Genomic DNA, 46,149 nt, shown 5'->3' with positions numbered 1-46,149 from the left:
CGTCCTGCGCCGCGATCAGGGCATGGATCCGGTCGGCCTGTGCTTCGATCCTGTGTGACAGTCGATCCCCACCGCGTGGCTTTGCTGCGGGGCTGCCAGTCGACGCGGCCAGGGCACACCAGCGAACCGCACTCGCCGGACTGACGCCGAAGCGCTCGGCAGCCTGCCGGCGGGACAGGCCCTTTGAAACCGCCGCGACAACGCGGGCACGCAGATCCAGAGACAGGGTGCGTGACGACATCCAGCGCCGTCCTCCATCCCGGCTGTCACCTTGAATCAGATCACACACAGATTGGGAATCCCAAATGATTCAATCAGCAAAGAAAACGCTCTAGCTCGTGCGGCCCCGGAATTCTCAATCCAGAGAACAGGCTTTATGCGCCACTGAAGGAGATAGATCGGGGCCTCGGCGGATAGAGTCGAGTGGGGTCGCGCGAACGCTGTTGCTTCACGGCGAAATGGGAGAAGGCGAGAGGTATGAGCCTCGACAACCTCATTTGTTGACCGGAGAGGCGCAGGGCATGGGGGAGACGACAATCTTTGACCCGACTTCGCCGCACGACCCTTTGGCCGGCTTATCTCTGGAGGGAAATTGCCGGCGGATCCTGCGTAATTTCGTAAACGAGCATCAGATAACCATCACGCTCGAAGCTTTCCACATGGTGCATGCCGATACTGCCCAGCACGATACGGGAGGGCATGTTGTCCTCGCGTGTGACGCCTACCACGCGCTCGACGCCTGCATCCAACGCAAAACGCAGCGCTGCACCTGCCGCCTCACGCGCGATACCACGCCCGGCGGCCTCGGGTACCAGTGCGAAGCGCAGGCCCAGGCCGCGCCCGTCCGGACGCTCATGCAACCCCGTGATGCCCACGAAGCGATTATTTTCGCGAATGGTAAAAATGCCGATGCCGCGCTTTGCCCAGAAAGCGAGGTCATCGGCCATTTCGTCCTCGACCTGCCGGAGCGAGCGGACACCCCCCAGCATACGCCCGAATGAGGCGCCATTGGTCTTGAGGCGAATCATGTCCTGCATATCGTGCCAGCTTACGGGCTGCAGCACGAGCCGCTGGGTCCGTATCTGGCGCCCAAGCGTCACGATGCGTACCCGGTCATGATATCGGCAAGAGAGATGTCAGAGATGAACCGCTCCGACATCTTCATCCCTTAGCGTGCGATGGGGCGATACTTGATACGGCTCGGTTCGGTCGAATCCGGACCGAGGCGACGACGCTTGTCTTCTTCATAATCCTGGAAGTTACCCTCGAACCATTCGACATGGCTATCACCCTCGAAGGCGAGAATATGCGTGGCCAGACGGTCGAGGAACCAGCGATCATGCGAGATGACCACGGCGCAACCGGCGAATTCGGCAAGAGCGTCTTCGAGTGCACGCAGCGTGTCGACATCGAGATCGTTGGTCGGTTCGTCGAGCAGAATGACATTGCTGTCCTTCTTGAGCATCTTGGCCAGATGCACGCGGTTGCGCTCACCACCCGACAGCACGCCGACGCGCTTTTGCTGATCGGAGCCCTTGAAGTTGAAGGCTCCGACATAGGCGCGCGACGGCACCGTGCGCTTGCCCAGCTGGATGACATCCGTACCGCCCGAGATTTCTTCCCACACCGTCTTGCTGTCATCGAGCGAGTCGCGTGACTGATCGACATAGCCGAGCTTGACCGTGTCACCGATCTTGAGCGCACCGCCATCCGGCTGGTCCTGACCCGTGATCATCTTGAACAGCGTGGACTTACCCGCACCGTTTGGCCCGATCACACCCACGATACCACCCGGCGGCAGCTTGAAGTTCAGGCCGTCGATCAGCAGACGATCGCCAAAGCCCTTGGAAAGGTTCTCGGCCTCGATGACCGTGCCACCCAGACGGGGGCCGGGGGTGATGACGATATCGGCCGTGCCACCGGCACGCTCCTGACTGGCGGCCAGCATTTCCTCGTACTTGGTGATACGGGCCTTGCTCTTTGCCTGACGGGCCTTGGGTGAGGCGCTGATCCACTCCTGCTCGGCGGCAAGGGCGCGCTGGCGCGAGCTCTCTTCCTTCTCTTCCTGGGCCAGACGCTTGCGCTTCTGGGTCAGCCAGGAAGAGTAATTGCCTTCGAACGGATAACCACGACCGCGCTCGATTTCGAGAATCCAGTTCGTGACATTGTCGAGGAAGTAGCGGTCATGGGTGATGACCATGACGGTGCCCTGATAATCGCGCAGGGTCTTTTCGAGCCAGGCCACGCTCTCGGCATCGAGATGGTTGGTCGGTTCGTCAAGCAGCAGCAGGTCGGGCTTTTCGAGCAGAAGGCGGCACAGCGCCACGCGACGGCGCTCACCACCGGAAAGCATGGTGACAGGGCTATCGGCAGGCGGGCAGCGCAGGGCTTCAAGCGCGATCTCGAGCTTGCGGTCCAGCTCCCAGCCATCGCCGGCGTCGATCTTTTCCTGCAGCTCGGCCTGTTCGGCCAGAAGGGCGGTCATTTCATCGTCGGTCATCGGCTCGGCAAAAGCCATCGAGATCTCGTTGAAGCGATCCACCGCGTGCTTCAGGTCACCGAAGCCGAGTGCCACGTTCTCACCGACAGTCAGGGACTCGTCGAGCTTGGGCTCCTGCTCCAGATAACCGATGCGTGCGCCTTCAGCGCCCCAGGCCTCACCACCATATTCCTTTTCGATACCGGCCATGATCTTGAGCAGAGTCGATTTACCGGCGCCGTTGACGCCGAGCACACCGATCTTGACGCCGGGAAGGAAGGACAGGGTGATACCCTTGAAGACCTCACGGCCCCCGGGATAGGCCTTCGTCAGGTCCTTCATGACATAGACATACTGATAGGCGGCCATGACGGATCTCCTGATGGAATGGTCGGACGGAATAGGACGAGAACGCGGCTCGAGTGCGCTCCGCATAGGAGCGTAAAAACCCCTGCGCCCGGCAGGACTCGAACCCGCAACCAAGCCGTTATGAGCGGCCTGCTCTAACCAATTGAGCTACAGGCGCACAGGTTGTGCAGGAAATCGCGCAATTCGGCCCCATTTGCAAGACGACATGACAAAGAAATCAGTGCATTCATCATTTTGCGCATCTCTCCAGGCCCCATGAGCCAAATCAGGACGGGCATGAGCACCAGTGATTATGTAATCGGCTCCCCCAGACATCCCGCAAATGTGCACGCAGACAGGATACGGGTGACGGATACCCTGCCCTGTCCTCCTGTCTCGCATTTCCATGCAGGTCCGATAATCTGATACCCCGGTCACAGAAGGGACGACAAAGATGCAAGAGGCTGATCCAGCACAACCCGAACCCAGATTTCCTACTGGCAGGATTCGCATCACCATACGTTATTGCACCCAGTGCAACTGGATGTTGCGTTCCGCCTGGATTGCACAGGAGTTGCTGCAGAGTTTTGGCACCGATCTGGCGGAGGTCGCCCTCGTCCCCGATACGGGAGGTCACTTCAGCATTATGGCGGGTGAGCACCTGATCTGGGAGCGCAAGCGCGACGGGGGATTCCCTGGCCCGAAAGACATCAAGCAGCGCGTGCGCGATGTCATCGCCCCGGAACGCGATCTGGGTCATGTTGATCGGTGAATCCCGGGCAAAGAGCACGATTTCGGTCATATCCGCTCAGAACCGTGACCATTAGAACAACATGGCCGGTACATAACGTTACGGCATCTGTGCAGGGAGGCAGCGAGCGGCTAAGATAAGGCGATCAATTCACCCCCACCAGGACATGTAGTAATGGACGTCAGCAAGATCTCCCCCGGCAAATCCGTTCCCGATGACATCAATGTCGTGATCGAGATCCCGCAGGGCTCTTCGGTCAAATATGAAGTGGACAAGGAAAGCGGCGCCGTTTTCGTCGATCGCTTCCTTTTCACCCCGATGTACTATCCGGCTGCCTATGGTTTCATCCCAAATACGCTGGCTGCTGACGGCGATCCGGCCGATGCACTGGTTCTGGCACCGGGGCCGATCGTTCCGGGTGCGGTCATTCGTGCGCGCCCCATTGGTATGCTGAAGATGGAAGATGAGAGCGGACAGGATGAAAAGATCATCTGCGTGCCTCACGACAAGATCCACACGCAGTATACCGATGTAAAAACGATTGACGATCTGCCCGAGATCACTCTGAAGGCAATCGGCCACTTCTTCGAGCGTTATAAGGACCTCGAGCCTAACAAGTGGGTCAAAGTCTCGGGCTGGGCAGGACCAGAAGAAGCCAAGAAAGCGATTATTGCTGCTCTTGAAGCCGCCAAGTAACCCCACCACGCTGTAATAAACAGTGACCGGAAAGACACAGTGTCTTTCCGGCTTTTTTATATCACAGCGCTGTGAGCCCAATCCGGCTTTCTGCCCCATTGTCAAATATAAATTAGATGTAATAAAAGGGTCATGTTGGGATAAGGAATGAAAGACCTCATCCCGGAAAGTCACGGAACCTCGCGTTTTTCATCCGACTGGCGGATTGCCCTCATGTCTCTTCCCCGTATCTCCCCTAAGGCGCTGGGTGTCGTCACCACAGCTCTCGCTACCCTCGCTGCCATACCGTCAGCCCAGGCGCAATCGCCTCTGGCTGGAGGTGCACCCAACGGCACAGGGCTTGCACCTTCGGTGCGCGTCTCGAGTCCGATCGGCACGGTCAATTTTCAGAATTCATCCGTCCCCCCCCTGCCCCACCCGGAAGCCATCTTTGACGATCCATGGGGATGGAACACCTGGCTGCGCCAGCATGGTGTCGCGATCCTTCTGGATACGACCAACGAATTCGCAGGAGCCATCACGAGCCCGACCAAAGGGCTGGGCCTGAGACAGGGCAGCAGCAATGCCGGTCAGTACGGCTTTGAAAACGATATAGACTGGGAAAAGCTTGCTGGTATCCGCGGCTTCTCGACCCACGCCGTGTTTGTCGGACGTTACGGTATTCCTGCCAGCCGCATGTTTGGTGACAACCTGAACCCCAGCCAGGAAATCTATGGCGGTGGTGGTAATGTGGTCGTTCACCTTGTCTATATCTACGGTGAAGAAACGCTGTTCAACGGTCACCTCGACATTGCCGCCGGTCGTATTCCGCTGCTGACCGACTTCTCGTCGAACCCGCTATACTGCAACTTCATGAATAATGCCTTCTGCGGTAACCCGAAGGCCTCTTCGGACAATACCAGCCATTCATCCTACCCGGATTCGAACTGGGCAGCGCGTGTCCGTGTTCGTCCGTCGCAGTACACCTACCTTCAGGCCGGCGTTTACTTCAACACGATGGGCATCTACGGCGTGCAGCAGATGCGCACGGGCTTCAAGTGGAACGGCGCGGATATCAACGGCGAGGCCGCACCGGTCGAGTTCGGCTGGGAGCCGATCTTCGGCAAGGACAAGCTGCCGGGTCACTACAAGCTTGGTGGCATTGTCGATACGGCACCCCATCCGGACGTGTTGTACGATATCAACGATAATTACTGGGCTGTGACGGGCCAGGCCCGCAAGGTTCACAACAACTCGTGGTCTGCCTATGCTCTGGCCGATCAGATGATCATGCGTCACAAGGGCAATGGTCCCGATGCCGGTATCACCCTGCTTGGCGTGTTCTACAACAACTCACCAGTGACCCAGACGCGTGAGCGTCAATACTCGATCGGCGTGCTCGATCGTGGTTTCTGGAAGTCCCGTCCGCTGGATGCTTGGGGTGTGAACTTCAGCTACATCCAGGTCTCCAAGAAGGTCAAAACCGCTCAGGAAATCCAGCAGAGCCTGGGTTATAAGACCCTGCTTAACGGCTCGTTCTTCCCGCAGACCAACGGGATGGTCATCGAAGCGATGTATCAGATCCGCGTCTGGCGCGGCATCACCTTCGCTCCTGATTTCCAGTACTTCATCCGTCCGGGTGCCCAGCAGGGCCTGAAGGATGCAGCAACGCTCGGCTTCAAGTCGCACATCGAAATCTTCTGATCCTCACACGCCCCTGCCTCGCAGGGGCCTCGATCAGCCTGCGCTATAAACGCCCTTATCGCCTCTTCATCCCACGATGGAGGCGATGAGGGCGTCGTAGTTTTCGAGATAGCCCTGTAGCGACAGCTCGGCTTCTGCATGTCGACGGGCCGCCCGGCGCAAGCGGGCCGCCAGCTTTCGGTCCTCAAGGATTTCGAGGATAGAATCCGCAATGCGATCGGGTTCGAGAAACGGGGTCAGTAATCCTGTCCGTCTATCCGTAATGAACTCTTCCACCGGAGCCGTCTGGCTTCCCACGATGGCGCACCCCGTTGCCATGGCCTCACGCAAGGACCATGAGGCGACGAAAGGATAGGTCAGATAGACATGCGCATCAGAGCGTCGCAGCGTAAGCCTGAACGTGTCGTAATCAACCTTGCCCAGAAAATGCACCCGATCGGGGTCGATACGTCCCGCCACTTCCTTCAGGAAGATATCGCGCCAGCTTCCCGCTTCCAAAGGGGGCGGCGCACCATAGCTCGTCCCGTCGCCACCAATAAGGACGATCCGCGCGTCTGGGCGCTCATTAAGGATACGCGGTAGGGCTCGCATAAAGCTATGAATACCGCGATAGGGCTCTAGGTTACGCGCCACGAAGGTTATCAGCTTGTCCGCAGGGCGGATCACATGACTGCCGATTGTGACATCGCCCTTGAAAACCGTGGGATCAGGGGCACAAAGATCGAGGTTGACCCCTTCGCGCAGCAGGGTGATTCGGCGTTGCGCCCAATCAGGATACGTTTCCTTCTGGAAAAGCGTTGGCGTCTGACCGTGCTGGTTGAGATTCAGGGCGAGCAGGTTAATGGCATTCTTGACTCGAACGTTTGGTGCAAGCTCAGGCCGGGGAGGAAATTCCGGATCGAAATTCACGTCGTTCTTGTCGGTATGGTAGAAGAATTCAAAATAACCAAGAATGGGCGTTGAAGGAAAAACGTCAACTATATTGAGGAGTTCGCCCCATCCATGATGCCCGATAATGATATCTGGCAAGTAACCTAGCCCCTTGAGCGTTTGTGCTGCCTTTGCAACTGCCTCGGCGCGGCTTAGCCCCATCTCCAGTTCCCGCAGGGAGGGATGTGTATGCGGCGATACAATCCGGTCCTGACGGTACAGGACCCGCCGCACTCCGGGAAGGTAACCCTCATTGGCCTCGGAGATGAAAACGATCTCATGGCCTCCCTGTTCGTGAAGATGCCTGACCAGATGGAGAAACTGACCGGGAAAGTTCTGATGCACGAACAGGAAACGCAAAACGAAAGAACCTTCTAGGGGAAGCAAAAACAGTGTTGGCGCGATAGCAACGCGCGCCTCCGTGCAAAACGCAAGCGCCGCTTTCTATCGTTCCATCAGGTCACCCGAAATCACGAGAAAAATAGCCCCGATATCAAACCATATCCGGGCCGTTCTGTACTCAGGCTTCGCTCGCTTTGCGACGGGAAGCAGGTTTCCTGGCTGGCTTGCCTTCCCGCTCTTCTCCGACTACCGGAGCCGCCTCATCACTGCGCGGACGAATTTCAAGCTGGAACGCCTCCAGCGGTGCGAGAGATTCCGCTTCAAGCGTGACACCACCAGCAACCGGCCCGATGCGTGTCCCATCAGTAAAGGTGGCGCTGATCGCGAGCTCGTATTTTGCCTCTGCCCCATTCTTGAGACGGACGCAAAGGCCGAGGATGGGCAAGGCCATCCCGCGCGATCCACAGTATTGACCAGCCTCAGCCCAGGGAGAAAGCCACCCTTTCCCAAGTACAGCCTGATATTCGACATCTTCAGGAGCCACGAGTGCTTGCGGCGCAATTCCAAAGCCCTCGATCCAGTTCTGACTGCCCGGCTCGCCCATCCATTCACCGATCTGGGCCAGCACATCGCCCCGACGCTGAATGTGCGCTGCAAGCTCGGGCTTGAAGTCAGGATTGGCAGCGACATCCGGTGTTGCCGTCACATCGGCTGCTTGCGGCACAGAATGAGCGGCAGGCGCTGCGGCGACGGGGTCACCTGACAGGCGCGCCACCTGAATACCTGGGGCCGGCAAGGCACTGTCGGGCGCCTGATAGGTCGTTACCAGAACCTGGGCAGGCCCTCGCGCCACACGTACAAGAGCAGCTCCCGCACCCGCACCATGACTGCTGCTGATCACACCATCATCTTCAAAGGTTTTTATGGTTACGATACCACTAGGCATGTTCGGTGCCTGAGTAATCGTTACCGCGGGATAACCATTGACACTTTGAACCGCATGTTCCGGCGGCAGGAAGACACAGAAGAGGCCAGCGTCAAAAGTCATCAGGGAAGCATGAACCTTGATCTGTACAACCTGCTCTGTCCCTGAGGAACTCGCGGAATTAGACATTGATATCAACCCATCTTCGAATTGTGTGCGCAGCGGGAAATTCTGCACAGTGTGACAAAAGAACTCTCTGGAGGAATTAACCGATATATACCACCATTAACTAATTAATAAAAGCTATGTTGTTCGATGTGATAAATGTAGCAACACATTACTAAGTAGAGATAACGGCATTCCAAGCGGGACCACAGTACCTTTACCCTCTTTCTGTATTCGCTCAGATTGTGCCCCCAGATCGAAACTTACGGCAGCCAGGCCGGCATTCCACAAATTGGACAAGGCAAAGCACCAGGTCTCTGGCCAGATGGATGGAATGAGGCCAAGATCACAGTCGCAGGACTCAATAAGCCTCACGGCTTCCTCCTCGCGGAACTCGCCCAGCACCTGAACATGCCCCGTGGCCATGAGGCGGTCATCGTCAATTGTATATCCCACCACCACATAGTCGAGCGGCAGATTGCGACGTGCTGCATCCTCGGCAAGCTGAAGAACAATATCATAGCCTTTCTCGCGTCCTATAGCGCCGGGTATGCAAATACGGCGGCGTGTGCCGTCCAGCGGCCTCGGGGCTTTGAGGGCAGGATAAAAACCGGCCTCGAGGGGCTCCAGAGTGATGTCGATACCGGCAAAGTGACGTCTGAAACGCCGCTGCACATCAATCGATCCCGCAACGATTCGATTGGCATCACGCAAAATCTCGCTGGATTGCGCAACGCGTTCAGCCACTGTGAGGTTGCTCTCAACCAATTCCCCCTGCTGGGCCACGCAGGCTTCGCATCCTGCCAGCGCAGGTTCGCCGCAATAACGGTCATTCGACGCAACCAGACAGATACGTGGGCAGAACCAGATATAGTCGTGCAGGAAAATATCCCAGCGCAGATCGAGCGCAGGTGCCAAGTCACGCATGATCGGCGCGTGACCAAGCACATGATGCCATTCAATGCGGGCCGCCTTCATGCGTCGCAGGACGGCAATGAACGTAAGCCACTCGCTCGGCAGATCGAAAATAATATTGGCTGCATCGCCGCCACAATCCTCTATACGACATCCTCTCTCATGAGGGCGGAGAACAAGCACCTGCGCGCCCTCCGCCTCGGCCTTCTGTCGCCGGTAACCGATCACACGCTCAACGCCGCCACCCGAATCATGCGAGACCATGATCAAGCAGGATGACGCTGATTTGCGGCGTGCAATCATTTGGACAAGGCCAGCATTACGACGGACCCGCCGCAGTGGGTCAGTCGTCACGAAATCAGCGACACGCTGGTCATAGCCGTGGTGCAGCATGTTGAGTAAACGCAGGTTGCGATCAAGCAGCAAACTGCGCGTCCGGCCAAAGGACACAGCCCCGACATGTCGAACAAACAGATCTGTCGCTGCGACATGACGCCAGCCGAGCGCAGAAGCACGACAGCAAAAATCGTTTTCCTCACCATAGCCCTGCGCAAATATCTCTGCGTTCAGAAGCCCGGTCTGAGCGAGGCAGTCGCCCCGTATTGCCATGCAAAATCCGTTGCCGGTTGGCAGATCAACAAGTCCGGCATTGGGAAGGGATTGGAAAACACGATCGGTCGACCGTGCCATACGGCGGTCAGGCACAGGGTTGGGTCGGGAAACCGATGGATAGGAAAGGATGGTTGCATCGTTTGAGAAAGGCGTTGCCGTGCCAATATTATCTGCGCGATCAAGCCATGCCCTCAGCCGCGCGATGCCGCCTTCGGGGATGATCGCGTCACTATTAAGCAAGATCACATCCCGGCCTCTTGCACGCGCAAGCCCGGCATTGGCACTGACCGTGAAGCCACAGTTCTGCCTGTGGCGGATGAGCGTTATCTGACCCTGAGCAGCCATTTCAACCAGCATGATACGCAACGCAAGGTCGGGAGAGTCGTCGTCAATGACAAGACATTCCAGATCTTCGCCGCGATCTGCAAGCACGGCTTCAATACACTGGCGCGTCAGCTCATGATCCCGATAGGCCGGGATGATCACGAGACATCCGGGGCGGCGCAGCGCATCTTCCCGCTCTGGTGCAGAGAGTATTTTTCCATTTTCCGGCAGGTCGCCATGCCCCTCACTATCGCGATCAAGCAGAGCGATGACGGCGGGGCTGAGAGGACTGCCGGTGAGTGCTTGCCCATACCGGTCCCGCAGGAAGATATCTCCTGCGGGCAAGGCCGAGAGCGCCAGCTGGAAATGACGCGGTCTGGCCAGCGGTTTCTCAAGCCGTACTCCCTGCTCGAGCTCTGTCGCCGTCACCTCGACCCGTGTGTCTCCTGCCTCGATGATGACGAGCGGTGCATGATCCGGGTCAGCCGGATACCAGATCCAACCGTCGATCATGTGGCGACGAACAGTTACGAAGCCCTGCACCTGACGTATCGCCGCAAGATCGATTGGCGCACCGTAGAGCACCTTGCCTTCACATTCGACACTCAGTGTCGTAGCGGACATCCACGCATCAGGCAGGACAAAAGGCATGGACTGGTCTGAAGCCACGACTATTCCGTCGAGGCTGATCGTAACCAGTCCATGCGCTTCACCGCACAAAATACCCTCGTTGCTTGTCGAGCACCACCCCGGAGCCCCGGATTGCGCTGTAAACAGCCGCGTCCACGGAAGTGCCTCTGCCGCTGGCGCGTAATGGGAGAGCATTTTTTCAAAGACAGCTACGGCGTCTTTCATGCGCCCAACATGAGACAGGGCGATGGCCTGACCAACCAATGCCTTGCGCATGATGAAACGCTTCGCAATCCAGGCAAAGCGCTCGGAGGCTTCTGCCCAACGCTCTGCCAAAAGAAGCGCCATGCCGTAGGCAAAAATAACGTTCGGGTCATGGTGCGCCATGCGCGCCGCACGACCCAGCCAGTAGAGGGCTGTCGGTTCATCGCCCTTTCCGGAGGCGTCGGTGCCGCGACGATAGGCATCCTGAGCCTTGGCATCGTGCCATCGCTGCCAGTCAGCACGATCTTTCGCCGTGACAACGTGCCCATAGCCCGACTGAACAGGCGGCGGGCGGCGGGATGAAGGCCTGGGCCCCTTAGCCACGTCCACCCATACGACGCTCGAGTCTGGCCAGCTCCGGCGTTGCATCCGTGACACCCTGCGCCTGGGCACGCTCCAGCCAGGTCAGCGCTTCCACCGGATTGACCTCGCCAGCCAGACCGCGCTTGAGATATCGACCCAGCATCAATTGGCCAAGCGCATGTCCGCGTTCAGCGGCACAGCGGAACCAATACTGCGCCTCACGGCGGTTGACTGCCACGTCATGCCCGCCACCGAGCATGGCTCCGGCAGAGAACATGGCTTCGACATAACCCTGCTTTGCTGCTTCGCTATACAGATCAAGCGCACGAGCATGGTCCTTTCCTTCAGGCGCACGCCCGGAGACCAGTATCTGCGCCAGAAGCGTCATGGCTTCGGACATGCGGGCCTGGGCTGCCTGTTCGAGCCATCGAATCGCCAGCGTCATATCCTGGGAAACACCCCGCCCTTCCAGATACATGCGCCCCAGCCAGTATTGGGCATTCACAACGCCATCAGCCGCACGCTGCATCCAGAATGCAGCCTGCGTATCATCACGATCGATACCGACACCTTCGGCGTAGCACACACCCAGATTGAACGCGCCGACCAGATCGCCCTTCTGTGCAGCTTGCAAGAAGCGCGCGCGCATGGATTCGCGATCCTGCTCGGAACCCACGCCAGTCAGGGCCAGATTACCGAGGTCCGCGTCAGCGACACGATCGCCACACTCGGCTGAAATCCGAAACCATTTCGCGGCTTCATCCGGGTCGCGCTGAACACCGACGCCCGTCAGGTAGAGCAGCCCCAGACCACGCGCGGCCGCCCCATGCCCGAGGTCAGCAGCAACATGGTACCAGGTCGCAGCTTCGAGATAGTTCGGGGCCATTTCCTCGCCCCGTATATGCAGATCACCCAGCAAGGCAGCGGCTTCGGCATCACCGCCCATTGCAGCCCGCCTAAGCCATGTTTCCGCACGATCCGGCCTGCGTTTGATTCCTTTGCCCTGAAGGAGATAGAGCGCATAGCGCGTCTGCGCCTGGGTTACGCCCCGTTCGGCCGCTTTCTCGAAATATCCGGCAGCTGCCGTGAAATCAGCCTCCTGCCCGATCCCCTGTTCATTGATCCAGGCAAGAAAATAGAAGGCCGTTGCGAGTCCCGCCTTTGCGGCAAGCCCGAGCTCAGCCGTTCCTCGCGCCAGATCCTGGTCGGATTGAGGCTGGGTATGGAGCGCCATCCCCAAACCGAGATGCCCCTGAGCCGAACCGGCTGCCGCTGCCTTTTCATACCACTCCCGCGCCTGGGTCAGATCGCGCAGGTCTTCCGGGCCATTGGTCAGGATATAGCCTAGCAGGGCCTGGGCGTCGGGTTGTCCCTCGACTGCGGCGAGGCGGCTCCAGTGTTCGGCACGATGAAAGTCGGGAACACGTTTGCGTTCGCGCGTATCGGCCAAAATCTTCGGGCGGTTTTCGTCGAAATCTTCGGGAAAACCCATGAGGTAGAGTGTGCCCAGCATAAGCCGCGCCTGCACATGACCACCTTCAGCGGCCCTGCGCATCCACCTTGTCCCGTCCTCAAGACTGGGTGGCGTTCCCCACCCCTCGAGATAGGCCTTGCCGATACGATATTGGGCCTCGACGTTCCCCTGTGTCGCCAAGGGACCAAGCAGGGCAAAACCCTGCACGGCATTCTCCCCGGTTTCCAGCTGGGTAATTGCGTGCCTTAGCCTTGCATCGCGCGAGACCATCGATGCGAGACGTGATTTCAAAGCCACCCTGCTCTCCTCCGGAAAAGAACCGCCAGCTCAGTTCGGTTCGCGCATGCCGTTCGACATGGCCGGTATAACCTTGCTGAACAGGTACTGAATCATCGTCCGCTTGCCGACCTGGATATCGGCGGAGACTGACATACCTGGCGTCGGGTGAAAAAAGCTCGGTACGCCATGAAGAGTATAGCGGTCAATTCTCAGTCGTACGCGATAATATCCGCTCTGCGAGGGGTCTTCATCGCCTGCAGCCATTTGCCCCATTGCCGCGCTCTTGGCATCCGAGGCTGTAAAAGCATCCGCACTGATCAGACGCACAGTTCCCTCCGCGCCACCATATTGGGTGTAAGGAAAGGTCGCGAATTTCAGAAGGGCATGATCACCAAGCTTGACAAAGCCCGCGTCATTTCCTCTCAAAACGGCTTCAACCTCGAGCGCTGCACCCGTTGGAACGATCGACATCAAAACCTGGGCGGGTGAGATGATCGAGCCTACCGACAGTTTGGCGATATTGAGTACAACACCCTCATCGGGAGACTTGAGCACGACAAGCTTGTTACGCAAGGCCGCCTTCTCGTAATCGCCCACAGCTTCGTCCAGCCGGTGCTGAACCTCGGCTATCTGGGTATAGACCTGAGCCTTCCAGTTCTGGATATATCCATCACGCTCTGCCTCTGTCGCAGCAAGCTTGGATCTGGTGGCCGCCGCTGTCTGCTGCGCTTCGATCTGGGCCCTTTCCGAATCCATCAACTCGCTCTGTGCCGCCAGAGTGGAAAGCTTGCTCCCGACCTGGTCCGCCTGCAGACGCCGGCGCATCTGAAGCACTTCGTTGGCTACGCGCCCACGGCTTTGATGCATGGCGGCACTGGCGAGCGATCCAGTAAGCTGGCTTTGCATGGCCGCGATTTCCTGATCGAACTGGCTGATCTTGGCCGTATATTCGGCTTTGCGTCGTGCATAGGCGGCAGCCTCTCTGGCAGAAGAACTGTCGCTCAGATCGGGCGTATAATCCTTCCCGTCAGCCTCGGCGTGAAGCCGCGTGATCGTGGCCTGGTATGAATCGCGCTGAGCCTTGAGATTGACAAGGTCTGCCTTGGTGATCGTCGGATCGAGATGCGCCAGCACCTGCCCCTTCTTCACGTATTGACCCAATTCGACATCGATCGATCGAATGATGGACATTTCCATTGGCTGGATGACGAGATTGTTGTTCACCGCAACCAGCCGGCCCGGGGTGCTTACCACCTTGTTGAGCGGAAACACGGCAGCCGCAACCAGACCCGAAATGAACAGAGCGCTTACGATCCAGATGATGTAGCGCGCCGATGCCGTAGGCGGCAGGTTGACCAGCGCAGAACTCGGCGAATGGAATTCGAGCAGCGCAAGAGGCAAGCCCTGAGGCGAGAACGGATCATCAGCCTGCCTGGGGACATGCTGCTGGATTTCCGTGCGTTCCTCTTTCCCGTCTCCGGGAACAATATCCTTGTCGCTCATGGCTTATTCCTCATCCATCAGCATGGGATCATCATTCTGATCGGTATTTTCGTTATTACGGGCTGCGTGTTCATGGCGGTTCTGCTGCATCCACAGCATACGGTAGATCTCGCAGCGTTCGAGCAACACGCCATGTGGCGCCACATCGATTACCTTGCCCTTGTCCATGACGCAGATCTGATGACAATCCACCAGTGATGACAGGCGATGGGAAACGATCACCATCGTACGACCCTTGCCGATACGCTGCAGATTGGCATTGACCAGCGCCTCACTCTCGGGATCAAGCGCGGAAGTCGCCTCATCAAGGATCATCAATTTCGGATCGCTGATCACGGCGCGCGCAATGGCAAGGCGCTGTCTCTGGCCACCCGAGATATTGGTGGAGCCTTCCTCGATCGGCGTGTCATAGCCGGCAGGCATACGATCAATGAATTCCTCCGCGCCCGCCAGACGTGCAGCACGAATCACGTCGTCCATCGTATAGCCCGGACGTCCGGCTGTAATATTGTCGCGCACCGTGCCTCGAAACAGGAAGTTATCCTGAAGCACGACACCGAACGAGCGACGCAGATGGCTTAGATTGATCTCGCGCAATTCCACACCATCAAGTCGTAGATATCCTGTATAGCTGCGACTGACGCCCTGGAGCAGACGGGTAACGGTCGATTTACCCGAACCCGACCGCCCGACCAATCCCAGCATAGTGCCTGCGGGGATCTCGAAATTGACGTTGTTGAGCGCCTTGATGGTGGTGCCCGGATAGCTGAAATCGACCTGAGAAAACGAGAGCGCCCCCTTGATCGGCGGGCGCAATCCGGAGGTGAGCGCCTTGGTTTCTGTCGGCTGATTCAGCACCAGCCCCGCTTCACCAAGCGAGGTCATCACCTCGTTCACGTCTTCGAGGATCTTGGCAAGACCCACAAGAGGCGCTGCCACCCGTCCACCCAGCATCATGAAGGCCATGAGGGCGCCCGGCTGAATACTGCTTGATCCGGTCAGGATGAGATAGGCCCCTACGAGGATGATGCCGCGATTGATGAACATGTCGAGCGGCATGACCAGCGTCGAGGGCCAGTTCTGCATGCGACCGGCTGCGAGTTTCCAGCGAATGACTTCGGCCGTGGTCTCGTCCCACTTCTCACGACGCGTTGGCTCGAGCGCCAGGGTCTTGACCGTACGGATGCCGGCGACGGTTTCATACAGGATCGAGCTACGCTCCATCTCGGCACGGATCATCTTGTTATAGACCCGCGTCATCGGACCCAGGAAGATGACAATAATCAGGCCGATCAGACCCGCACAGGCAACCGTCATCCAGGCGAGGGTAGCACTCATCCAGAAAAGGATAGGCAGGATGACGAGAAGCGTGAACATATCCAGGAAGGTGGACATGAGTTTGCCGGTCAGGAAGTCACGCACACGATAGATGGACATGTATCGCCCAAGGATACGTCCGGTCTGCTCGCGCTCGTAGAATTCAAGCGGCAGGGCAAGCAGGCGATTGAATGCATGAAGAGAGATACGCGTATCCACGCGCGTCGTCATGACCAGGGTCAGTTCGCGGCGGCCATAGGTCAGCAGGGTCTCATAGAAACTCAGGATCAGCACGATCGCAGTGATCGATACGAGCGTCGACATCGAATGGTAGTTCACCACACGATCAAGTACCTGCATCACGATCATGGCCGGGAAGATCTGAAGTATCGACAGGACCATCGAGGCAAAGAGAATGTCACGCAGTGACTGCTTTTCACGCAGCACGACACGGACGAACCACATCAGATCGAAAGGTGCATCGGCCTCCGACAAATCGCGACGGCGCTTGACCAGAAGGATGTCGCCCGTCCAGACCTGAGTGAGCCTCAATTCGTCTACAGCAACAGGAACACTGCCCTCATCGCCCAGTGGGTCGCGCAGCCAGACGATGTTCTTGTCCGGATCTGCGCGCACCATCAAAGCTGCAGATCCATCGCGAAACATCAGAACAATGGGCGGCGTGTTCTGCATGCGCACAAGATACCGCCACTTGATGCGCATCCCCTTCGCAACAGCCCCATTCTCGTTCAGCCATCGTGCCAGAGAGGCTGGAGAGGGTGAGTCCTCGCCTGGTTCGGCTGCAAAATCACGCATGTCGAGATCGAGACCGTGAAATTTGGCAGCAGCCATCGCGGCGCGCAGTCGGATATAGACGGGATTCTGGTTTTCGCTGTCCGCAGCGACGCCATCACGATGCTTCACGAAGCTTCCTCTTGTGTTTCACTAAGCCGCTCAGACTTCAGGACGCCCGAATAGCGCGAATACCCCTCCCCCTGTCGAGCAAGAATCTCGTGTTTTTATCACAAAGCATAGAAATTGCTGAACTCGACACGAGATCTCTTCATATTCCCGAACAGTTACTGTGTAAATTCCAATCCAGGCCCAGAAAAAATACATAGAATTTAAATTCGGTAACGTGCTCTGACCATGACATCTTGTTGCAGCAACTCCTGCAACGCCGCCCCGCTACACGCTTCGCAGGCCAGGATTACGAAAGTGAAATATGGGCACGCGCCGCGCATCCTGTCGACAAAAAGCCTGTCAAGGGCGCTTTCAACCTGACCACGCCCTGAACAACAGGCGCAGAACCGGCCGTGCAACGCTCCAGGCAGCAAGGCGGAGGCAAGATGCCGGTAGACTGACCAGCCCCCCGGACAATCCGTGTTGACCGCAAGGCAGGCCCCGGTGTCACATTGCCGGGTCAGTTCAGGTGCCAGCACCTCGCCCTCGCACAGTATATAGAGAGGGATACGTCCGTCTCCTGCCATCAGCCTCTCCCTGCTTTCCACCTGATACGCCGACCTTGTGAGACGTACTGAAGCCGGTAATCATTGCAGGACCGGCGGCCGCAGGCAAAGCCTGACGGGGCCAACGCATGAAGCCCTTCCTCGTGTGCGCTCTCGAATGGCTCGCAGAATTGAGACGACGCATCATACTGGACAGACGCGCTAGCCTCTGAAAAAAGGCAAGCAGCCGTAGCGCCCAGTCGCGGCTCTGCCCCTGCGCCCGACCTATACAGCGAGACTGACCGCCATCATGACACGTCCCCATCTTCTCGACGCCCTGCGTGACCATGTCCTGCTTTGCGATGGCGGGATGGGCTCACGCATCCAGATGCTCGATCTGGAAGTCGAGCGCGATTACTGGGGGCAGGAAAACTGCACCGAAATCCTGACGCTGTCGCGACCCGAACTGATCCGCGAGATTCACCGCGGGTATTTCGAGGTTGGCGCGGATATGGTCGAGACCAACACATTCGGTGGCTCGATCGTCACCCTTGCCGAATTCGGGTTGCAGGACCGTGCCCGCGAGATCAACCGTAAATCGGCCGAGTTGGCGCGTGAAGCCGCCGAGACCTTCAGCGACGGGCGTCACCGTTATGTTGTGGGCTCCATCGGCCCCGGCACCAAGCTGCCCAGCCTCGCCAATATCGATTACGATACCCTCGAGGCCGGGATCATCGAGCAATGCCGCGGCCTGATTGATGGCGGGGTCGATGCCTTCCTGATCGAGACCTGCCAGGACACGCTCCAGATCAAGGCCGCCGTCAATGCCGCCAAGGCAGCCAAGCGAGAACTGGGCTCGGATGCACCGATCTTCGTGCAGGTGACGGTCGAGACCACCGGCACGCTTCTGGTTGGCCCCGATATCGCCGCGGCAGCCACTACCATTCATGCGCTGGACGTACCTCTCATCGGCATGAACTGCGCCACTGGCCCGCAGGAAATGGCGGAGCATGTGAAATGGCTGTCCGAGAACTGGCCCGGCCTGATTTCCATCCAGCCCAATGCAGGCCTTCCCGAGCTGGTGAATGGCACCACGCATTACCCCCTTACCCCTGGTGAGATGGCAAGCTGGGTTGAACGCTTCATTGTGGAAGACGGGCTCAATCTGGTGGGCGGATGCTGCGGCACCTCCACCCCGCATATCCAGGCGCTGGACGGGATGCTTCGCAAGCGTGGCGGGACCAGTCATCGCCCCGCCCCGGTCAAGCGCATCCATCACTGGGTGCCGTCTGTCGCAAGCCTCTATACCCAGACACCGCTGCGTCAGGAGAACTCCTATTTCTCCATCGGCGAGCGCTGCAACGCCAATGGCTCCAAGAAATGGCGCGAGTTGCAGGAAGCAGGCGACTGGGATGGCTGCGTTGCCGTTGGGCGCGAACAGGCCGCCGAAGGCTCCAACGCGCTCGATCTCTGCACGGCCTTTGTTGGGCGCAACGAAATTGCCGAGATGAATGAGGTCGTCACGCGCTTCACGTCTTCAGTGAATGCGCCCCTGGTGATCGACTCAACCGAGACCCCGGTCATCGAGGCGGCGCTCAAATTGCATGGCGGCAAGCCCATCATCAACTCGATCAATTTCGAGGATGGTGAAGGCCATGCAGAAGACCGCATGATCCTGGCGCGCAAATTCGGTGCGGCGGTGATAGCGCTCACGATCGATGAAGTGGGCATGGCCAAGACGCCGGAAGACAAGCTGCGCATTGCCGAGCGTCTGGTCGATTTTGCCTGCACCAGGCACGGCCTGCCGCAATCCGATCTGATGATCGACCCGCTGACCTTCACCATTGCCACGGGCGTGGAAGACGATCGCAAGCTGGGTGTCTGGACGCTGGAAGGCATCCGGATGATCCGCGAGCGCTTCCCCGACATCCAGATCATTCTGGGCCTGTCGAACATCTCCTTCGGCCTCAACCCGGCGGCGCGTGCTGTGCTGAACTCGGTTTTCTTAGATCATGCCGTGAAAGCGGGCATGACGGGTGCCATCGTGCATGTGAGCAAGATCCGCCCGCTGCATCTGATTGCCGCCGAGGAGGTGAAGGTCGCCGAGGATCTGATCTTCGACCGACGCAGCGAGGACTACGATCCGCTCCAGAGACTGCTGGAACTCTTTGCAGGCCGCAAGGCGGCTGATGCCGTTCAGAAGCGTCGCGCCGAGACGCCAGCCGAACGTCTGAAGGATCGTATCGTCGATGGCGATCGCAAGGGCATCGAGGATGATCTTGCTGCGGCGATGGAAGAAATGCCCCCGCTCGACATCATCAACACCGTGCTTCTGGATGGCATGAAGGTGGTGGGCGAATTGTTCGGCGCAGGAAAGATGCAGCTTCCCTTCGTATTGCAATCTGCCGAAACCATGAAGACCGCCGTGGCGTGGCTCGAACCCTATATGGAGCGTGTCGAAGGCCAGGCACGCGGTACGATGGTCCTCGCGACCGTCAAGGGTGATGTGCATGATATCGGCAAGAACCTTGTCGATATCATTCTGACCAATAACGGCTATCGGGTCATCAATCTGGGCATCAAGGTGCCGCTGGCTGACATGATCACCGCGGCCCGCGAGCACAACGCTCAGGCTATCGGTATGTCGGGCCTGCTCGTGAAATCGACCGTGATCATGCGCGAAAACCTTGAGGAGATGGCGCGTCAGGGTATCGATATTCCTGTCTTCCTCGGTGGCGCGGCACTGACGCGCAACTATGTGGAAGATGAATGCGCCCGCTCCTACGGGATCGAGACCGCAGGGCGCGTCGCCTATGCACGCGATGCCTTTGACGGGCTGTCGCTCATGGACAAGGTGGTGAACAACCAGTTTGACGATTATCTGAGCGCCATCCAGACGCGCCGGGCGGGCAAGCAGCGCAAGGTCGAGCGGGCGCCCGAGCTGGCCGAGACACGCGGCTTTGCGCCCATCGACAAGGAAGCGGCGCGTGCCCGTCGTGCCCGCGTGGCCGGAACGCAGCCTGTGCCTGTGCCGCCCTTCTGGGGCGCCCGCGTGGTCGAGGCCGCACCCGCTGCTGTGCTGCCCTTCCTGAATGAGCGCTCCCTCTATCAGTTCCAGTGGGGCTTCCGTAAGCAGGGGCGCTCGCTCGACGAGTTCATGACCTACGCCAAGCAGGAGCTGCGCCCTGTGCTCAAGCGTATGCTGGCACTTTGTGCGGAAGAAGCCATTCTCAAGCCTCAGGCCATCTATGGTTACTGGAAGGCCGCAGGCGAAGGGAATGACCTTGTGCTCTTTCATGAGGATGGCGTGACCGAGGCCGCACGCTTCGCCCTCCCCCGCCAGCCACGTGAAGATGGCGAGTGTATCGCCGATTTTGTGCGGGATATTGATGATGCCGAGCGCGACGTAGTGGGCCTTCAGGTCGTGACAGTGGGCCAGAAAGCGTCTGATCTGGCGCGGGACTGGTTCGAGGCCAATCGCTATCAGGATTACCTGTATCTGCACGGGCTTTCGGTCGAAATGGCCGAAGCCATGGCAGAATACACGCACAAGCGCATCCGTGCCGAACTCGGTTTTGCGGGTGAGGATGATCGCGACATGGAAAAGATGCTGGCGCAATCCTATCGCGGCTCGCGCTACTCCTTTGGCTACCCGGCTTGCCCGCGCCTGGAAGATCAGGAGCCCATTCTGACGCTCCTCGATGCCGAGCGCATCGGGGTGTCGCTATCGGATGGCTATCAGCTTCACCCCGAGCAATCGACTTCTGCTCTCGTCATGCTCAACCCTCGGGCCAAGTATTTCACGGTCTGACCCGAGTGTGATGCCGCGTTTTCCCGAGCGCGAGGGCATACTTGCCGGGAATTGAAATTGGCCCCGCATCTCTTCAGGAGCTGCGGCGCCACCCTGGCCGGCCACTCCCTTGACCGGAGAGGGAAGAGATAAGGCGATGGGACAGAGATGACACATCCGGATTTTTCCGCTTTGGAACAACCCGAGATCAGAGAAGCCGCCGATCGCATCGCTGGCTATCTGGCTCTGACCACTGTCGATGATGCGCCAAACCGGATCGACCTTATTTGCCTCGCGGGCAATGGCGTATTGGCCTGTGTTGATCATGCCGCGAGCCTGGCGCGCCAGCATGATTGCCTGTTGCTGATCACCGGCGGAATCGGCCACTCGACCCCGCCACTGGTGGCGGCTCTCGCCTCACGCCTCGACTGCGCCTCCTCCGCTCTCGCCGGTCTTTCGGAAGCCGAATTGATCTCTCGGCTGATTGCAGCAGATTCCCTCATCGCCCGTGACCAGATCATTCTGGAGACCCGCTCGACAAACACGGGTGAGAACGCGGCTTTTACGCGCGACTTACTCGAAGAGCTTGGGCTCAGGCCGCATCATGTCGTTCTGGTTCAGGACCCGCTTCTGCAACGCCGCACCGAGGCGACGTTTCACCATGTCTGGCGTGACCAACCGACCCAGTTCTTTTCCTCTCCGCCTTTTACGCCCCACCTCGGAGAGGCGGTAACGTCAGAATCCTGGACGGAAGAGCGCTACCTGTCCCTGCTTCTTGGAGAAATCCCCCGACTACAGGATACGATCACGGGTTATGGCCCGAAGGGACGCGGCTTCATTGGGCACGTTGATATACCCCGGATAATTCTCGCGGATCACGCGCGGCTTGCCGCTCTCTTCGCGACGCAAGCCGCGCGCTGACCCGACAACCCGGCATGAGGAGACATTCCCGTGCCGGATTACTCTGCTGCTGCCTCAATACGCGTAGGCGAGACCCGCACGCAGGGTGAGGCCGTTCTGGATGCCGCTTGAGGTCCAGCGTCCCGAGACCTGCCCCTCGCTCATGCTCTGATAGGCATAGCGGTATGTGTCATGGCCATAGGATGTGTAGGCGTAGTCCCCGCCGGCCGTCAGATGCCAGTGGCGGGTCATACGGTAATCTGCCCCGAGACTGCCTTCCCAGCGCGGCCGCGTCGAGGCACCATTCACGCGATAGGTTCCCGTGTCGAGAATCTCGGCCCAGCCGAACCGACCGCGCAGCACCAGACGATCGGTCAGCGCATAATCCGCATTCAGGCCGAGTCCGACGAAAAAGGCATTCTGCCCGCCGAAGCTATCGTAGCCATAGCTGTCATATCCTCCCTGAACGAAGGGTGTAATGAGCGCCTTGTCATTCAGAAGCAGGAAACCCTTGCCGATTTCGCCACGGCTATAGGTCGAGTTGGCACTTTGCCCGCCGTTGGTCTGCCACGCGTCGCTGCCATAGGACGAGCTGTAGCTGCTCGCATATTTGTCATTACGCGTTCCCGAGCCGAGCCGGAAAAGTGCCGAGGCATAGAGATTCTCTATCCGCCCCAGAGAGATCATGGTCGAAGCGTCCACCTGAAATCCCGGAACCCAGCCGATGCGGCGGGAGCGGGATTGCGACGTGGAGTGATAAGGGCGGTACCACTGACCACCCGTCGTCTGATACTGGCCGCCATAGCCCCCCACGAGATTATCAAAAATCCCGGCCATTGAGAGACCGATCTCCCGGTTAACAGCGACCACAGGCACTGGGTCGGCCAGAGCCGTAGATACCGTGAGAGCTGAGAGGAAGGCTGCAGCGGAAAGAAACTTTAGGCGCATCGAGGTTCCAGAAAGAAACGAAATGTATCTTCCTGAAACCCGAACACGTTACGAGGTCAACATACCTCGGCATGTTTCATGACAAAGTCACGATTCGTTATAAAACGGGTAATCGATGTATCCCTCGTCTCCGCGGCTATACCACGTCTTGATATTGTCTGACTGAAGCGGAAGATCCTCAGACAAACGACGCGGAAGATCAGGGTTGGCAATGAATTTACGACCAAATGCGATGGCGTCGGCCGTCCCGTTGGCGACGGTTTCAAGAGCCTCCTCACGTGTGTAGTCCTGATTCAGAACCAAAGGATTACGGAATACTTCACGAATCGGGCCATGCAGCTTGGGCTGGTCAGTCTTGCCAAATGTACCGTTTGTGCCGGGTTCACGCAGCTCGAGGAAGCCGATGCCAAGATCGTTGAGCAGCTTCGCCGCCGGGACGAACACGGTCTCGGGCGCGCTATCGATGCAGCCCTGCGTATCGCCATTCGGTGAGAGACGCACGGATGTCCGGTCTGCCCCGATGGTGGCGATGACACGTTCCGTCACCTCACGCAAGAAGCGGATGCGGTTTTCAGGCGATCCGCCATATTCATCCTCGCGATGATTGGTCCCGTCACGCAGGAATTCATCAATCAGATAGCCATTGGCGGCGTGGATCTGCACGCCATCGAACCCGGCTGCGATGGCGTTGCGCGCAGCAACCTCGTACTCGCCCAGAATACGCGTGATATCGGCCTTGGTGAGTGCGCGTGCCTGCTCCGGCTCCTGCTTACCGTCATAAGTGTGCAGCGGCGCGGGCGCAGAAGTGGGCGAGCTGGAAACCGGCTGCTGACCCGTCACGCTGGAATGCACCATGCGTCCCATATGCCAGAGCTGGACAACGATCTTGCCACCCTGTCATGCACCGCCCTGGTGATCGGCTTCCAGGCCTCGACCTGTTCCTGCGACCAGATGCCGGGCGCGTAGGGCCAGCCCAGTCCCTCGCGACTGATACCGGTTGCCTCAGAGATGATCAGCCCGGCGCTGGCGCGCTGGGCATAATATTCTGCCATGACCGGCGTCGGCACATGCTCACGTGTGCCACGGCCACGTGTGAGTGGTGACATCAGGATCCGGTTCTTCGCGTCGATGGCGCCAAGCTGGATCGGATCGAACAGAGTTGTCATAATGCTAAGTCCTCATGAACCCATGGGGGTTTAATTCGATTTTGATCGAACAATATCAGGAATGGGGATGCGTCGTCGTGACGACAACCCCTCCCCTCCTGTTTTTTGGAACCGGACAGCCCAGATGCCTGACTACGATCACCCCGTTGTGGAGAGCCTCACCCTGCTGGGAGTCCTGCGAGGGCTGGCAGATCCGATCCGTCTTGAAATCGTTCAGCACCTTGGTTCGGTTCCCGAAGCGAGTTGCGCCGCACTGCTTGGTGATCGGCCACGCTCAAGTATGTCTCACCATTTTCAGGTACTGCGTGAGAGCGGGCTGCTTCATACGCGCATACAGGGCGTGCAGCATTTCAACTCACTTCGTAGAGACGATCTCGATGCGCGTTTTCCCGGATTGATGCAAGCCGTCCTCGCGGGGTAAACCGCCCCGAACACTCAGGGGCCTTAGTGCCAGACGCGTTGGGCGACATTACGCATCAAATGCATGGATGATCGGCCACCGCTCGTGGTGATGCCGCACCATCTGGGCATGGACAAGAAAAGCTTCAGCCAGTGGACGGGAATTGTCGAGATGGGGCCTGTCTATGAGCGCCTTGGCCTTGAGGCGGGGCGTGCCGAAGCGCTCGTCGTACTGACCTGACCAGAAACGGCGGGACGTTTGGCGCGCGTCGTATCGCGTGCCAAACCGCTCCCCGGAGCGTTCATTTTGGTGCCTGCCTCAGGCTCCCGGCGCGGGAGGGAGATCAACTCAGGGACTGAGCGCGAAACGCGCCATCACACGATTGGACTCAGGGCTCCATATGACAATCTGCTCGCCTTCCGGGGTTGCGATCAGCAGTGACAGACTGCCGTCGGGGCGTACGATCTGTGAAAGCACATGCCCGCCACCGTGAAGGGTGAACACGGCAGCCCCATCCCCTCCTTTCTGACTGGACCTGGGTGCCACGATGTCGCCTTGCCCCGTCATAGGGGAAGCAGAAACCTGTCTCTCGTGCAGGATCGCCCGATGGGGGTGCATGGCACGATGGACTACAACGCCGATCAGCCCGGCCGTACCGATGACGATCATCACGCCCATGCCGATGACCGCAGCCATCAGGACACGTGAAACAGGGGGCGGCGGCGTAGTCATGGCGGCAAATGATCCTAATTGCTAAAGGGGCGCATGACCGATGCCCATGCCCCCGATGAAAACCGATTCGAGTTTGTTGTCACGCCAGAGCAGGCAGGGCAGCGGCTCGACCGCTTTCTGGCCGATTCCATCGGCACGCTCTCCCGTTCACGCGTCAAATCCCTGATCGAGGCCGGGCAGGTTTTCTGCGACGGCGTCATCATACGCGAGCCTTCGGAAACCACCAGAGCCGGGCGACGCCTCGTGCTGATCGTGCCGCCTGCCGCCCCCGCTCGCCCGCAGGCCGAGGATCACGCCCTGCCGATCCTGTTCGAGGATCGCGACCTGATCGTGCTCGATAAGCCCGCCGGTCTGGTGGTGCATCCGGCGCCGGGTAATGAGACAGGCACACTGGTCAACGCCCTGCTCGGTCATTGCGGCGAGGATCTGGAAGGAATCGGCGGCGAAAAGCGCCCGGGTATCGTGCATCGTCTCGACAAGGATACGTCGGGACTGATGGTCGTCGCCAAGACGCCGCTCGCGCATAATGCGCTTTCCGATGCCTTTGCCGCGCGTGATATCGATCGAGCCTACAAGGCGCTGGCATGGGGGCTTCTGCCAGCCACCATCAGTTATGATGGCGCGATCGGGCGGGACAAGCGCGACCGCAAACGCATGACAGTCGTCACCCAGGGGGGCAAGCACGCCCTGACCCATGTGCGCTGCCTCGAAGCCTTCGACGCCTCCGTCAGCCTGATCGAGTGCAAGCTCGCGACGGGTCGCACTCACCAGATACGCGTGCATCTCTCTCAGGCTGGCCACCCCCTGCTTGGCGATCCGGTCTATCTGCGCCGCATCCCCGCGGCCGCACGTGGATTGCCCGAGGCTGCACGAAGGACAGCGCTCGACTTCCCTCGTCAGGCTCTGCACGCGGCGCGGCTCGGTTTCACCCACCCCCGGACAGGGGAAAAACTTCTGTTCACCTCGGAGCCACCAGAGGATTTCCAGTCACTCCTGCGTGCGCTGCGAGGGCGCTGACTGGAGGGCGTTTTCATCCTGTTTCAGGCTGGATAAGGGCCGGTGCGCCTCCTGGACTATCGGCCGGGTTAAATAGGAGTAATGTGGTACGTTTTCTTGACTCGGAAAAAGCTGTATGATCCACTCATAGCCAATCCGACGAGCTGACGCGCCGCCGGAACGGACGTGCCGCCTGATATCGCTCAATGGGAGGGTATCGCGCGGTGACGTAAGTCCTTCCTTATCCATGCGTCACCCGCCAGCGGGAACCAACAGGGTGAATACCCGTATATCTGGTTCCTTCTCTGTCCGGGCGAAAGGAGTTGCAGCCCAATGGCCTCTTCCGCCGTCATGTCAATCGGCCCTGAAAACAACCTTACACGGTACCTTCAGGAGATCCGTAAATTCCCCATCCTGTCGCCGCAGGAAGAAGTCGAACTTGCCCGCCGCTGGCGTGACAAGGAAGACGACGCTGCTGCCCACAAGCTCGTTACCTCGCATCTGCGCCTCGTTGCCAAGATTGCCATGGGCTATCGTGGCTATGGCCTGCCGCTGAACGAACTGATCAGCGAGGGCAATATCGGCATGATGCAGGCTGTCAAACGCTTCGATCCCGATCGCGGCTTCCGCTTGGCTACTTACGCCATGTGGTGGATCCGCGCAGCGATGCAAGAGTACATCCTGCACTCATGGTCGCTCGTGAAGATGGGCACCACCGCGTCGCAGAAGAAGCTGTTCTTCAACCTGCGTCGCCTGAAAGGCCAGATGCAGGCCATCGATGATGGTGACCTGAAACCGGAGCAGGTCGACAAGATCGCCACGACGCTTGGTGTACCCGAGCAGGACGTGGTGTCGATGAACCAGCGCCTCTCGGCCCCGGATCACAGCCTCAACGCCCCTCTCCGCAGCGATAGCGAAGGCGAGTGGCAGGACTGGCTGGTTGACGATCAGGAAAGCCAGGAGACGACGCTGGGTGAGGCGGAGGAAATGAGCGGACGTCAGGCCCTGCTGACCGAGGCCATGAAATCGCTGAACGATCGTGAGCGGCATATTCTGACCGAAAGACGCCTCAAGGACGACCCGTCGACACTTGAGGAGCTCTCACACGAATATGGCGTGTCGCGTGAGCGTATCCGCCAGATCGAGGCGCGGGCGTTCGAAAAGCTTCAGAAGGCGATGGCCGCCGAAGTTGAACTGCGTCGCAAACAGGACGAAGGAATCTCCCTGCATCATCATGTGCAGGCCTGATCCGATCCCGCCGGGTTTGCCGTCATTCTGCACTCCCGGCGACAGGGCTGTTTTTTCCTGTCCAACCTGCTCAGCGTCACGCATCACCTGAGCATCAGGTGCGATGTCTTAGTGTATCTACGTCGAGAGCACCACGCCGCCTTTTCGGCATCCTCTCGCTGGTAGCATGTCAGTCACGACAGAATCTGAATAACTGGTGTCGTCCATCGCACCCGCATTGGTCGCAGCATTTCCGACGCCACCTGACGCGGCCTGCTCCCCTCCGACCGGGCGTTATCATCACGACGGTAATAATCTGTTCCGAAGAGGGGTAAAGCCATGACGCCCGTCCACCCTGCACCCGCAAAGCGTCTCCTGCCCCGGTCTCTGCGTCTGAGTGAATTTCTTGCACTCTACGGGGGTGGCCCGCTTCTGGTGCTGGCCCTGCGTCAGCCGGGGATACTGTTCGCCGGGTTATGGATCGGTGCAATCATCGCGTGGCTGTCCATACGTGGGCGTCTCCCTGTGTCGCATGACGTGCAGCGGGAAATACGGGCCGTCTTTGTACGCTTCGGGATTCTGGGGAGCGCGCTAACAGTCCTGGCCTATTTTCTCTGGCCCACCCATTTCCTCGACCTCCCCCGACACCGACCCGGCTTCTGGCTGGTCATTATGGGCCTCTATCCCCTGCTTTCCGTCTGGCCGCAGGAAATGCTCTACCGGGGCTTCCTGTTTCATCGCTATCAGTCACTGTTCGTGACCCCAACGCGTCGGATACTGGCCAGCGCAATCACCTTTGCCTTCGCTCATGTCATCTTCCTCAACTGGATTGCCATAGCCCTCACCTTCGCTGGCGGCTTTCTGTTTGCCCGCGATTACGAGCGTCACCGCTCGTTGCGCCTCGCCTGTCTGGAACATTCCCTTTATGGCTGCCTGATCTTCACCATCGGTATGGGGCGATTTTTCTACACGGGCGCGGCCTGGCATCACGGCTGAATGACAGGGCTGCGCATGGCGGGCCGACAGGGGGTGGAAATCCTCTCGCGGGATCGCCTCCCCCCTCCGCATACCGGCTCAGCCGTGCTTCATCCTTGCCTTGACCTGCTCCTGCAGAACCACAAAGTCCCGTTCCCCGTCTCCCGCTTCGATGGAAGCCGCAAGACGGTCATGCACGATATCGGCATAAGGCAGGTCCAAGCCGAGTTCATGCCCGGCTTGCAGAAACATCTTCACGTCTTTCAGGCCCAATGTGACAGGCGCCCCCGGATAATCATAGGCGCGGTCAACCATCAGCTGACCGTAATTTCTGTGCACCGGGGCATTGCAGAAACTGTTGGTCATGATCTCGAACACCAGCGCCGGGTCTGTTCCCATCTGCTCGTTGAGCGCAAAAACTTCCGCCATCTGCTCAATGGTCGAGTAGATCATGAAGTTGAGACTGAGCTTGACGAGATTGGCCTGCACCGGGTCATTCCCCACCCGGAAAATCCGCTGGGCGAATGCTTCCATGACTGGGGCTACGCGATCCAGCACGGCATGCTCACCGGCAATCATGGCATAGAGTTTTCCAGCCTCGGCGGCAGGGGGCCGACCCAGCACATTGGCGCTGACATAATGCTGACCACGCGCCGCATGACCATCGCGCAGCCGACGCGCCTGATCGAGTGAGAGCGTGCTGCAACAGACATGAACGGCCCCGTCACGCATGGCCTGCGCGAGTCCGTCTGGTCCAAAACTGGCTTCCTGAGTCGTGGCATCGTCAAACAGCATGGAAAACACGACATCTGCCTGCCTGGCCACCTCTGCGGGTGTGTCGGCCACCACGGCGCCGCGCGCGACGAGGGCGTCGGCCTTTGAACGGGTACGATTATAGACCACCACATCATGCCCGGCCTCGAGCACTTTCATGGCCATGGCATGCCCCATGGCACCGAGTCCGATAAAACCTGTCTTCATAAGCCGTCCTCCCGGATGATCGCCTTGCGAACATGAAAGGCGAATAAGGCGAGCCTACCGGCTTATTTTCTGGCGTTCCTGCGCGTATACGCCATAAATCAGCGCATGGACGCCAGATGCAGCATGGTCCCGCGTGAGGCCGCAGCGAACAACGCCCCCTGGATTCTAGGGGGCCACATGGAACAGGGAGAGCGCCGTGAGGCCTGCCCGCATGCCCATGAACGCGGTCAGGTTTTTGGAATTGCGAATGGTGTCATGGCCTTGCGTACCCAGACGGCCCAATGGCTGATTGGTCCAGGGCAGATACTATGGCTCCCACCAAACCTGATCCACGAAGCCCGCTCCCATGGTGCGATCATGGGTTGGAGCCTTTATCTCCATCCCGAAAGATGCCAGGCCTTGCCGGCTCATCCGTTTCTGTCGCGCGGGAGCGATCTGCTCAATGCCCAGGCCGTCCGGCTTTCCCGCATGGCGCGTAGTACGTCATGGTCACAAGTCGTGGCACGACTTGCAGAAAGCTTCTGGGATGAGTTGCTCTCCCTGCCTCAGGACACGGGCGCCCTCCCCTTTCCGCAGGATGAGAGGCTCAGGCGCGTAGCGCAGGCGCTGACAGATAATCCCGCAGACCAGCGCAGCCAGCCCGACTGGGCCAGGCTGGCCACCATGTCGGAACGCTCCTTTGTCCGCCATTTCAGACAGGATACGGGGCTGCATTTTTCAGCCTGGCGACAACGCGTGCGCATTGCCCACGCCTATGAACAGCTCGGCCAGGGGGAGAGCGTGGCCAGCGCAGCCCTGAGTGCAGGATACGACAGCTTTGCCGCCTTCTCGAAAGCCTTCGCGAGTCTGACCGGTATGCGGCCTTCCATCATCAAACACCGGACGGATCTCGCCCGGCGGTGAAACGCCTCGCCTCAGTGATCAGAAGCACCGGGTTCGGCGTGGCCCGCCTGGCTTGTTGCCGGCAACGCCGTCAAACAGGCTCAGGCTGGGCAGTTTATTGCAAACCTGCCGATCAGGCTGTCAGGGCGGTCTGCTGCACCTCAATCGGCTCTCGCAGATAGATTGCGGTGTCAATCACCTCTATGCTCAATATGATCGGGTGCGTGATGGCACAAGACGCCAGGGGCAGCCATCCATAACCGTCTGTCCAGCGTGCGCCCCCCTCACCAAGATGCCATCCCGAAAGCTGCTCACCTGTCAGATGGGCTGTGACGGCAAATTGTCCCTCACAGGAAAACCCGTCAATGCCACCGATCAACACGCCCAGCCGCCGACGGTCATCGACATAAGGTCCGATACTGTCACAAGGCCGAGCAGCGCGCGACGCGATATGGACCCCTGTCGTACCGGGTGGAAGCCGGAACACATATCGCGAGCCATCACGACGCATAGGACGGATGTCACAACCCGCACCAGTCACAAGATGCAGGTCCGGCTCGCCTGTCAGATTGGCAGCGTCCTGCACGGAGGCACCACGAGCGAAACGCTCATGCAGTGCCTGCGCAAAACTACGTTCAACACAAAGCGGCAATGCGTAACGCTGTGCAGGGGGCACACCGAGCGAAACAACATTATGTGTCCCGTTGAAGACGTGCCTGTTGCCCGTATCAATGTAACTCTCGGCGGGCGTATTTTCGGCCAGGATGATCGAGTGCTCGGACAGCTCTATATGATAATATTCGTAGCTCTGTATCGAGAGGTCATATCGAATGGTCGTCCCGTTCACGAGCATACGGATGGGCAACATCTTGCCCTCAAAAGCGAAACAGTGCTCTGGCGTTACAAGCAGGTCGCGAGATGGCACACCAGGCTCGAAAGCGCTCTCCACGATGCGTACCGGATAACCCGCAAGATCGTCAGGCTGCCAGGGCTCGAACCGGTTGAACCGCCGACCAATCCATATGATCGGACGAAACACGATGTCGCCCTCGACCTTGCACGCAACACGCTCACCCACCTCGAGTTCCTCGACGAGCACCTCACCGCGCTCGGTCAGGATATGCGTACCCTTGAGGTAGCATATTTCGGTTACAGCCTTGTCCACGACCAGATAAGCGCCATCCCCCACCGATGGATCCCTGACAACCGATCCTGACATGGCCGACAGGATGCCGCCTGAACCTACCTGACCGCCGACAACGGATCCCCCCGATTGTACGAGAGTGGTGTTGTTGTCGTAACCGCTATTATAGAAGACATCATCAACCGAGCTTCCGCCCGCGGCGATGGTCACAGGGTCTGAATTGAACTGATTGCCTCTGGTCGTGCCACCCGAGTAGATATAGACACTTCCATTGGCTATGTAGGAACTGGCAAGCGTGCCGCCATTCTGCACAAAAACGTTATTACCATATCCTGAAAGACCACTGGCTGTCGCACCACTCATTACCCAGAGTACTGCGCCATTCCCTAGCGTGGCCGGAGCCTGCACAGATGAGGCACCATTTGTATAAACCGTTACCCCGCCTGAATTGACTGCGCTCCATGTCCCGTTGAGCACAGTACCCGAAGGGGTTGCCGGCGTTGCAGGAACAGTGACGGTGCCGCCAATAGGCGTGTAGGTCGCAAGATATGTGCCAGGATCTGCATTGTATCCGGAAAGATTGACCCCGGAACCGATAACTGCGGACCCCCCGGATCCGACATGCAGACCATCGATTGTGGCCCCGGTAGCAGCGCTGATCGTGGTATTGCTCGTGACATTGGCATGCGTGACAACAGCGCCACTCGCGACTTTCACGCTTTGCACAGCCAGTCCATACCACGAGTATGTATCATCTGTGGAGCGTGCGCCTGTGCTGAGGGTGACATCACACCCGTCCATCCGGTTGTCATGAAGGACGCCGCCACTGTCCACACGTACATACGAGCGTGTGATATGGGAGCTCAGGATTGTCCCACCCGCGTTGACGCTGACCGTAGGAATTGTTCCCGAGATGCAGGTCAGACCCGAGACTATCGCACCGCTACCGACGTAGAGCGTCGCCCCATTCAGGATAACAGGGTCGCTGACAGTGGTTGTCCCATTCTGGTAAACGGTCTTGCCATTCACATTGACTGCCGACCACACCCCATTCAGCACAGCGCCTGTCGAGACGACGTCACCATTCCCGAGATATCCAGAAAAGGTCATCGTACCCGACTGGAGATAACCACCATTGAGCGCCTGAAAGCCGCTTGTGGTATCCGCAGCGATCGAGGCCGAGCCGCCATTGATTGCCGTAATGTTCGAGCCGACTGCGCCGGCCTGTACCTGAAGATATCCGCCGCTCCCCACAGTAGCGCCGGTCACTGTCGCACCGTTCAGTGCATAGCTCCAGGTTGATCCGGCGCTACCCTTGACATAGGTATCGTTGATCGACTGGGCACCTGAATTCAGGGTGGTGCTAACGCCACTCAGGTTATTCCCACTCAGAACACCACCATTGGAAACGGTCAGTGTACCGCCATTCAGATCAGCGCCCCTGACAGTACCGCCAGCCTGGACCGTAATTGCCAGGGAAGCGCCCGAAAGCGACGTGACAGTAGCACCATTCATTACCGTGATCGACGTGTTGGCAGCGAAGCTTGCAGGCTGACCAACATACGTTGCCCCGCTCTGAAACATGGTCTGACCGCTGACATTCACAGCCGACCACATGCCGGACAGTATGGTTGCCATTCTGACACTCCTTGAATCTACGCGCACGACCCGAACATGGCCGGGAATTCAGTTCTGGAGAGTGCCATCCAGGCAAGCTCCTCCCTTCCACCACCCCCTGCACGCACCTGAGATCGTACCTCCTGTTGGCAGCCATTATTTGCTTCTAGCAAACCGGTAAATAGTACACTTACCGAAATAACCATGAATAACCTGGCGAACTCATTTTTTAACGGCTAATTAATTGTTTTCATTCATCATTACAAACTTGGTTTTAAGTTTTACTTTGTGTGTCTTGTTTGTTGTTAGCATAGTTTACAAATTTACGTTACAACCATACTCAGGTGGCCGAGCAAGACGAATCCTCAACTCCATGACCAGGCCAGGCTCAGAACCCATTGATTCAGGTGGGATTTTGACTCAGGTTCTGTGAGTAGATTGGGTATAGGCACCCTGTATTGGCAGACGGACGAGCATGTGGCTCGTTTGGAGCCTTTTTCAGAAAAACCCTGGCAGGCCACGCGTCAATAATCGGCAGGCGTTGAGCGGGATCATCTTCGTGAACCGCAACGGGCTGCTGCGCTGGCGGGAAACACCCCGGAAATATGCCCCCCCGACGCTCAACAATCGCCGGAAGCGCTGGGAGCCCTGCCGGGGGTTTTCGCCCGCATGATTAACGGCTGGCCGCTCACCTTCTTCATGGCAGCAGGCTCGATCAGTGATTCCAAAGATGCTCCGGCCTCGCAGGACAGTCTTTCTGCAGCGGAATGACTTTGGGCCGATTGCGGCTATGACGCCGACTGGTTCAGAAACGGATTGGAGAAAAAAGGGATCAGACCCTGCATTCCAGGCCAGAGATCCCGCACGACACCCTTGAGCTACCGCAAACGCCAATACCGGCACCGCGATCGTATCAAGATCAATTTCGGACGCCTCAAGAACTGATGCTACGTCACCACGCGCTAAGACAGACGTTCGGCCGCGTTCTTCTGCGGCGCCTGCCTCACCGCAACCGTCATGTGCGGGCCATGAGGTCTGAGCCTAGAGGAATATCGACAGAAACTGACTATGAGGCATCTGGTCGACACCACGCGCGCGCGCACTCTGCGGCAGGTGAAATGTCCAGGCTTCCTGATCAGACAGAGACCCAGCGCATCACAAGCAAACCGTTTCTGTGGAATACTGAGAAGTTTGCTGCCTTCTTGCGTGCCCGATCACGCCGCAGAATGCTTCGACAGATTTCAATCAGGCATGAATACGACAACCGACCAGAATTTCATCTGTCAGCCAGACCTTATAAGCCATGCAAAATTGGAAATTGATCGAGATGCCGGCGGCAGAGCCTGCAAGAGGCAAGGTCTGGTGTCAGGAAAGAGACCTTGCTTCTTGCGCCAGCAATCTGGGGTCGGCCTTGCGGCCCGTCGCATTAATCCTCGAAAGGATCGCGCATCAGGATGGTATCATCGCGCTCAGGACTGGTGGAAAGCAGCGTTACCGGAGCCTCAATCAGTTCCTCGATACGGCGAATATACTTGATGGCCGCCGCGGGCAGATCAGCCCAGCTACGCGCACCGAAGGTCGTTTCCTGCCAGCCCGGCATGGATTCCAGAACGGGCTTCAGCCTTGCCTGAGCAGCAGGGCTGGACGGGAAGGAGGTGATCACCTTGCCATCAAGCTCGTAACCCACACAGATCTTCACTTCCTCGAAGCCGTCCAGAACATCGAGCTTGGTCAGGGCGATACCACTCACCCCGCCAACGCGGGCTGCGCGACGAACGAGCACGGCATCGAACCAGCCACAACGACGGGCACGCCCGGTGACCGTGCCAAATTCACGACCGCGTTCGCCGAGATCCTGCCCGACCTGATCGAACAGCTCGGACGGGAACGGCCCCTCGCCCACACGGGTGGTGTAAGCCTTGGCAATGCCGAGCACGAAACCCACCGTGCCGGGGCCGACACCACTACCACTGGCCGCGACAGCCGCAACCGTGTTGGAGCTGGTCACGAATGGATAGGTGCCGTGATCGACATCAAGCATGACAGCCTGCGCCCCTTCAAACAGGATACGACGGCCTGCACGACGGGCCTCGTCCAGACGCTCCCAGACCGAACAGGCGAAGGGCAGCACGCGTGGGGCCAGCTTCGCCAGATGATCCAGGATTTCCTGCTTTGTGAAAGTCGGCGCACCGAGACCAGCAAGAAGCGTGTTGTGATGAAGCAGCAGCTCATCCAGCTTCCAGTCCAGCGTCTCGGGCTCGGACAGGTCACACAGGCGGATGGCACGACGGGCCACCTTGTCCTCATAGGCCGGGCCGATACCGCGCCCTGTGGTTCCGATCTTGCGGTCGCCGCGTGCGGCTTCACGCGCACGGTCGGTCGCAACATGCAGCGGCAGGATGAGCGGCACGTTGTCAGCCACCCAGAGGGTCTCGGGATTGACCACCAGCCCCTGCGCGGACACACGGTCGATTTCAGCAAGCAGCGCTTCAGGATCGACCACCACGCCATTGCCGATCACGCCGGTCTTGCCGCGCACGAGGCCGGAAGGCAGCAGGGAGAGCTTGTAGACCTGATCGCCCACCACCAGCGTATGACCGGCATTGTGACCGCCCTGGAAGCGGACGACGATATCCGCACGGCTGGCCAGCCAGTCCACGATCTTTCCCTTGCCTTCGTCACCCCACTGGGTGCCGATGACGGTGACGTTGGACATGCTCTTTTCCTTTTACAGCGTGATGAGTTCGTCAGCGACGAAAACAAAGGGGCAGTTCAGACGACGCGCTTCAGCAGCCAGATCCTCGACGCTGTCGAGACCGGCAACCGTGGCATAGCCCTCCCTGCGCAGTCGTGCCGCTCCCTCGGAATCCTGCGATTCCGGTGCGATATAAACGCGCGGACGCAGCGTGATCGGTCGGGCCGCCCGCAGCAGGACCTCAGGGCGGAATGTCAGACCGCAGGCTGGCTCCTCACCCTGCGCCTGATAACGCCCGCCACGGCCCAGCTCTTCGCGCTGGCTCCGGGCAAACACGGTCATGCAGACTCCGGTGTGATACTGCCAGCCCCGAAATTCAGCCGGGTCGACGGTCAGGCGCAGCCCCGGTGCACGGGCATGAATGGCGCGTACTACAGCCATCAGACGCTCGGCATGGACCCTGATTTCGGGCGGCAATTCGAGCTTTTCCAGAATAGCCAGCGCCGCATCGGACGGGCCGCAGGCTTCGACCAGTGCCGTCAGCACGGCAGCGACAGGGCCGCCCAGCTCGGCAACAGCGGCCATATCCTTGCGATCAAGCGCATGAACAAGGGCGGCACGCCGTGTGCCGGTATAGCCTGAAAGCCGGACAAGCGCCTGAACAAGGGCGGGACAGGAAAGATCGAAGGAGTAATCCGCAATACCCAGCCGTTCCAGCGCCTCGGCCGCAATCAGCACGATCTCGCAATCGGCCTCGACAGAGTCCACGCCGATCAGCTCGATCCCAGCCTGGCTGATCTGGCGTTCACCCTCTCGCCCGGGCGTGCCAACCAGAATACAGGCCCCAGCATAGGACAGACGCAGCGGGCGCGGCGTTCCGGCAAGGCGTGTGGCCGCAATGCGGGCAATCTGGGTCGTCATGTCAGGGCGCAGGGCCATCATGCGACGGGACTCTGGGTCCATCAGGCGAAAGCTCTGCTCCTCAAGCGCCTGACCGGCACCATGAAGCAGGGATGTCTCGAATTCGAGCAAAGGCGGTCTGACGCGCTCATAGCCATGAGCGGCAAACACATCCATCACGGATTCAATACCCTGCGCCTCGGCCTCGGCCTCGTGTTGAAGAAGGTCGATAAACCCCGAGGGCAAGAGAGCGGTATCGGGCTCGTCAGTCATTTTCATGCGGCGTATTCCATGCTGACCGTCTCATAGGCCCAGTCGAGCCACGGTAGAAGAGCCTCGATATCGGCGGCGTCGATCGTGGCGCCCCCCCATATGCGCAGCCCCGGCGGTGCATCACGATAGGAAGCAAGATCAAAGCCTGCACCAGCTTCAGCTACGAGGCCCGTCAGCGTCTTGACGATCTTGTGCTGGGCTTCGACCGGTTGTGCGGCAAACCAGGGCGCGACAATACGCAGGCAGATGGAGGTGCTGGAACGCTGCGCCGGATCAGCTGCCAGGAACGCCACCCAGTCGGTGCGCTCGACCCATGCCGATACGATATCGAGATTGGCACGCGAGCGGGCCTTGAGCGCCTGCAACCCACCTATGGACTGAGCCCATTTAAGGCTGTCAAGCGCATCCTCGACGCAAAGCATGGAGGGCGTATTGATGGTGTCGCCCGAGAAAATGGCGTCGATCAGCCCCTTGCTGTTGGTCAGGCGAAAGATCTTGGGCAGCGCACGGGGCGTTGCGGCCTCGAGACGGGCTACCGCACGGGGGCTGAGCGCCACCATGCCATGCGCGGCCTCACCACCAAGGGCCTTCTGCCACGACCATGTCACCACATCCAGCCGATCCCAGGGCAGATCCATGGCAAACGCCGCCGAGGTGGCATCGCAGATGACCAGCCCCTCATGCACTGCCGGAACAGCCTCGCACCCCGGCAGGCAGACACCCGAGGTCGTGCCATTCCAGGTCAGCACCACATCATGCGACCAGTCGATGCGCGTCAGGTCGGGCAGTTCCCCGTAAGGGGCCTCATGTACGACAAGATCATCAAGTTTGAGCACATCGCGCAGGTCCTGCGCCCAAAGACCCGAAAAGCTCTCGAAAGACAGCACCTCGATCGGCCTTTCGCCCGCCAGCGCCCAGAGGATCATTTCCACCGCACCGGTATCAGAAGCCGGCACGATACCGATCTTCCAGTCTGACGGTGCACCCAGCACCTCATGCGAGCGGTCAATGACGTCCTTGAGCCGTGCACGCCCTTCCGGAGCACGATGGGACCGGCCGAGCAGAGCGCCATCAAGCCCGCTCAGCGTCCAGCCCGGACGTTTCGCGCAGGGGCCCGATGAGAAGAAAGGACGGGCGGGTTTTCTGTCAGGGCGTTGGGGCATGATCGGTCCGGTAAACTGGCAGGCAGGCAAACTGAAAGAAAGTTTGCGAGATATGCCGGACCCGGACAGCAGGGCGCAAGTCACGGCCCGGTCAATAGCCTGTTTTCAGCCTGTTTTCGGTGAAAAATCTGGTACGAGAGGGGGGATTCGAACCCCCATGCCTTGCGGCGGTCGATTTTGAGCCGACTACGTCTACCGTTCCGTCACTCTCGCCCGATGGCCGGATTGTTAGCGAGTATCCGGACAAAAGGCAATCTATACCCTGCTCCTTGCTGCCTGTCCCTGCAACGCATCAGGCCAGCCGTGGAGGAATGGGCAGTCACGGAACGAGCGATTGCCCCTCAGACAGCAGACGGGCAAAGTCGCTCGATGCGACTGGGGGAGAAAAAAGATAACCCTGACCGATCCTGCAGCCGATACGCTGGAGAATGACCAACTGATCCGTCGTTTCAATGCCCTCGGCCACAACCTCGACTGATACGGCCTCTCCAAACCGGACAATTGCCTCCACGATGACTTCCATTGATGGTTCTGTGCAGATCTGACGAACGAAACTGCGATCGATCTTGATCGATGAAATTGGAAAATCGCGCAGAAAGCTGAGCGAGGAATAGCCTGTCCCGAAATCATCCAGCGTGATGCGCATGCCTGCCCGGCGCAGGACTGTCAGGGCACGGCGAAGATAATGCTCGCTGTTCTGATAGAGAACGTGCTCGGTGAGTTCGAGCTCGATCAGCCGGGCCGAGAGACCGAACCTGTCCAGACGGGCAAGCAGTTTCTCGGCATAGTCATCCTGCATGAACTCGACAGGGGCGACATTGATCGAGATATGAGGCGGTTCGAGGCCTGTGCGGTGCCACAGGGCAATATCCTGAAAGACCCGCTCCTGCACCCTCGCGGATACACGTGTCGCCAGATCGTATGAGCGGAAAATTTCCGGAAAAGCTTCAGGCCCACAATCCACCATCCCGTCACGATACCAGCGCATCAGGGCCTCCGCGCCGACGATGTGGCCGTCAGTCAAGCTGACCTTTGCCTGATACGCTGGGTAGATCAGATCATCACGCAACATACCACGGATTAGATTGGACTGGGCTGTCACGCCCTCGCCCAGTCTGATCATGGAGGGGTCGAACAGCCTGTACCCGCCGCGACCACGGGCCTTCACATCATTGACTGCAAGCAGAGCGTGATGCTGAAGGCGCCCAAGGGTGTCACCATCACGCGGATAGAGCGATGCGCCGATACTGAGCCCGAAGGTGATCTGCTGCGTACCGATGCGCACAGGCAGATCAACGAAACTCAGGAGCGCCTGGGCATGAGCCGCCAGAGCCGCGGCATCGACACTGCCCGTCACGAAAACCGAGAATTCGTCGTCGCCGCTGCGGGTGATCAGCCCCTCACCCGCCGTCAGCAAGGTCAGACGATCGGCGACAAGCCTGAGGATGATATCGCCTATATCACGGCCATAGAGGTCATTCAGATCACCCAGGTAATCGATATCGACCAGCAGAAAGCCCAGATTTGCCCCTGTACCCGCCGCACCCTCGAAGTGTCTGCTTGCCTCTCGTTCAAAATCACCCCAGGTGGGCAGGCCGGTCAGGGAGTCATACATCGCCCCTTCATGTGATCCTTCCAGGAGGGAAGCGGCCTTAAAGTCGTCAGTCGAATTCTTTCCGGCCTCGCCTCCCGGGGGGGAGCGTCTCAGCTGGTGCGTTACTGTTGCCCGACGCTGCGCTTCCAGAACATCAGGAGGGGAAAGGGGAAGGGAAAGCCCGGCGACACCAGAACCCGATCCGTTACCCAACGGGGAAAGAGCTTTTCTCACGATCGATACCTGTGAGTGAGACGAGCCTCCTGAGCCAGACTCAGCCCCCCGGGTCGATAAGGCACTGAGCAGAGGAAAATCCGCTTCGGGATGCCCGAACAGGATCCATCCCCCCCCCGTCATTCGTACCCAGCTTCTGCCAATGCAGATCGGTCTGTACCGGGGCGCCATCATGATGCCGAAGCGTAACATGGCGCTGCACGCAATATTCCATCGAGTCCGGGCAACGGCAGGGGAGTGATTGCTCCGATCGGTCGATCAGATCGGTCCAAAGGAAGGGGGCAGTCCGCAGACCAAGCCCGGAGAAATGGGTCCAGTTCCTGTTGAGATAGGACACCCGCCCATCCGGATCAACGTGGCAGGCCAGAAGCGGCAGCCAGTCAAGGACATGACCGCCCGGTCGGACATGGGCGTTTGATGTCAGCTCCTTCATGCGTCGCCCACGATGACGTGCAAACCATCGTGCGAGCTGCGTCCCGCGCAGAAACTGACCGTCTGCCATTGCGTACGTGCGATGCAACAGGAACGACTGTGCTCGATAATGGATGCGGTCATCGGAGTATCACGCCTTGAATCGACACCAAACGCGCAGCGACAGGCTGAGGTTTGCCCCGTCGCTGCAGGATAGAATTCAAGTAGATCAGCCTTCCAGGCCGCACATGATAGAAATATTTTGTAACGCCGCCCCCGCGGCCCCCTTGCCGAGATTATCCAGACGCGCCGTCATCACGACGTGACGCCAGGTTTCGCTGCCATGAACACGCAATTCCATATTGTCCTGATCCGCGAGGGACGCGGCATCGAGACGGGCGATATCCGCTGACTCGACACTGATATGGCGAGACACGGCATAGTAACTGCGCAGGCACGTCTCTATATCGGAGATACGCACATAACCCGGCAGATCTGCCAGCTGCAGCGGAATGGAGACAATCATGCCCTGCGCGAAATGCCCGATGGACGGTACGAAAAGCGGGCGCCGGGTCAGACCAGCATAATGCATGATTTCAGGCACATGCTTGTGCTCAAGGCCCAGGCCGTAGAGCTCGAAAGCGGGTCCACCATTTTTCTCATGGGCTTCGATCTCGGTGCGCCCCCCCCCGCTATATCCACTCACAGCATTGATCGTTATCGGATGATCTGCAGGCATCAGCCCCGCATCGATCAGGGGGCGCAGTAAGGCGATTGCCCCGGTAGGGTAACAGCCCGGATTCGCCACTTGCCGGGCCGAGGCGATACGCGAGGCCTGCCCGGCATTCAGTTCCGGAAAGCCATATTCCCAATGAGGCGCAATGCGATGCGCGGTACTGGCATCGAGAATCCGGACATTGCCGAGGTCCGCTGCCAGGGCAACAGTCTCGCGCGCAGCATCATCGGGCAGACAGAGAATCACAAGGTCGGCATTCTGCATCATTTCCAGTCGTGCCTGCGGGTCCTTGCGTTTGGCAGGATCGATCGAGAGAACCTCGACAGGCAGGCCACGCAGGCGATCCCTGATGCCCAGCCCTGTCGTCCCAGCTTCACCGTCGATGAAGACCCGTGTCATCAATTCGTTCCCTCACTAAAATATTCCATCTGGACGAAGTAAGCATTTACATGGCTTTCTCCAACATATGATGGAAAAAGATAATCTTTCACACCATGTAATTTCTCGCGAGGGTGAGCCGCCTCTTCTCCATGGCGGCAAGCTGAAGGATCGACATATTGCCATGATCGCCCTGGGTGGCGTGATTGGTGCCGGGCTGTTCATAGGCAGTTCAGCTGCTATTGCCGCAGCAGGCCCGGCAATTCTTCTGACCTATATCGGCACAGGTCTCCTCGTCGTCATCGTCATTCGCATGCTGGGCGAGATGCTGCTCGCCAGACCCGGCATCGGGACCTTCATCGATTGTATCCGAACGGCACATGGTAACTGGGCAGGCTTTCTGTCGGGCTGGCTGTACTGGCTGTTCTGGGTCGTTACAATCGGGGCCGAAGCGATTGGTGGCGCTATTGCCATGCAGGACTGGCTTGCGCTGCCTGTCTGGGTTCTGGCGCCTACCCTCATCATTGCCGTCAATCTGATCAATCTCGTTTCGGTGCGTGTTTTCGGCGAATGCGAATTCTGGCTTTCGCTCATCAAGGTGGCGACCATTATCGCCTTCTGTGCCCTCGGGCTGCTCAGCCTGAGCCATTTCATCGGTCCGCACCCGCGCGTTACCCACAACGTCTTCAGTCATGACGGACTCTTCCCGCATGGATGGGGTGCCATTCTGGCGACCGTACCTACCGTGCTTTTTTCGATGATCGGGTCAGAATCAGCCACGGTAGCCGCAGCTGAATCCGAAAATGCCGAGGAAAATCTGGCACGTGTCACACGCACAATCGGGGTGCGTGTGACGTTGTTCTACATCCTGTCGGTCATCCTGATCCTGACTCTTGTCCCGTGGACGGCCATCGAGCCAGGCTATTCACCGTTCGTCACCGTCATGCGCCATATTGGCGTGCCGGGTGCCGCAACCCTGATGCAGATCGTCGTCTTCACCGCCATTCTATCCTGTCTGAATTCGAGCATCTACATCACATCACGTACCTTGCGCGGCCTGGCCGAACTCAATGATGCGCCTGCCGCATTTGCGGCCCTCTCAAAAACCGGCGTACCCCAGCGGGCCGTGACTTTTTCCAGCGTCATTGGCCTCGCTGTGGCTTTCTGCTCGATCCTGTCACCGAAACTGATCTTTGCCTTTCTTCTGGGCGCAACAGGTGCGGTCATGCTGCTCATCTATGGGCTCATCGTCTCATCGCACCGCATCCTTCGCCTTGAGGACCCAGCAAACCGGGCCTTCAACCTGCCTTTCGGCTCGGCACTCAATCTCGGCACGCTGGGCGCCATCGGGCTTGTTGTCCTCGCCATGCTAGCCCAGGCGGCACAACGCGAGACCATTCTCGCCAGCCTTGTAAGCGTCGCAGCAATCCTGGGGCTCTATGTCTTGTGCAGGCGGGGTAGATAAGACAAGCTTCGGACTTCTGGCGCAGGACCATGAGGGCGTATGGGGCCCCATTCTGCGCTTTGGTTTCTTTGACAGGACGATGACCATGAAGGTTTCCCCTCTGCGACGTGGTGCCTTCAGGGCATCGATGATTATGCTGGGATGTGCATTGGCTCCGGGTGCGCCGATTTTCCACTCTCTCTGCCCGACCGGTACGGCTTTTGCTGCCGACACAGCGAACCGGGGGCAGTCTGCACTGCCGGCGCCCGATGCAGGCCTCCTTGCCTCTCCGGCACGTCCAGACACTGACCGCGCCCGCGATGTGCAGCGCAAACCGCTCGAATTGCTGGCGCTTGTCCCCTTGCCCAGGGGAGCCGCTGTTGCCGACCTCATGCCGGGCAGCGGTTACTTCACGCGTTTGCTAAGCCTTGAGATCGGCGCGACAGGCCATGTCTTCGCCGTCATTCCGGCTGAAATGGCGGCACGTCATCCGCAATTGTCCCAGACAGCACGGGCCATTACGGCCAATCCCGCGTTCAGGAATGTCTCGGTGGTTGTCACGCCGATCATTGACTTTCATGTCTCGCAACCCCTCGACCTCGTCTGGACCTCGCAGAACTATCATGACGTCTATGGCGGCATGGGTCCGGAAACAGCACTCCGCATGGATCAGGCCATTTTCCAGGCGCTCCGCCCGGGTGGATATTATGTCGTGATCGACCATGTCGCCCTGACCGGTACCGGCACGATTGCTCCGACGACACTGCATCGGATTGATCCCGCCCTGATCATGAAGCAGGCCGAAACCGCCGGCTTCCGCCTCGTCTCAAGCAGTTCTGTCCTGCGTAACCCAGCCGATGACCACACCCTCCCTGTTTTCGACAAGGCCATTCGTGGTCATACAGATCAGATCACCCTGATCTTCCGGAAACCATCAGCCAAGGGTGATGGAAACTGAGCAAAGCGGGGCCTATGCTCCGGTAAGCCACCTCACCGGACTGGAGCCCTCTTTTGAACACCCCCACCCCAACCGACCAGCCAGACAGCCGGACAGCCGCGGCGCAGCTCGATCGTTTGATCACCATCATGGAACGACTGCGCGATCCGCAGACCGGCTGCGCCTGGGACAGGGTACAGACCCATGAGACGATTGCTCCCTTCGCCATAGAAGAAGCCTATGAAGTGATGGACACGATCGCCCGCGAGGACTGGGAGGCACTGCCAGACGAGCTGGGCGATCTGCTGCTTCAGGTGGTTTACCAGGCGCGCATCGCCCAGGAGGCAGGGCGTTTCGATTTTGCCGATGTCGCACGGCTGATCAGTGACAAGATGGTGCGTCGTCATCCCCATGTATTTGCCGAGCAGACATCCGACCCCGATCTGTGGGAGCGCAACAAGCAGGCTGAGCGTGACGCCAAGGCCGAATACGGAGTACTGGCGGGTATCGCCCCCGCCCTGCCCGCTTTGATTCGCGCCGAAAAACTGGGCAAACGCGCGGCACGGGTCGGTTTTGACTGGGACAGGCCGGAGCAGGTTCTCGAAAAGATCGAGGAAGAACTCGACGAGGTCAGGGCCGAACTTGCCGAGGGTGACAAGGCCCGCCTTGAGGACGAGATTGGCGATGTGCTGTTTACTGTCGCCAGTCTGGCACGCAAACTCGGGCTCGACCCCGAAGCCTGCCTGCGGCACGGCAATGCCAAATTCACGCGCCGCATCGAGACCATGGAGCTGGTTCTGGCAGAGTCCGGCAACACGCTGGCCGAACTCGACCTGCCCGCTCAGGAGGCATTATGGGATGCGGTCAAGATCCGTCTTGCCGCATCGCCGACAACTTGAACACCAGGTTCATCCTGCCCCATTTCCTGCTTACCCGTTGATCACGCAGTCATCGGGACGACGACTTCATGACCTCCCCCGAAGACAGCAGGAACCATCAAATGGTGGTTCCATCGCACCGTGATTGCTCCGACACGACACCGCACACTGCCATCGTGTTCACTATCATCCCGCCACGCCTGAAGCAGGCAAGGTGACCAGTAGCGAGATCATGTGCCAGGGTGCCCCTCTGGCAGGATTTGCGCGAAGAAAGATCCCATCCACAAAACCTGTTTCATGACGCGCCTATCGTAATGACATCAACAGTTATCAGGTACATTGCCATCAGAACGATCATGGCCAGCACCATTGTCATTAACGATCAATAACGATTGACACTCTATTTAGAAAAATTAACGGACATAGCGTTATCGTGTTCGCGAAATAAAACGTTTTATTGACGAATCATCTACTGCATGAAAAAAGCGCCCACATCGCCTGAGGACATGCGCTTGAGACGACGCAGGGCATGTCTCATCCGGGTACGGGTAATTACCGCTGATAGAATGTTGTTAACAGTCATCTGTTACAACGAAATTTTTCTTGTACTGATAGTGAGAATAACATGACACACGATGGTATCAATAATATTTGCAGATACCTATCGCGCTGGACCAAATCCAAAATTCCGGCAGAATCCCTCTCATGTGCCTTGGTGTTTGCGATGGGGTTATTCTCGTTGTGTCAGCCAAGGCAATGCCATGCCCAGAGCACAACCTATAACGGAACCATCAAGGCTACATTGCAACTGACATCAGCGTGCCAGATCGGTGGAACGGCGCTGACGGGCACCACCGATTTCGGGGTGCTGGCCTTTGATACACAGACGACATTTTTCGATCATGTGGACAAGCAGGTTTTCCCCAGCGGGGGCGATGTCATCACCATGACCTGCTCACCGGATGTCACACCATCTCTCACAGTGACGGGTGGTACCAATGATGCCCAGAAAACCGAAGCTCACAATCACGCTCTTGCCAACGGCACGTCCTATATTGCCTATGATCTGTATAAGGATGCGTCTCTCAGCACCGTTGTGCAAAACAACACCCCCATCTCGCTGACGCCCAACGGCAACAACTACACGATCAACCTGTTTGGGCGCGCGTTCGGCAGCGGGTCTACCTCGACCCTGCGAGCAGGCTCCTATTCTGACACAATCAACATAACCATCTGGAGAGATCGAAGAACCGTTGGTTGATGGAGCTGGCTGGTGATTTAGTGCTTTGTCATTCTGACTGACGGCTCCTGGGGTGACTTTTGGTCTGCGCTTTGGGCAGATCGGGCGCTGTTTCCTCCG

At 58.7% G+C, this 46,149-nt stretch carries 34 protein-coding genes, 2 tRNA genes and 2 pseudogenes; 16 read left to right on the top strand and 22 right to left on the bottom strand.

From position 1 onward, the window contains the following. The 4 genes from ACWNRM_RS13605 to ACWNRM_RS13590 all read right to left on the bottom strand — a co-directional run. A partial coding sequence (locus ACWNRM_RS13605) for a helix-turn-helix domain-containing protein (protein WP_485171502.1) occupies positions 1 to 241 on the bottom strand: 241 nt, incomplete at its 3' end. Positions 242 to 575: 334 nt separating this feature from the next. Continuing rightward, on the bottom strand, positions 576 to 1,100 hold the full coding sequence (locus tag ACWNRM_RS13600) for a GNAT family N-acetyltransferase (RefSeq protein WP_485171248.1): 525 nt from the start codon (positions 1,098 to 1,100) through the stop codon (positions 576 to 578). 68 nt (positions 1,101 to 1,168) lie between these two features. Continuing rightward, positions 1,169 to 2,848 (bottom strand): energy-dependent translational throttle protein EttA, encoded by a 1,680-nt coding sequence (ettA, locus tag ACWNRM_RS13595; RefSeq protein ID WP_023979103.1) that lies wholly within the window; start codon positions 2,846 to 2,848, stop codon positions 1,169 to 1,171. An 83-nt stretch (positions 2,849 to 2,931) separates the two neighbouring features. After that, positions 2,932 to 3,005 (bottom strand) — tRNA-Ile (locus ACWNRM_RS13590). Between the two features lie 276 nt (positions 3,006 to 3,281). Between ACWNRM_RS13590 and ACWNRM_RS13585 the strand changes: the two genes are divergently transcribed. From ACWNRM_RS13585 to ACWNRM_RS13575, 3 genes are all read left to right on the top strand, one after another. Further along, complete coding sequence (locus ACWNRM_RS13585; RefSeq protein WP_485171249.1) at positions 3,282 to 3,599, top strand: Rdx family protein; 318 nt, start codon at positions 3,282 to 3,284, stop codon at positions 3,597 to 3,599. 153 nt (positions 3,600 to 3,752) lie between these two features. After that, the gene (ppa, locus tag ACWNRM_RS13580; protein WP_062164056.1) at positions 3,753 to 4,274 is read left to right on the top strand and encodes an inorganic diphosphatase; all 522 of its coding nucleotides are present in this window, start codon (positions 3,753 to 3,755) and stop codon (positions 4,272 to 4,274) included. A gap of 147 nt (positions 4,275 to 4,421) precedes the next feature. Beyond that, entirely contained in the window at positions 4,422 to 5,957 is a 1,536-nt protein-coding gene (locus ACWNRM_RS13575) for a carbohydrate porin (protein WP_485171250.1), read from the top strand. Between the two features lie 66 nt (positions 5,958 to 6,023). On the opposite strand, the gene ACWNRM_RS13570 is transcribed toward ACWNRM_RS13575, so the two are convergent. From ACWNRM_RS13570 to ACWNRM_RS13545, 6 genes are all read right to left on the bottom strand, one after another. Further along, positions 6,024 to 7,247: a glycosyltransferase gene (locus ACWNRM_RS13570; RefSeq protein ID WP_485171251.1), complete on the bottom strand. Its 1,224-nt coding sequence runs from the start codon at positions 7,245 to 7,247 to the stop codon at positions 6,024 to 6,026. 160 nt (positions 7,248 to 7,407) lie between these two features. Further along, positions 7,408 to 8,277 carry a hypothetical protein gene (locus ACWNRM_RS13565; protein ID WP_485171252.1) on the bottom strand — a complete coding sequence of 290 codons (870 nt, stop codon included), beginning with the start codon at positions 8,275 to 8,277 and terminating at the stop codon, positions 7,408 to 7,410. Between the two features lie 180 nt (positions 8,278 to 8,457). Then, positions 8,458 to 11,388: a glycosyltransferase gene (locus tag ACWNRM_RS13560; RefSeq protein ID WP_485171253.1), complete on the bottom strand. Its 2,931-nt coding sequence runs from the start codon at positions 11,386 to 11,388 to the stop codon at positions 8,458 to 8,460. Beyond that, positions 11,381 to 13,138: a tetratricopeptide repeat protein gene (locus tag ACWNRM_RS13555; protein ID WP_485171254.1), complete on the bottom strand. Its 1,758-nt coding sequence runs from the start codon at positions 13,136 to 13,138 to the stop codon at positions 11,381 to 11,383. Before ACWNRM_RS13555 ends, ACWNRM_RS13560 begins: the two co-directional genes overlap by 8 nt. 30 nt (positions 13,139 to 13,168) lie before the next feature. Beyond that, positions 13,169 to 14,623, bottom strand: a complete 1,455-nt coding sequence (locus ACWNRM_RS13550) for an HlyD family type I secretion periplasmic adaptor subunit (RefSeq protein ID WP_485171255.1) — start codon at positions 14,621 to 14,623, stop codon at positions 13,169 to 13,171. 3 nt (positions 14,624 to 14,626) lie between these two features. Then, positions 14,627 to 16,792: a peptidase domain-containing ABC transporter gene (locus ACWNRM_RS13545; protein WP_485171275.1), complete on the bottom strand. Its 2,166-nt coding sequence runs from the start codon at positions 16,790 to 16,792 to the stop codon at positions 14,627 to 14,629. Positions 16,793 to 17,698: 906 nt separating this feature from the next. Between ACWNRM_RS13545 and metH the strand changes: the two genes are divergently transcribed. After that, the gene (gene metH / locus ACWNRM_RS13540; protein WP_485171257.1) at positions 17,699 to 21,199 is read left to right on the top strand and encodes a methionine synthase; all 3,501 of its coding nucleotides are present in this window, start codon (positions 17,699 to 17,701) and stop codon (positions 21,197 to 21,199) included. A gap of 147 nt (positions 21,200 to 21,346) precedes the next feature. Beyond that, the gene (locus ACWNRM_RS13535) at positions 21,347 to 22,099 is read left to right on the top strand and encodes a YdcF family protein (RefSeq protein WP_485171258.1); all 753 of its coding nucleotides are present in this window, start codon (positions 21,347 to 21,349) and stop codon (positions 22,097 to 22,099) included. Between the two features lie 54 nt (positions 22,100 to 22,153). On the opposite strand, the gene ACWNRM_RS13530 is transcribed toward ACWNRM_RS13535, so the two are convergent. Next, complete coding sequence (locus ACWNRM_RS13530) at positions 22,154 to 23,026, bottom strand: hypothetical protein (protein ID WP_485171259.1); 873 nt, start codon at positions 23,024 to 23,026, stop codon at positions 22,154 to 22,156. A gap of 87 nt (positions 23,027 to 23,113) precedes the next feature. Beyond that, positions 23,114 to 24,192, bottom strand: a pseudogene (locus tag ACWNRM_RS13525) (alkene reductase). A gap of 124 nt (positions 24,193 to 24,316) precedes the next feature. Here ACWNRM_RS13525 and ACWNRM_RS13520 point away from each other — a divergent pair. Beyond that, complete coding sequence (locus tag ACWNRM_RS13520; protein ID WP_122038929.1) at positions 24,317 to 24,613, top strand: ArsR/SmtB family transcription factor; 297 nt, start codon at positions 24,317 to 24,319, stop codon at positions 24,611 to 24,613. 63 nt (positions 24,614 to 24,676) lie between these two features. Then, positions 24,677 to 24,832, top strand: coding sequence for a hypothetical protein (locus ACWNRM_RS13515; protein WP_485171260.1), 156 nt, complete (start codon positions 24,677 to 24,679; stop codon positions 24,830 to 24,832). Between the two features lie 108 nt (positions 24,833 to 24,940). Here ACWNRM_RS13515 and ACWNRM_RS13510 read toward each other — a convergent pair whose 3' ends face one another. Next, positions 24,941 to 25,324 carry a hypothetical protein gene (locus ACWNRM_RS13510; protein ID WP_485171261.1) on the bottom strand — a complete coding sequence of 128 codons (384 nt, stop codon included), beginning with the start codon at positions 25,322 to 25,324 and terminating at the stop codon, positions 24,941 to 24,943. 33 nt (positions 25,325 to 25,357) lie between these two features. Between ACWNRM_RS13510 and ACWNRM_RS13505 the strand changes: the two genes are divergently transcribed. The 3 genes from ACWNRM_RS13505 to ACWNRM_RS13495 all read left to right on the top strand — a co-directional run bounded on the left by ACWNRM_RS13505 (position 25,358) and on the right by ACWNRM_RS13495 (position 28,543). After that, positions 25,358 to 26,341 carry an RluA family pseudouridine synthase gene (locus ACWNRM_RS13505; protein ID WP_485171262.1) on the top strand — a complete coding sequence of 328 codons (984 nt, stop codon included), beginning with the start codon at positions 25,358 to 25,360 and terminating at the stop codon, positions 26,339 to 26,341. Positions 26,342 to 26,653: 312 nt separating this feature from the next. Beyond that, positions 26,654 to 27,568, top strand: a complete 915-nt coding sequence (gene rpoH, locus ACWNRM_RS13500) for an RNA polymerase sigma factor RpoH (RefSeq protein ID WP_309679054.1) — start codon at positions 26,654 to 26,656, stop codon at positions 27,566 to 27,568. 318 nt (positions 27,569 to 27,886) lie between these two features. Further along, positions 27,887 to 28,543 (top strand): CPBP family intramembrane glutamic endopeptidase, encoded by a 657-nt coding sequence (locus tag ACWNRM_RS13495; RefSeq protein ID WP_485171263.1) that lies wholly within the window; start codon positions 27,887 to 27,889, stop codon positions 28,541 to 28,543. A gap of 78 nt (positions 28,544 to 28,621) precedes the next feature. Here ACWNRM_RS13495 and ACWNRM_RS13490 read toward each other — a convergent pair whose 3' ends face one another. Beyond that, on the bottom strand, positions 28,622 to 29,503 hold the full coding sequence (locus ACWNRM_RS13490; RefSeq protein ID WP_485171264.1) for an NAD(P)-dependent oxidoreductase: 882 nt from the start codon (positions 29,501 to 29,503) through the stop codon (positions 28,622 to 28,624). Positions 29,504 to 29,626: 123 nt separating this feature from the next. Here ACWNRM_RS13490 and ACWNRM_RS13485 point away from each other — a divergent pair, with 123 nt between their 5' ends. Further along, positions 29,627 to 30,406, top strand: a complete 780-nt coding sequence (locus tag ACWNRM_RS13485; protein WP_485172235.1) for an AraC family transcriptional regulator — start codon at positions 29,627 to 29,629, stop codon at positions 30,404 to 30,406. Positions 30,407 to 30,518: 112 nt separating this feature from the next. On the opposite strand, the gene ACWNRM_RS13480 is transcribed toward ACWNRM_RS13485, so the two are convergent. Beyond that, complete coding sequence (locus tag ACWNRM_RS13480; RefSeq protein ID WP_485171266.1) at positions 30,519 to 33,167, bottom strand: Hint domain-containing protein; 2,649 nt, start codon at positions 33,165 to 33,167, stop codon at positions 30,519 to 30,521. Between the two features lie 465 nt (positions 33,168 to 33,632). Between ACWNRM_RS13480 and ACWNRM_RS13475 the strand changes: the two are divergent. Next, positions 33,633 to 34,088: pseudogene (locus tag ACWNRM_RS13475) on the top strand (transposase); the annotation flags it as partial. 484 nt (positions 34,089 to 34,572) lie between these two features. Here the strand turns inward: ACWNRM_RS13475 and ACWNRM_RS13470 are convergent. The 7 genes from ACWNRM_RS13470 to argC form a co-directional block, all read right to left on the bottom strand. Further along, positions 34,573 to 35,862, bottom strand: coding sequence for an adenylosuccinate synthase (locus ACWNRM_RS13470; protein WP_023979133.1), 1,290 nt, complete (start codon positions 35,860 to 35,862; stop codon positions 34,573 to 34,575). A 12-nt stretch (positions 35,863 to 35,874) separates the two neighbouring features. Further along, complete coding sequence (locus ACWNRM_RS13465) at positions 35,875 to 37,014, bottom strand: ATP phosphoribosyltransferase regulatory subunit (RefSeq protein ID WP_485171276.1); 1,140 nt, start codon at positions 37,012 to 37,014, stop codon at positions 35,875 to 35,877. A 2-nt stretch (positions 37,015 to 37,016) separates the two neighbouring features. Beyond that, on the bottom strand, positions 37,017 to 38,177 hold the full coding sequence (locus tag ACWNRM_RS13460; protein ID WP_485171267.1) for a phosphoserine transaminase: 1,161 nt from the start codon (positions 38,175 to 38,177) through the stop codon (positions 37,017 to 37,019). 129 nt (positions 38,178 to 38,306) lie between these two features. Beyond that, a tRNA-Leu gene (locus ACWNRM_RS13455) sits at positions 38,307 to 38,390 on the bottom strand. A gap of 106 nt (positions 38,391 to 38,496) precedes the next feature. Beyond that, positions 38,497 to 39,792, bottom strand: coding sequence for a putative bifunctional diguanylate cyclase/phosphodiesterase (locus ACWNRM_RS13450; RefSeq protein WP_485171268.1), 1,296 nt, complete (start codon positions 39,790 to 39,792; stop codon positions 38,497 to 38,499). A 253-nt stretch (positions 39,793 to 40,045) separates the two neighbouring features. Next, positions 40,046 to 40,507 carry a hypothetical protein gene (locus tag ACWNRM_RS13445; RefSeq protein WP_485171269.1) on the bottom strand — a complete coding sequence of 154 codons (462 nt, stop codon included), beginning with the start codon at positions 40,505 to 40,507 and terminating at the stop codon, positions 40,046 to 40,048. A 138-nt stretch (positions 40,508 to 40,645) separates the two neighbouring features. Then, positions 40,646 to 41,551 carry an N-acetyl-gamma-glutamyl-phosphate reductase gene (gene argC, locus ACWNRM_RS13440; protein ID WP_485171270.1) on the bottom strand — a complete coding sequence of 302 codons (906 nt, stop codon included), beginning with the start codon at positions 41,549 to 41,551 and terminating at the stop codon, positions 40,646 to 40,648. Positions 41,552 to 41,618: 67 nt separating this feature from the next. On the opposite strand from argC, the gene ACWNRM_RS13435 reads away from it, so the two are divergent. The 4 genes from ACWNRM_RS13435 (at position 41,619) to ACWNRM_RS13420 (ending at position 46,050) form a co-directional block, all read left to right on the top strand. Then, positions 41,619 to 42,995, top strand: a complete 1,377-nt coding sequence (locus tag ACWNRM_RS13435) for an amino acid permease (protein ID WP_485171271.1) — start codon at positions 41,619 to 41,621, stop codon at positions 42,993 to 42,995. 85 nt (positions 42,996 to 43,080) lie between these two features. Next, a complete protein-coding gene (locus ACWNRM_RS13430; protein ID WP_485171272.1) occupies positions 43,081 to 43,932 on the top strand; it encodes a class I SAM-dependent methyltransferase in 852 nt (283 codons plus the stop codon). A 53-nt stretch (positions 43,933 to 43,985) separates the two neighbouring features. Next, a complete protein-coding gene (gene mazG / locus ACWNRM_RS13425) occupies positions 43,986 to 44,810 on the top strand; it encodes a nucleoside triphosphate pyrophosphohydrolase (protein ID WP_485171273.1) in 825 nt (274 codons plus the stop codon). 604 nt (positions 44,811 to 45,414) lie between these two features. After that, positions 45,415 to 46,050: a Csu type fimbrial protein gene (locus ACWNRM_RS13420; protein WP_485172234.1), complete on the top strand. Its 636-nt coding sequence runs from the start codon at positions 45,415 to 45,417 to the stop codon at positions 46,048 to 46,050. The last annotated feature ends 99 nt before the right edge of the window (positions 46,051 to 46,149 follow it).

It is taken from the genome of Asaia sp. A2, from assembly GCF_057319415.1.
This window is presented reverse-complemented; position numbering and strand designations above follow the sequence as displayed.

Coding starts and splice junctions, on each gene's coding strand:
- ettA (WP_023979103.1), bottom strand. CDS start 2,848: ATGGCCGCCTATCAGTATGTCTATGTCATGAAGGACCTGACGAAGGCC.
- ACWNRM_RS13585 (WP_485171249.1), top strand. CDS start 3,282: ATGCAAGAGGCTGATCCAGCACAACCCGAACCCAGATTTCCTACTGGC.
- ppa (WP_062164056.1), top strand. CDS start 3,753: ATGGACGTCAGCAAGATCTCCCCCGGCAAATCCGTTCCCGATGACATC.
- ACWNRM_RS13575 (WP_485171250.1), top strand. CDS start 4,422: ATGAAAGACCTCATCCCGGAAAGTCACGGAACCTCGCGTTTTTCATCC.
- ACWNRM_RS13565 (WP_485171252.1), bottom strand. CDS start 8,277: ATGACTTTTGACGCTGGCCTCTTCTGTGTCTTCCTGCCGCCGGAACAT.
- ACWNRM_RS13550 (WP_485171255.1), bottom strand. CDS start 14,623: ATGAGCGACAAGGATATTGTTCCCGGAGACGGGAAAGAGGAACGCACG.
- ACWNRM_RS13545 (WP_485171275.1), bottom strand. CDS start 16,792: ATGGCTGCTGCCAAATTTCACGGTCTCGATCTCGACATGCGTGATTTT.
- metH (WP_485171257.1), top strand. CDS start 17,699: ATGACACGTCCCCATCTTCTCGACGCCCTGCGTGACCATGTCCTGCTT.
- ACWNRM_RS13535 (WP_485171258.1), top strand. CDS start 21,347: ATGACACATCCGGATTTTTCCGCTTTGGAACAACCCGAGATCAGAGAA.
- ACWNRM_RS13530 (WP_485171259.1), bottom strand. CDS start 23,026: ATGCGCCTAAAGTTTCTTTCCGCTGCAGCCTTCCTCTCAGCTCTCACG.
- ACWNRM_RS13520 (WP_122038929.1), top strand. CDS start 24,317: ATGCCTGACTACGATCACCCCGTTGTGGAGAGCCTCACCCTGCTGGGA.
- ACWNRM_RS13515 (WP_485171260.1), top strand. CDS start 24,677: ATGGATGATCGGCCACCGCTCGTGGTGATGCCGCACCATCTGGGCATG.
- ACWNRM_RS13510 (WP_485171261.1), bottom strand. CDS start 25,324: ATGACTACGCCGCCGCCCCCTGTTTCACGTGTCCTGATGGCTGCGGTC.
- ACWNRM_RS13505 (WP_485171262.1), top strand. CDS start 25,358: ATGACCGATGCCCATGCCCCCGATGAAAACCGATTCGAGTTTGTTGTC.
- rpoH (WP_309679054.1), top strand. CDS start 26,654: ATGGCCTCTTCCGCCGTCATGTCAATCGGCCCTGAAAACAACCTTACA.
- ACWNRM_RS13495 (WP_485171263.1), top strand. CDS start 27,887: ATGACGCCCGTCCACCCTGCACCCGCAAAGCGTCTCCTGCCCCGGTCT.
- ACWNRM_RS13490 (WP_485171264.1), bottom strand. CDS start 29,503: ATGAAGACAGGTTTTATCGGACTCGGTGCCATGGGGCATGCCATGGCC.
- ACWNRM_RS13485 (WP_485172235.1), top strand. CDS start 29,627: ATGGTCCCGCGTGAGGCCGCAGCGAACAACGCCCCCTGGATTCTAGGG.
- ACWNRM_RS13480 (WP_485171266.1), bottom strand. CDS start 33,167: ATGGCAACCATACTGTCCGGCATGTGGTCGGCTGTGAATGTCAGCGGT.
- ACWNRM_RS13470 (WP_023979133.1), bottom strand. CDS start 35,862: ATGTCCAACGTCACCGTCATCGGCACCCAGTGGGGTGACGAAGGCAAG.
- ACWNRM_RS13465 (WP_485171276.1), bottom strand. CDS start 37,014: ATGACTGACGAGCCCGATACCGCTCTCTTGCCCTCGGGGTTTATCGAC.
- ACWNRM_RS13460 (WP_485171267.1), bottom strand. CDS start 38,177: ATGCCCCAACGCCCTGACAGAAAACCCGCCCGTCCTTTCTTCTCATCG.
- ACWNRM_RS13450 (WP_485171268.1), bottom strand. CDS start 39,792: ATGTATGACTCCCTGACCGGCCTGCCCACCTGGGGTGATTTTGAACGA.
- ACWNRM_RS13445 (WP_485171269.1), bottom strand. CDS start 40,507: ATGGCAGACGGTCAGTTTCTGCGCGGGACGCAGCTCGCACGATGGTTT.
- argC (WP_485171270.1), bottom strand. CDS start 41,551: ATGACACGGGTCTTCATCGACGGTGAAGCTGGGACGACAGGGCTGGGC.
- ACWNRM_RS13435 (WP_485171271.1), top strand. CDS start 41,619: ATGATGGAAAAAGATAATCTTTCACACCATGTAATTTCTCGCGAGGGT.
- ACWNRM_RS13430 (WP_485171272.1), top strand. CDS start 43,081: ATGAAGGTTTCCCCTCTGCGACGTGGTGCCTTCAGGGCATCGATGATT.
- ACWNRM_RS13420 (WP_485172234.1), top strand. CDS start 45,415: ATGACACACGATGGTATCAATAATATTTGCAGATACCTATCGCGCTGG.